This window comes from Dyella sp. 2HG41-7 (genome assembly GCF_021390675.1).
GTDB lineage: Bacteria > Pseudomonadota > Gammaproteobacteria > Xanthomonadales > Rhodanobacteraceae > Dyella_B.
Genome location: NZ_JAJEJV010000004.1, coordinates 2,579,567 through 2,637,237, shown reverse-complemented (window position 1 = coordinate 2,637,237; position 57,671 = coordinate 2,579,567). Strand labels below are relative to the sequence as shown.

Below are 57,671 nucleotides of genomic sequence, written 5' to 3'. Positions count from 1 at the left end.
GCGAGCATGGCGGATACATGGATGACTACGATGCCTTTGACGAGGGTTTGCGAACCCCGGGGAGGCATTATGTTTACGCATATTCTGATCCCGACCGACGGCTCCGATCACGCCATGCACGCCGCGGAAATGGGCATTGGGTTGGCTCGCCAATTACATGCTCGCGTTTATGCCTTTCATGTGCTGGCGCCGCTTGCCGCCATTGCGTACATCTCCGACGTGATTCAACACACCGACGATTCCCATGTGGAACGTGCGATCGCGCGCGCACAAGAGCGGCTCGCTGAAATCGCCGAGATGGCGAAAGCCGCTAATGTGGAATGCGAGGGCGGATATGCGTTCGATCGTCGCCCTTATGTCGCCATCGTTGGCGCTGCAAAACAACAAGGCTGCGATCTGATTGTGATGAGCACATACGGTTACGCGACGCTGGATCGATTACTGCTTGGCAGCGAAACAAATAAGGTATTGAGCTGTTGCGACGTGCCGGTACTGGTGTGCCATTGATCAGTTGTGCGACGCGGGCGGCGGCTCTGATTGAGACAAGTTTGACGAATTCGTTTTCAGCGCTTTGCGCAAAGCCAATACGTCCAGCGAATCCGGTAGCAGGTTGGCCGTTTTTACGAATACCTGGAAATCTTGCCGCCAACCGAGCCGGTCGGTGATCGCCGCAAGTTGTTTGGCTCGCTCGCCGTAGCGTTTGGTACGGCTTTTCTTCATGTCGGCTATGCGACGCGCTTTTCGAAGGTGCTCCAGTTCGTAACGAACCTTGCGTGCGCGTCGCCGCCAGCGGTGATCGGCGGCGGCCGCACGCAGCTCGGTCGCCTCTTTTTGTGTCTTCTTCATTTTTCGAGTCGTGCGCTTCAGCGTTTTCTTGGCGGAAGACGGACGTATATCTTCCCAACGCAGGGAGTTGCAGGCGGCAATGACGCGATGCGCTTCCGCGCGCCGATGTCGCCAATGCGGATCGTCTTGAAGCGCGTTGTCGAGCAAGCGCTCGCTATGAGCATCGAACGCTTTGATGACGTTGGGCGTGAGCTTAATCTTGTGCGACGTAGCGAGGAGCCGCGCCGTGCGGGCGGCAATATGTGCATCGCGCAGCGGTGAGAAGCTGCGAGCAAGCTCCTTCAGAACTCGATCCAGTGCGTCCACGGGCTCAGCAGCGGGAAGAAACCGAATCAGGCAACGCAGACGTCTGCACGACTTACGCGTCGCGTGGATACCTTCATGCCGCTTCTTGCGCATGGCGAGCGCTCGCTGCAGCGAGCGGCACTCTCCGGCCGCCAAGGACCCGAGGGCCGGCCCCAACTTCGGTGAGCTGTCGTGCTTGGCTTTGTTCATAGTCCCAGACAGCCTCCGGGAACGGCGATGCATGCATTGCCTAAGTTGACATCATAACTGCCCGTTGACTTTACCGGCAGACGTCGTAGGCGGCCGATCGCTGCAGCCGGGAGAAGTGGGATCCGGCCAAACGTCCCAATTGGACTTGGTGACGGCGACATCGCAGGTCACGCGGTGAACGGCCAGAAAATCTTCGCGAACGGATTGCTTGGTGCTCCAACGTTGAATGCCGTAGACATCCACATCGTAACCAGGCGTCGCAGCGTGCGAATACGCGGTCAGGTAATCGACAACCACGCGATCACCAAGGCTGGGCGCATTCTTGGTGTCCAAATGAATGTTGGGTGCAACGGGCGGCTCAACCTTCGATGCGGGCGTAGCCTGAGGCACCGCGAGATACACATAACCTTCGGGCACCTCTTCCCACCGTACGCCTCTGGGCTGATAGGAAACGAATTCCTGCATCATCACGCGGCGTGGCGCGACACCCGGCTGACGCGCCAGATCCAGCGCAATCTTCAGCGCCGACGATTCATCCAGATCGTGCACGCCCCACGCCAACAATGTGCAGCCGCCGTTATCGGCGTTGGCTGCACGTGCTGCAAGTAAATCGGGCAAACCATCTACGGGATGACGTGCCGCGAGCTCCGCCGGCAAATAAGCCTGAATCGGTGTGCCTTGCGGCATGTAATAGCCAAAGAAATTCTGCTCGGCCAGCGAACGAAAATAGGGTGAGGCGTGCCCAAAGCGATAAGGCAATATCGCCGGCACGCGTTGCCCCGCGCAGCCAGGCAATTGCGAAACGAATTGCGCCGACGCGCGCCAATTCTCGGTACGCGACAACATACGCCCCGGCAAACGAAGCAGATAGCTAGCCACCAGCAACATAGCGAGCGCGGCGACAACGGTGCTGCTACGCGTGTAGCCGCGCGGACCCGCCGCGTCATACAGGCGTCCGACGAGAAGCCAGGCAAACGGTATGCAGGTAAACAGATTGCGGTCGGAAAACGATGGGGCGACGAGCAATGATACGCCGATACCGCACACGATCACGCCGATGAGCACAAAGGCGGCCAAGGCGGTCGTCCAGCGCGTGTCGTATTCATCGTAAACAAAATACGGCTGGCCGGCGATTTTCTTCCAAATACCGTAGACGACGAGCAGCGCAGTCACGACGATAACTTGTCGCGCCATCAATCCGTAGAACGCGAAGCGGATCTGTTGTTTGAAGAACGCTGCGTTGTTGCTGAACCATAGATTTTGAAGATCCTGCTCCGACGAGTGGATCATCATCTTGTAGTAAAGAGCATTGATGGCGAGCACGACGAGGCCGGTGGCAACCAGCGCGCCGCGTATGCGCCAGGAGGGCACGGTCAGCAGAAGAAACAACAGCACCATGCCAAGCGCGAGCAAAAGATATGCATGCGTCAGGCTGGCGACAAGTCCCAATACGCTCAAACCGATCCAATGGGCGAGCGGAAATGTTGCAGCGGCTCTTGCTCGTGTTCGAAAAGCCAGCGCGGCGGACAACAGACTCGCAGTAAGCAAAAAGCATAAACCGTAACTGCGCGTATTCTGGGCTTGGTCGAACCAGAACGTGGATACCGACGCGACGGCGCACGCAAAGGCGATCGCCGTGCGGCTAAGCACGCGCCGCGTGCCGAACGCGAAAACGGCAATCGCCGACACGGCGAACACCGCGCTAGGTAGGCGCAACGCCCATTCCGACAGGCCCGTCAGGCGGGTCCATGCGTAGATCAGAAAATAATAGAACGGCGGATGCGTATCGGTCAGCGCGCGGCGAAATACTTCGCCAAAGCCGCCGTCATGATGGATCAAATAGACCGTAAATAACTCATCGATCCAAAGGCCGCTTGCGGATAACCCAACGAATGCGGCGGCGCAAGCGATAAGCGCAATCAATCCGTAGACGTTAGCCTGCCAGCGGGCCGGAGCCCGAAGCGAATCATTCACGCACTAACTCCTGCACGCTGGGTGAGGTGATAGCGCGATTCTGCCAGCAATACGCCGCCTAAGACAGCGACGGTCCACGGACAATGGACCCCGCAAAGGGCGAGCGCAAAGCATGCATTCAAAGGAATATCGCTCCATCGGCTCGCGTAAAACGCCAGCCATTGGCGGCAAGCGCCTTGGAACGTTCGTGGGCGCAGCGAGCGCGGCGTCATGATGTGGTCGATGGCGAAACGCCCGGCCAGGCCAAAACTGACCGACAGCAACATCGCGAGCCAAATCGGAATGGCAAGTTTCAGCAGCACGCCAAGCGACAACCATTGCATGCATAGCGTGCTGAAAACGGCCGCACCATTCATAACGGCGGCCGCCGTAAAGCGGCCGCGTGTGCGCTTTTCGATAAGTAGCGTCATCAGGTCGATGATGACGCGCGTGTCGAGCTTCGACGCGCCGCCCGCGCGAGCGCGTAAAAGCGTGGGAGCTTGCGCGGTATGCGGTCTCCTCGATCCGGACGCCACAACATCGATCAAAATTTTGAATCCCAGTCCGGAGAGTTCGCGACGCACCTGCGTATACCATTCGCGCGTCATCGCAAAACAGCCACTCAGCGGATCGACCAGCGGTACGCCGAGCATGATGTCTGTCAACCATGTGCCGGTGCGGCTAATGCGATGACGCAAACCGTTTAAGCCGGAGCGGGAATCGTCCAGATAGCGGCTGGCTACGGCTACGTCGATATTCGGATCAGACAACTTTTGCAGCAATGCCCTGATCATCGCCGGATCGTGCTGTCCGTCGCCATCCATGATGGCAAGAATTCGACCTCTGGCGATGTCCCAGCCTTTGATAGCAGCGGAAGACAAGCCGCTCGCCTTGTAGCGTCGCAACAGCCTTACTTGCGGATGCGCCAACGCATACGCATGAACGACGTTTGCAGTGCGTTCGTCGGTCGAATCGTCGACAACGATGATTTCGTGGTTGATGTCTTGCAGATGTTCGTCGAGCTCACTCAATACACCGCCAATCGCTTCGTGCTCGTCCAACGTACAGATGACGAGTGAAAGCAACGGCGCTTCCTGCGAAACAATCTCCTGTGAGTGGCCCTGGGACCGAGGCTTTTCTGCAGCCTCGGTCGCCGGAATACGCCATGTTTCCATGCACTATGCCGCCCTAGCAGAAGCTAACGAAGGGTAAACGTTCAGGCCGACGCCATGTTGACCGTGACGTCTAAACGCGTGTCCTGTCGGATCCCCGTTCGGCGGCGCAGGTTTTGGCTATCGCACGCCGATTGTGACCTTGGATTTTTTCGAAAGTACCTGGAGCGGACCTTTCTTCACAATTAATCCTTAATGCCGGTGCGATAAAACGCGATACCCGTCGCAAAGAACCTGTCTAGTTAGGTAAAGCCGTTGCCGATCAACGACCGTTGCCCACAAAAAACAGCTGGAACTCGCGAATGCGCGGTGTGCAAACGCTGGACAGAATGTTCAGGCGTACCTTGGTCGCTGTGACGGGCGCAAAGCGGTCGATCTTCATATGACCGATGGCTTCGGCTTTTGCGACAGGTGTCCATACATCGTGCACCCAGGCCTCAATCGCGTACTTCTGCACGCATTGCCCGTCGTTGAGCCATTCCATGTTGAGCGCATGGTCGAAGGTGACGGGCGTTGCAAAGTCTGCCTCTAGTGTGGCGTGGGCCGCACCCTCAGGCGCTGACCAGAACGACTCTTGATCGTTGTCCAATGCGGCTGCGGAATTTGCGTCCGTCGACAGATGATTTCTCATCAGGTTTTTGTCCGCACCGTAACGAACCTGTAATGCTTCGCCGAATGCCTTGAGGCGCGCGACATCGGCATCGGGCAACATGCCGTGACGATTCGGCGCAAGGCCGAGCATCAGCTGGCCACCACGACCGACGCTGTTTTCCCAAATGTCCATCAGTTCATCGACGCTTTTGAGCGTCTTGTCGCTATCCGGATGCCAGAACCACTGAAGCTTGTGGAGCGGCGTGTCCACTTCCACCGGACGCCAGCGCAAATCGCCGTGACGATCGATCGCGTTCCAGTTTTCGCCGCGGATATGGCCGTCTTCCTGACCGACCCAGCGCGCATCGCCATAACCAAACAGCGCCACATCGGCGAACACCACGGTGTTCGCTTGATAGGTGCGCAGTTCTTCCATGTACTTCTTGAAATCGTAGACATGGCCTGCGCTGCCTGCGCCATCCAGCCACCATTCCACCAACGGTCCGTAATTGAGGACGAGCTCGTCCATCTGCGCCATGTAGAACTTGTCGTACGCAGCAGGATCTTTGTAGCGCGGTTCGTGACGATCCCAAGGCGACAGATAGATGCCGAACTCCATGCCTTCTTTGCGCACGGCTTCTTCGGTCATGCGCACCAGGTCGCCTTTGCCGCCCAGCCATGGACTGTTTTTGACCGAATAGTCGCTTTGTTCGGTTGGCCAAAGCGCAAAACCATCGTGATGTTTGGCGACCAGTAGCAGATATTTCGCGCCAGCCGATTTCGCTGCGCGCGCCCACTGGTCGGGATCGACGTGATCGGGATTGAACACCTTCGGATCGGCCGTGCCATCGCCCCATTCGCGGTCCAAAAACGTATTGGTACCGAAATGCACAATCACGCCGAATTCGAGATCCTGCCAGTGCGTTTGTTGCGGTGCGGGTTTGACATCGGCGAAGTTCTGCGCCGCGGCGCTACCGGCAAACAATGTGGCGGCCAGGGTGGTAATTAGTGCGCAACGGCGAATCGACATCGTTTTAGAACTCGCGTGTCAGTGGATGGTGTGCAAAGTTGCAACGAAGTGAATCAAAAATCAGGTGCTGCGAGTAGCAGTACCGAACTGCAGCGCCTCGGAGATTTCCGCCGTTGCCTGAAGCAGGGCGGCAATCACATCGTCCATGTGTTGCGCACCGGTTTGCTGCTCGATATAGGGAATGGTGAGTGCGCACACGGCGCTGCCATGCTGCAGAATTGGCGCGGAGAGATCGGTGACGGCATCCACGACGTTGCTTTGCTCACGCGCATAGCCGCGTGTGCGCAACTGCGTGAGTAACTTCGTCAATTTCTTTCTGTCCAGCGCAGGTTCGTAACGCGTAATCAAATCCAGCCAGCGCTCGCGGACTGTTTCTTCCTGGAAGGCCAGCAAGATATGGCCGGACGTCGACTGCGACATGGGGCGGCGATGTCCAACGCGCACGACCAACGCGACTTCGCCCGGCGGGTCGACACGTGCGACGACCACAATTTGCTCGCCGGAAGGCACGACCAGATGACACGCTTGCCCGCACACATCCGCAAGATGGTGCATGACAGGCAGCGCCGTTTCGATCGCACTTTTCACCGGCGGTTGTTCCATGCCAAGCCGGAACAGGCGCGGCGTAACGGAATAACCGACATCGCCTTCGCCGCGCGCGATGTAATCGCGCTCTTCCAGCACCTGCAGCATGCGGAAGATTTCGCCGCGCGAGCGACCGACCCCTTCGGATATTTCGGCGATGCTCAATGGTCGATTGGCGCCGGCCAGCAATTCCAGAATATCCAGGCCTTTATCGAGCGCAGGGGCACGGTATTTGGGTGCGGGATTAGGCATGACATTTCCTTATCGCTAGGATCAATCGCGCGACTTTGCCCAAAATCCCCATCGGCATGCTGCGGCGCGACTTGTGTTATCAATGAATAACGGTTTCATATTTGCACAAATAGGCGGGCCCGTCATCTTGCGGCAAGCCTTTCGTGGCCAGTTTTCCGGGGTGGCCTGCCGTAAATCGTAGGAGAAGCGGGTGGAAGTGCGCACAGTGACAGAAGAATCCCCTATGACGGTAGCCGGCGCCGAGCATGCAGCCCGGTCCTGGTTGCCCTTGGTGCTGATCGTCAGCCTGTTTTTTCTCTGGGGTGGGGCCAACAATCTCAACGACGTCTTGATCGCGCAGTTCAAGAAAGCCTTCGTGCTCAGCGATTTCGGCGCGGGCCTGGTACAGAGCGCGTTCTATCTCGGCTATTTTCTCGTCGCCATGCCGGCCGGCATGTATATGCGCCGATTTGGCTACAAAAGCGCAGTAATTTGCGGACTCGCACTTTATGGTATCGGCGCGTTGCTGTTCTGGCCGGCTGCGTCGCTGAATACGTACGGGTTGTTTTTGGCGGCCTTGTTCGTGATCGCCAGCGGTCTCGCCTTTCTGGAGACTTCCGCCAATCCCTTTATCACCTTGCTTGGGCCGCCGGAAACGGCGACGCGACGACTCAACTTGGCGCAAGCATTCAATCCGCTAGGTTCGATCGCGGGCATTCTGATCGGTCAGCATTTCATTCTTTCGGGTATCGAGTTAACGCCGCAGCAGCTCGCCGCGATGAGCGCGGCGGAGCGCACGGCGTACTACGTCAATGAAACGCGCGCGGTGCAATGGCCCTATCTGGTGATCGGGCTGGTGGTATTGGCGTGGGCGTTGCTGATTTTCGTCACGCACTTTCCGAAAACGGCGGAGCCGCGGCATTCGACCGGTATGCCAGGCGTTGGCCACGGCGTATTGCGCAAATTGCTCCGCGATAAATTATTTGTCGGCGCATTGTTTGCGCAGTTCTTTTATGTGGGCGCGCAAGTTGGCGTGTGGAGTTTCACGATTCGCTATGTACAGGCCACCACGCCCGGCACCACGGCCAAGGACGCGGCGAACTTTCTTTTTGCCGAATTGGTGTGTTTCATGATTGGACGCTTTGTTGGCACGGCGTTGATGAAATACGTGGCGCCAGTGCGCTTGCTGTTCGCGTTTGCCACCATCAATGTCGCACTGACGTTGTATGCCGTGATGCATCCCGGCACCAGCGGCGCGTATGCGCTGGCGGCGTGCAGCTTTTTCATGTCGGTGATGTATCCGACCGTATTCGCCTTGGGTGTGGAAGGGCGCGACGACGACGAACGCAAAATCGGTTCGGCCATGCTGGTGATGACGATCATCGGCGGCGCCGTATTGACTGCGTTGATGGGCGCTGTGTCCGATCGCTCCAGCATGGTCGACGCCATGAGCGTGCCGGCATGCTGTTTCTTGGTCGTCGCGCTGTTTGCATGGCAATGCCGCCATGCCGCCAGAGGCGCAGGTTGATGCAACGTCTTTACTACGCACTGGATCTTAAAGACGACGCCGAAGCCATCGCCGAATACGAGCGCTGGCATCAGCCTGGTCACGTATGGCCGGAGATCATCGCGTCCATTCGTGCATCCGGTATCGAGGATATGGAAATCTTCCGCACGGGAAATCGGCTTTTCATGGTCGTGCAGGTGCCCGATCACGTCGATACTTCGCGTAATAAAGAGGTGGATGCCGCCGATCCGAAAACGCAGGCGTGGGAAGCATTGATGGATCGCTTCCAGCAACGCTTGCCGTGGGCCGAAGCAGGACAGAAATGGGTGCCGATGACGCGCATCTTTTCATTGAAGGAAGCGCTGACGGCGCTTTGAACGGGACTGCCTGCGCCTGCAGAAGAGCGTTTTGCCACCCCAGTTTGTGACGATGCATTCACCTTCATGAAGCGCGCACATAACGAACGCTGACTGCGCGAACCGCGCAAGCTCGAGTTTTGCGATTCCTTTCACAGCACTCGGTCGTATATTTCACGCGCTGCGGCGCTTCAGCGGGTCCGCTTCGAATATCCGATTTATTAGGGGACGCTCTTTATCAGGAGGCAGGACGGCTGCGCCATGGGATTTATCAATCTTACGAGTTTAATTGCTCAAGATAATGCAACGCCGACGAGCGTCCAGCCGTCTATCAATATTTTGGCCGGCAATTCCAGGCTGGATATCGATGCAGCCGGCGCGATAAGAATCGAGGCGCAGCTGCAAGCATTTCGCGCTGCGCTGATTTACGCGGACGACCTTCGTCGTCAAACGGGAAAGTTGCCACCGGTATCCATTGCGTTCGATCACAAGGGCGTCTTTCGGCGACAGTTTCTGCGCGATGGGCTTAGCAACAGTCAAAAACGCAATCCGCGACTCTGTCATTTACGCACTGAAATTGTCGATGTCTTTGGTCCCATCGCCGAAGCATTGAATATTCCTACCGAGCATATTCTCGTCATTCACGAAGATTCCGCGCGAACGCACGCGGACCACATGTTGAACACCGTCCCCTTATCGGCGGATGTGCGGCATCGAATGGTGGTCGCCGCGGCAGATCGCCCGACCTGCGGCGCGCCCAGCAACTCAAAGATCACGTGCGCCGCGATTACCAGTGAATATTTCTGCAAGGCTATTGAAGCTGACGACGAATCGCTTGAGACGCAACCCGTGCTCGAAGTGTTTTTCGAAGCATCGCCATGGTCCGAGGTGTTGGCCTATGTCCGCGGACTGCAGTTGACGCACGCGCTTGGCATGCGGTTCGGCATTCGCCTCAACTTGGTTACGCCGGAAGGTACGTTGCGAAAAGGGCAGGTTGTCTACGCCGACCCGGAGCCGCCGGTTTCCTCCGCGCTAATCGCTTAAGGAGTTCTCACGCATGGCAGCGTCCGCGCGCATGATTTATTTGGATCACAACGCCACCACACCGCTCGATCCACGCGTGCTCGACGTCATGTTGCCGTTTTTTACGAAAGACTACGGTAATGCCGCCAGCACCAGTCATCCGTTTGGGTGGCGCGCGCGCAGTGCCGTCGATGATGCCAGAGCGGTCATCGCACAAGCCATCCATGCAGCGCCAGATCACGATCTGGTGTTTACGTCCGGCGCGACCGAGTCGATTAACCTCGCCTTCAAAGGGCTGCGGCCCGAGCCTGGCAAGAATCACGTCGTCACCAGCCGGATCGAGCACAAAGCGGTGCTCGATAGTTGCCGGAACCTCGAGGACAATGGCGCTGAGGTGACTTACGTCGGCGTGGATGAAGCGGGGCGGGTCGACCTGAAGCAGCTAGCGGCTGCCATTGGCGATCGAACCTATCTCGTGTCAATTATGCTGGCCAATAACGAAACAGGCACCGTGCAAGACATGGTGGCGATTGCCGAGCTCTGCCGTGACAAGGGCGTCGTACTGCATACCGATGCGACTCAGGCGCTCGGGAAAATCGATGTCGACTTAGACAAGCTGGATATCGGTCTGGCGTCTTTTAGCGGACACAAGCTTTATGGTCCGAAAGGCGTCGGTGCGCTTTACGTTCGTGGCGATCTTCGCCACCGCATGCAGCCGCAAATTCATGGCGGCGGACACGAATACGGATTGCGTTCGGGAACGTTGAATGTTCCTGGCATCGTCGGCTTTGCCGAGGCGCTCGACATTTGCACGTCAGAACAACCCTCCGAAAGTCTGCACATCATGTCTCTGCGTATGCAATTGCATGACGTCATCACATCGCAATTGGATGGCGTGCGCTTGAATGGCGACCTCAGTGGCTGCCTTCCCGGCACGCTGAATCTGTCTTTTGCGTACACTGATGCCGATTCCATCTTGCTTGAAATGCCGGACATCGCACTGTCTTCCGGTTCGGCATGCACGTCTGCCAAGGCGGAGCCGTCGCATGTATTGCGGGCCATGGGCGTGGGCGACGAGTTGGCCAGGGCCAGCATCCGTTTCGGTATCGGCCGGTTCAATACGGAAGAAGAAATCGCTTACGCAGCGCGACGCTGCATCGATGCCGTGACGCGCCTGCGCGCGATGTCGCCGCTGGTGGCGTGATCGCGCGTTACTCGTGCATCTCGCAGTGAATCTGCAGGGCTTCCGTCGCGTTGCCATGAATGGTGAAGCCGGCTTTCTGCAGGGCATCTGCCACCATCGACAACTCACGTTGATGAGTACGCGCGATACTTTTGATCAGCCAGAGCGGCGTAAAGACGCCCAGCGGAAGTAGGCGCAACACGTCATCGTTATAAAGGACGCCGACATCGACGCAATCGCCCGACTGGTCATGCCCATTGGGCGAGAAAATCGAATGGGCTTCGCGGGCTCGGTGCGGATAGACGAGACAAAAAAGGGTCGAGCCGATGATGCGTGCGAGTTGATGCATCACTCGGATAAACGTGCCGCGCGATTCATAACCGCGTGTCAGTATCAGCGTCAAACCGCGGTCGGACAGCGCACTTTGCGCGTCAATCAGGCCATGCATCGCTTTGCTAGAGACGAGCACCTTGTCATAAGGCCAGCGTGGCCTGACGAGAAACGGCGTGGCGGTCGATGATCGATCCAGTGCTTCCACAGTCGATAGGCGCGTAAGATGGAAAGCATGATCATATCGGCTGTCTGTGCCTTCATCGAGCCTTCCATTTTTGGCTGGCGTTTGGCTAATGCTCCGCGTCCGCAGCGCGAACAATCGGAATTCCTTTAGGCGAATTGCGTATCGACGATATCGGCCGAACCATCGGCAGGGTTGCGCCAGATAATTTCCGACGTAATACGCCGCACATCCGTCTGCCCCGTCAATGCCATGCTTACGCTCAATTCTCGGCGTATCAGTTCAATCGTTTTCGTGACGCCCGCTTCGCCCATCGCGCCCAATCCATAGAGGAACGCCTTGCCGATCAAGCCTGCGTGCGCGCCGTAGGCGAGCGCCTTGAGCAAGTCCTGGCCACTTTGAATACCGCCGTCGAACAACACCTGCGTACGATCGCCTACCGCTTGCACGATGGAGGGCAGCACATCGATGGTGGCGGGCGCGCCGTCAAGCTGACGGCCGCCGTGATTGGAGACGACAATGGCGTCGACGCCGTGATCGGCGGCGATGCGCGCATCGCGGGCATCGAGAATGCCCTTGATGATCAGTTTGCCGGGCCACAGATCGCGAATCCATTCCAGATCCTTCCACTCCAGCGTGGGATCGAACTGGTTGGCGATCCATTGGGCGAGGGTGGTGAGGCTGTCGGTGTTGTCGATGCGCCCTTGCAGATTGCCGAACGAACGACTGGGCGCGCGCAACATGCCCAATGCCCAGCGCGGTTTGCTGGCCACATCGAGGATATTGCGCAACGTGATCTTGGGCGGCACCGAAAGCCCGTTCTTGATTTCGCGGTGGCGCTGGCCCTGCACGGTGAGGTCGGCCGTCAGCATCAGGGCCGAGCAGTTGGCGGCCTTGGCACGCTGAATCAAATCGCGCGTGAAGCCGCGATCGCGCATCACGTACACCTGAAACCAGAACGGTTTTTCCACCGCGGCGCGCACTTGTTCGATCGAGCAGATCGACATCGTGCTCAAGCAAAACGGTATCCCGGCTTTTTCGGCCGCACGTGCACCAAGAATCTCGCCGCCGCCGTGCTGCAAGCCAGTGAGTCCGGTCGGCGCGATCGCAAGCGGCATCGAAACCGGTAGACCGAGGATATCGGTAGCCAGCGAACGGTTGTCGACATTGGTCATCACCCGCTGTCGCAACGCGATACGTTCGAACGCGGCACGGTTGGCGCGCAGCGTCACTTCATCGTACGAACCGCGATCCGCGTATTCGAAGAACGCGCGCGGCACGCGGCGCTTGGCCAGGGCACGCAGATCGGCAACGCAGGTGATGGGAGCTGTCATCAGGTACTCGCGGCATCGACCGGTTCGCACCACACCGGTCCATCCGGATAACGGTACTCCGTCAGGGTGCTTGCGTGCATCTGGGCTGAGAATCCCGGTGCTTGAGGCGCGATGTAGCGCCCGTTGCGAATGGCCACCGGTTCGACGAAATGCTGATGCAGATGGTCGACGAATTCGATGGCGCGATCTTCTTTCTTGCCGGTGATAGCCACGAAATCCGCCATCGCCAGATGCTGCACCAGTTCGCACAAACCCACGCCGCCCGCATGCGGAAACACGCGTACGCCATATTTCGCGGCAAGCAAAAGAATGGCGAGATTTTCATTGACGCCGCCGACGCGTGCGGCGTCGATCTGCACCAGGTCTACCGAGCCGGCCTGGAACAGTTGCTTGAACATCACGCGATTTTGCGTGTGTTCGCCAGTAGAAATCGGCGTCGGCGCGACGGCGCGACGAATGGCGGCGTGGCCGAGAATATCGTCGGGGCTGGTGGGTTCTTCCACCCATGCAAGTTTCACGTCGGCCAGATGACGCAGCCAAGCGATCGCATCAGGCACGTCCCAGCGTTGGTTGGCGTCCACGGCAATGGCGATATCGGGGCCGACGGTTTCGCGCGCCAAGCGACAACGGCGCACGTCGTCTTCCACATTCATGCCGACCTTGAGCTTGATCGTGCGGAAGCCCGCCGCCACTGCTTCGCGTGCGAGCCGTTGCATTTTTTCGTCGGCGTAACCGAGCCAGCCGGGCGACGTGGTGTAGGCCGGATAACCTTCCGACAACAACTGCGCGATGCGCTTTGGTTTGTCGTGAGCCGATGCACGCAACATCGTCAACGCTTCGTCGGGGGTGAGTGCGTCGGTGAGATAGCGAAAATCGATCGTCGCAACCAGTTGCTCGGGCGTCATCTCGGCGATAAAACGCCATAGCGGTTTTTCGGCAAGACGCGCGGCAAGATCCCATGCGGCATTGATCACCGCGCCGATCGCCATATGCATCACGCCTTTTTCAGGGCCGAGCCAGCGCAGTTGCGAATCGCCGATCAAACGCCGCGAAAAGCCGCCGAGATCGCCGGCGACGTCCTGCAAATTCAGGCCGACTACGTGATCGGCCAACGCGTCGATCGCCGCCTTCTGCACGTCGTTGCCGCGGCCGATGGTAAAGGCGAGGCCGTAACCGGCAAGGCCCGGCTGATCCGTGCGCATCACGACGTAGGCCGCGGAATAGTCCGGGTCGGGATTCATGGCGTCAGAGCCATCCAGTTCGCGCGAAGTGGGGAAGCGAACGTCGTACGTATCCAGCGCCACGATCTTGGTCATGCAGTGGCCTTCCTTGTGGGCGGAAGTGGAGGGGAGAATGCAGTCATTAGTCATTGGGATGCGCGTGAACCTGCTGGCGTTGCGTACCGAGACCTTCGATACCCAGTTCGATCACATCGCCCGCACGCAAGTAAGTCGGCGGCTTCTGACCAAGACCCACGCCCGATGGCGTGCCGGTGCTGATGACATCGCCGGGCAGCAAGGTCATGTAACGACTGATGTAACTGACCAGCTTCGCCACGCCGAAAATCATCGTGCGCGTGTTGCCGTTCTGGTAGCGATGCCCGTTCACTTCCAGCCACAGGTCGAGCTTCTGCGGATCGGGTACGTCGTCCGCCGTGACCAGCCACGGACCGATCGGACCGAAGCTGTCGCAGCTTTTACCCTTCACCCATTGGCCGCCGTGTTCGAGTTGGAACTCGCGTTCGGACAGATCGTTGATCACGGCGTAGCCGGCGACATGCGACAGCGCTTGTTCGACGCTGACGCTACGCGCGGTTTCGCCAATCACCACACCCAGTTCGACTTCCCAATCGGTTTTTACCGAGCCCTGCGGAATGATCACGCCATCGTTCGGGCCGGTGATAGCCGAGGTGGCCTTCATAAAAAGAATGGGTTGCTCAGGGATCGGCGCGCCGGTTTCCGCGGCGTGCTCGCTGTAGTTCAAACCGACACAGATAAACTTGCCCACATGCGCGACAGGAGCGCCAAAACGCGGCTCTCCTGCAACGAGTGGCAACGTGTTCGTGTCGATCGATGCAAGACGCGCGCGACCTTCGCGACTGAGCGCTTGCGCATCGATATCGTTGATAACCGATGACAGGTCGCGCAATGCGCCGGATTTGTCGATCAAGCCGGGCTTTTCCTTGCAGGCAATACCGTAGCGAACGAGTTTCATCGCTTTCTCTCTTGTGCTTAGTTGGACCAGCCGCCGTCCACAATATGAACGGTGCCGGTCGTAAAGGCGGATTCGTCGGAGGCGAGATACAACGCCAACGCGGCGATTTCCTCGGGCTCGCCCAAACGACCCATGGGTTGGCGCTGGACGAAACTGCGCCAGTTGGCTTCTTCATCGCCGCCCAGCGCGCGCACGCGCTCACCCAGCGATGGCGTTTTGACGGTGCCGGGGCAGATGGCGTTGCAACGTACACCGCGCGAGACAAAATCCGTAGCAATGGAACGGGTCAGCCCGATCACCGCGGCTTTGGTGGTGCTGTAAGCAAAACGATTCGGCACGCCTTTGATGCTCGATGCGACCGACGACATATTGATGATGCTGCCCTTGCCACGATCGAGCATGCCTGGCAGCACGGCCTTGCACAGATGAAACATGCTGTCGACATTGATGGAGAACGAGCGATGCCAGCTTGCGTCGTCGGTATCCAGAATGGTGCCGGCGTGCACAAAGCCTGCGCAGTTGAAAAGCACATCGAACGGGCCGGTTTCGCGAACCAGCGTTTCGATCTGATCGGTCTTCGTCACATCCAATATGCGCGTCGTGATCGATGCGTGCTCAGCAGCAAGACTAGTCAACGCATCGGCATTGATATCGGTCGCCAGCACTTTCGCGCCTTGCTTGGCGAAGGCGAGGGCGGTCGCGCGGCCGATACCGGCGCCGGCAGCGGTAACGAGCGCGACTTTGCCCGATAAACGATCGCTCATACGCCATCTCCCGTGCTTCGGTTGTCAGATCGCGCGTTGCGTAAGGTCATGGCGTGTTTCCTGATTCTGAAGAGGTGTATCGATATCCAGCGCGTAGAAACGCACGGCGTTCGCGGCGAAGACGTCTTCGATCGAGCCCGGTGCGTAACGTTCGGTCAGCTGCAAGGCGATCTGCAGCCAATGCGCGTAGTGCGCGTGCGTGGTCAGCACGGGCCAATCGCTGCCCCACATCAAGCGCTCGGGGCCGAAATGCGAAAACAAGTCGGCGACGTAGGGTTCAATCGCATCTTCGTGCACCGGCTCGCCAAGCAGCGTCAACAAGCCGGAAAGTTTGCAATGGAGCTGTGAATGCTGCGCCAACTCATCGATCCAGCTGGTCCATTGATCGAAGCGACCGTCGGCGATAGCAGGTTTGCCTGCGTGATCCAGCACGACATTCAAATGCGGATGCCGATGCAGCCGACGCAACAGTGCAGGGAGCTGCGGCATGCCGACCAAGGCATCGAAGGTCAGGCCGCAATCCTGGATGCAATCGAAGGCGCGATCGAGCGAAGGATTAGCGAGCCAATCCGGATCGGCGAGATCCTGCGCCATCGGGCGCAATCCGCGCAAAAAGCCGCCGCCGTCGCGAATCAGTCGATCAATGCGCGTGCCGACATCGGTGGCTTCCATGTCCACCCAGCCGACCACGCCGACGACCGCCGCGTCTTCTTCGGCCAGTTCGAACAAATAGCGGGTTTCGTCTTCGGTCGGCGCGGCTTGCACCAGCACGCTGAATTGCACGCCTGCCGCGTCGCGCTGCGCGCGAAGATCGTCCGGTAGAAAAGCCCGCTGCAGCGACGCCGGCGCTTGTGCCAGCCAACCGTAATCGCCACGCAAAGGCTGCCAATAATGCTGATGTGCATCGACGATGATCATGGCGTGGGAACTCCATCCTCCAACAAACCGGCATCGCGCAATGCGCGCCATGCTTGGTCAGGAATAGGTGCCTGCATGCGCGCCGCCGCTTGATCGACTTCAGCGATGGAACGCAATCCGCACACGACGCTTGCGACGGCCGGGTGCGCCAGCGGAAATTGCAATGCGGCAGCGCCGACATCGGTGTGCGTGCGCGCGAGAACGTCGTAGAAGCGTTGTGCGCGTGCGACGGTTGCTTCGTCCGCCGGCGCATAGTTGTAGAAGTTGCCGGGGCCGTTTGCGCCGCCGAGCAGGCCGGAGTTGTAAGGACCCGCGGCTAGCATCGCAACGCCGCGCTGCTGCGCTTGCGCCATGACAGCCTGGCTGTGCTGTTGTTCGAACAGCGTGTAGCGCCCCGCAAGCATGATCACGTCGAGCGGAAAATGCGGCATCACTTCCAGACATACCGCCTCTTCGTTAACGCCCAACCCAATCGCTTTGCACGCGCCTTGTGCGCGCAGCTCCGCCATCGCTGGCAACGCTTCGTCCAAGGACTGACGCAAGATGGCGGCATGTTGGTCGCCGTGTGTTTCCGCGCCGATGTCGTGCAGAAGCAGTACATCGATATGATCCGTGTGCAATCGACGCAGACTCGCTTCGAACGAACGCAACACACCGTCGCGACTGTAATCGAAGCGCGCGCGACGGCCGTCGACGATAAAGCCATCGGAATGCTTCGTCTGTTGCGCATCGTCTTCGATAAGACGGCCGACCTTGGTCGATAGCGTGAAGCTCGCGCGCGGCATCTCGTTCAATGCGGCGCCGAGTCGCGATTCGCTAAGTCCGTAACCGTAATAGGGCGCCGTGTCGAAATGCCGGATGCCTTGCCGCCAAGCGTGCGCGATGGTGGCGCAGGCGGAGGCGTCGTCCACGGATTCGTAAAGATTGCCGATCGGCGCCCCGCCGAACGACAACTGCGACCCTAGCCATGCATGCGGCCGCACGGTGGCGTTGGCTGGATTCGGCTTGGTCGTCAACAGCGCCATTCGCCCTCACGATGACTCGCTAAGTGGCCGGCAGCCCGGGTATTTCCGCGCTTTTACCGCCCCCTGTCTGCGTATCATCGCGCATCTTTTCCGTTGTGTATATATAAACAAGTTATTTATAGGTGACCCAGTCGACGTCGTAGCCAAGCAAAAAAAGTAGTTGCAATTGGGTTTGGCTCGATCTAAAACATATATGAAATTGTATTTTGCTAATGAACAGTCCTGGCGCGCACCGTCGCCAGGGTGGGTTCGGATAACGGCAAAAGGGGCGGGCATATGCGGTTTTCGACAGGAACTACCGTAAAAACGACCGGTTTCACCGGTCCGGCGCACCCTGCAAAGAAACGCCCGGGATGACCATGGCCATGCCAGCGACCACGTTGTTAGCCCCTGAGCGGGTCCCCTTGGGCAATCTGGCGCCCGACCATCGTCGCCACGACAGCTTCCTCGCCGCTGACATCGGGGGCACCCATGCGCGAATCGCGCTGATGGCGCGCGACGCGACGGGCGGACCTCACAAGGAAATGGCGTATCGCGTCTACCGATGCGCCGACCATCCGCATCTAGAAGATATCGTTCGCTGCTTCTGCGACGAGTTCGATACGCAGCCGCGCGATCTCGTACTCGCATGCGCGGGTTACGTGCATGCGGGTTCGGTGATCAGCAAGAACCTTGTCTGGCCGGTTTTATTACAAGTGATGAAAGAACGTCTGGCACTGGACAACGTCTGGTTCCTCAACGACCTGCAAGCGCTTGCCTATGCAGTCGGACACGGTGCGGCCGTTGGCGCTGCCGTGTTGAAGGCGCCGATGGCGCGCGAAGCCAATGCAGGCCCTGTCGTCGTGATCGGCCCGGGAACGGGATTGGGCGCTGCGGTATGGCTGCCGGGGCAACCTTCGCGCGTGATGGCGACGGAAGCGGGCCACATGCAGTTGGCCGCGCGCGTCGGCAGAGAACATCAGGTACTGAAGCAATTCGCGCAGCCGGACACTCATGTGCCTTACGACATGGTGCTCTCAGGTCCTGGCTTGCATCGCGTCTATACGGCGCTATGCGCCATTCGCGATCGCTATCCCTCGCTGGAAAATCCGCTGGCGGTGACACGCGCCGCATTGGAAGGTCGCGACGAGATGGCGCACGAAGCGCTCACATTGTTCTGCGGCTGGCTGGGATCCTTCGCGGCCGACGTGGCGATGATCTATGGAGCGACCGGTGGCATCTATCTGGCCGGCGGCTTTTTATTTCAGATGGTCCAATTCATGCGCAGCAGTCCATTGATCGAGCGCTTTCTCGACAAGGGCGTGATGCGTCCGTTTTTGCAAAACGTGCCGATCCGCGTGATGGATCACGGGCATCACGGCGTGATGGGTGCGGCAAGTTGGCATGTCGATACGCATTGTGATGCCAACGCTCGCAGCCTCAGCACCCATACGCCGGACTACTGAGTGCAACACGGCACACGCAAGTTCGTTGGGCGTACGCGTCAAGTCATAAGTTTTTTTCGCAGCACCGATCGCGGATCAGTTTTCTTCCCCTACTTTCCGCGATCGGTCCTTTTTTTGCTGCGGGCAACACCGCCGATAAAGGATGGGCGATGAATCGATTTTTGTTCTGCCTCGGCGCGACAATGGCTTGCACGGTATCTATCGGCGCGGCTGCGCAAACCGCCACGGCGCCCACTGTTCATACGCTTTCTCCACAAGACGCCGATATCGCATGGCAGAAAGCGACAGCGAAATACGAGCCTGCGCGGCAGGCGATCTTGTCGCGCGTCACCGAGCACATGAACGACGGCCCCTTTCGCGACGACTGGGTCTCGCTTCAAAACTATCGCTCGCCCGCGTGGTACGACGATGCCAAGTTCGGCATCTTTATCCATTGGGGCGTGTATTCGGTACCGGCGTTTGGCAGCGAGTGGTATCCGCGCCTGATGTATCAGCAAGGCACGCCGGAGTTCGCGCATCACGTGGCCACGTATGGCCCGCAATCGAAGTTCGGTTACAAGGATTTCATTCCGAAGTTCAAAGCGGAACATTTCGACCCGCAAGCATGGGCCAAGCTGTTCAAGGATGCCGGCGCACGCTACGTGGTGCCGGTGGCTGAGCATCACGACGGTTTCGCGATGTACGACACAAAGTTGTCGGAATGGTCGGCCGTCAACATGGGGCCGCATCGGGATGTCATCGCTGAACTGGAAAAAGCGGTTCGCGCCGACGGCATGCATTTCGGGGTGTCGTCGCATCGCGCTGAGCACGACTGGTTTTTCGACGGCGGTCGAAATGTCGATTCCGACGTGAACGACCCACGCTACGCCGGTCTTTACGGTCCCGCCGAAGCGCATCTGTCCAAAGACGACCAAAACCTTACCGACGATTGGACGTATGTTTCGCAAGCGTGGCTGGATGATTGGTTGGCGCGTACGGCCGAGTTGATCGACAACTACCACCCGGACCTTATCTATTTCGACTGGTGGATCGGCCATCCGACCTTTCGCAATACGCTGCCCAAGTTGTTGGCGTACTACTACAACGAAGGCGCGCATCGCGGCGGCGTGGTCGTCAACTACAAGCTGGGCGAATTTGCAGAAGGCGCCGGCACGCTCGATGTCGAACGCGGCCAATTGACGGGTATTCACTCGACGCATTGGCAGACGGATACGTCGATCAGCAACGCGTCGTGGGGCTACATCGAGCACGATACGTACAAGTCACCCAAGGACATCATCCATCTACTGGTGGATGTGGTGAGTAAGAACGGCAACTTGATGCTGAATATCGGTCCGCGCGCGGACGGCACGATTCCAGATGGTGCGCGCGATGTGCTGCTGGCGATTGGTGGATGGCTGAAAGCGAACGGCGACGCCATCTACGGCAGCAAGCCGTGGCGCGTGTTTGGCGAAGGCCCCACCGAAGTGGTCGGCGGAACGTTTCAGGACACGAAAACCAAGCCGTATACGGCGGAGGACTTTCGTTTTACCACCAAGCCAGGCGTGCTTTACGCCACGGAATTGGGATGGCCGCAAAGCGGCAACGTCGTGATCCATTCGATCAAAGCTTCCGATCGTGTGCGCGCGGTGCGTTTGCTTGCGAACGGCCAGCGTATCGAATGGAAACAACAATCCGATGGTCTGCATCTGGCGCTACCTGCGAAACCCGTCGGCGACTACGCCTACGTTTATCGCATCGAACTGGCGCCCTAATGGGAATGTTTATGAAAAAGTTTGTTTGGTTTCTTTTCGCAGCTCTGGTGTGCGGTAGCGCATGCGCAAAACCGCCGGATGCGATGTTTTATTTGATGGGGACGCAAAAATCGGTCAATTCCTTCACAGCGCATATCGACAAGATCGGTTTGCTGGTTCCCACGTGGTATGGCGTCGATAACCAAGGATTGGTCAATGGCGGCCCCAATCGTTATGTGCTCGATCTGGCCAAGCAGCATCGTTTGCCCGTGATGCCGATCATTTCCATGACGGCCGGTCGCAGCGGATTCCACGATCTGATGCACGACGAAACCGCCAAGCATCACATGATCGAGTCGATGCTGCAGCAGGCGGCCGAATACGGCTACAACGGTTTTCAATTCGATTTCGAAAGTATTTCGTGGACGGATCGCGATGCCTTTACCTTGCTGGTCAAGCAAACCGCCGAAGCGCTGCACAAACAAGGTCTGAAGCTTTCGATTGCCGTGGTGCCGAATGCGCCCGGTCATGCGGGCGATGGAAAATTCTCCAAATGGATGTGGCAATACTGGCGCGGCGTTTACGATTTGTCCGCATTGGGCAAATACGCGGACCTGATCTGCCTGATGACCTACGATCAGCATACGCGTTGGACCGTTCCCGGTCCGGTCGACGGTATGCCCTGGATGCTTGAGCAACTGAAATACGCGTTGACGCAGGTGCCAAAGCAAAAGCTTTCGCTCGGCATCGCGCTGTACGGCTATCGCTGGTACACCGGCGATCCCGTGCGCGCGGACGGTACGGAGGCTTCCAATATTGAAGGCACCTATATCGACGCGGACGAATCGATACCGTTGGCCCAAGAACAAAAAGCCGACGTTCAATGGGATTCGATGGAACACGAATCCTGGTACTACTTCTATCGCGACGACATGCGCGAGTGGGTATTTATGCCGGACGCACACAGCTTCCGCGACCGCTATGCGCTGGTAAAGCAGTACGATTTGGAAGGGTTCTGCTCGTGGGTGCTGGGCGCGGAAGATCCCAAGGTGTGGGACGAGCTACCTGTCGTAGAGCGATGAGAGGGATTTGAACGATGCCGATAAAGCCCGCGTGCTTTGTGCTGATAAGCGTGCTTCTTGCCGGCGCGGGCTCGGTTGGCGCATCGGAAAATTCCGCGTCAACACCGGAAGCGCACGCTACGGCATTGATCGCGCAAATGACGTTGGCGGAAAAGGTCGCGCAGACGCAGAGCAGCGCACCGGCCATCCCGCGCCTTGGCGTTGCGGCATACGATTGGTGGAGCGAGGGGCTGCACGGCATCGCGCGCGATGGTTACGCGACAGTGTTTCCGCAAGCGATCGGGCTTGCAGCGAGTTGGGACACCTCGTTGCTTGCTCAAGTCGGCACAACGGTGTCCACCGAAGCGCGCGCGAAATTCAATGCGGCCGGCGCCGGTCGCGATCACGCGCGTTTCCAAGGCCTCACGATCTGGTCGCCCAATATCAATATCTTCCGCGATCCGCGCTGGGGACGAGGGCAGGAGACGTACGGCGAAGATCCGTATCTCACCGGTCGGCTGGCCGTGAATTTTATCCGCGGCATTCAGGGTGACGATCCCGATCATCCGCGCGCCATCGCGACGCCTAAGCATTTTGTCGTTCACAGCGGACCGGAATCCGGGCGGCATGGGTTCGATGTGGATGTGTCGCCGCACGATCTGCAGGCGACGTATTTGCCGGCGTTTCGCGCAGCGATTACCGAAGGCCGCGCCGGTTCCGTGATGTGCGCGTACAACGCGATTCATGGCACGCCGGCCTGCGCTCATGCCGATTTGTTGACGACCGTGGTGCGTCGCGACTGGGGCTTCAAAGGTTATGTGGTGTCCGACTGCGATGCCGTGGACGACATGACCAAGTTCCATTACTTCAAGCCAGACAACGCGCAGTCTTCGGCGGCAGCCATCGAGGCGGGCACCGATCTTGATTGCGGCGATGCTTATCATGATCTGCTCAAAGCCGTGCACGACGGTTACGTGAAGGAATCGACCCTCGACACCGCGCTCGCTCGGCTCTTCGCTGCGCGTTATCGATTGGGCGAGTGGGGTGGTGGTAGCGATCCTTATGCAAGCATCGGCATGGATCAGGTAGACAGCGCCGCACATCGCAAGCTTGCTTTGCAGGCTGCGCTGGAATCGATGGTGCTGCTGAAGAACGAGCGCGATACATTGCCGTTGCGCGCGAATACGCGCATTGCCGTGATCGGGCCCAATGCCGACACGCTGGAAACCCTGGAGGCGAACTATCACGGCACCGCCAAGGCGCCCGTGACGCCGCTGGAAGGATTGCGCGAACGTTTCGGCGCGGACCACATTCGTTATGCGCAAGGTTCGCCCATCGCCGACGGTGTTCCGATTCCCATTCCCGAAACGGCGCTGCGTACGTCGGAACACGGTGATGTCGGATTGACCGGCGAATACTTCGATGATCTGGATTTCAACGGCAAGCCCCGGCTTACGCGCACCGATCGCGTGATTGATTTCGATTGGGATCATGTCGCGCCGAGTGACGTTCTCAACACGGATCGTTATGCCGTGCGCTGGACCGGCGAATGGATTCCGCCGGTTGCCGGCGATTACACGCTCGCCGTGCATATCGATCGTTGCTTCGACTGCAAAGGTCACGATCCGGTACGTCTGTTTATCGATGGCAAGGAAATCATCCACGACAGCGGCGACGATGCGTCCGTGCAAGCGCAGTTGCACGTCATCGATACTCGCGCGCATGCAATTCGCCTTGAGCTAGTACATAGCGGCCAGGATCAGGGTGTGCGTTTACAGTGGTCCGCACCGGACGACGCGCAGTTGGCCAAGGCGGATGCCGCGATGCGTGATGCGAATGCTGTCGTCGCGTTTGTCGGCCTTTCGCCCGATGTGGAAGGCGAAGAGCTAAAAATCGATGTACCGGGATTCAACGGTGGCGATCGCACCGATATCGCTTTGCCGCAAGCTCAAAAGACGTTGCTGGAACGTGCGGCAGCCAGCGGCAAGCCGCTCATCGTCGTGTTGATGTCGGGCAGCGCCGTCGCGTTGAACTGGGCGAAGGAACATGCCGACGCGATCATCGTAGGTTGGTATCCGGGGCAAGACGGTGGCCGCGCCGTCGCGCAAGTGCTCGCGGGCGATTACAACCCTGCCGGCCGATTGCCGGTCACGTTCTATCGCTCCGTTCGCGATTTGCCGCCGTTCGTCAGTTACGCCATGCAAGGGCGTACGTATCGCTATTTCGCAGGCACGCCGCTTTATCCGTTTGGTTATGGATTGAGTTACTCCCGCTACGGATATAGCGACCTCAGCTTGTCGACGACGGATCTCAAAGCCGGCAAACCGTTGACGGTAAGCGCCGTCGTACGCAACGAGAGCAACCGTGACGGCGACGAAGTAGTCGAGGTTTATCTCGATGCACCCGACAACACGCTTGCGCCGCGTCACGCGTTGGTCGGCTTTCAGCGTGTGCACGTCACGGCGAAGGAAAGTCGGCGGGTAAGTTTTGAATTGGACTCGCGGCAATTGAGCAGCGTAGATGCCGAAGGCGATCGCGCGGTGCTGCCGGGGCGTTATCGTGTATTCGTCGGCGGCGGTCAACCCGGTGATGTCGATGGCGTGAAGTCCGATTTCACGATCAGCGGACGCGAGGCGTTGCCGCGATGAAGCCAGGCGTCCGAACGGCATGAGGCCCGTCACGATTTTCGGCCACGCGTTGGCGATCGCGTCGCTCGTTGCGCCCATGACCGTTATGGCGAATCCCATCGTGTTACGCGAGTTCATTACAACATCGCCGCCGACGCGGCAGAGTCATGCATCCACACTGGTGGAGACGCCAGCCGGACTTGTCGCCGCATGGTTCGGTGGCAAGCTGGAGCGCGATCCCAGCGTGGGCATTTGGCTGTCGCGCCATGTCGACGGACATTGGAGCGTACCGGTGGAAGTCGCCAACGGCGTGCAAGCGGATGGGCATCGGGAGCCCACGTGGAATCCGGTGCTCTTTCTTCCTCGAGGCGGACCGCTGTTCCTCTTTTATAAGGTCGGTCCCGATCCGCAGCACTGGCGCGGCATGATCAAGACGTCGAATGACAACGGGGCTCACTGGTCGGAGGCTCGCGCGCTTCCCACTGGGATACTGGGGCCCATCAAAGATAAGCCGGTGCAACTCGCTGACGGCACGTTGGTGAGTCCGTCGAGCACGGAGCTGGGACACTGGACTGTCCATTTTGAACGCTCATCCGATCACGGCGAAACATGGACCTTGAGCCAAGCGGTTCCCAATCCCGACGCCATCGAGGCGATCCAGCCGAGTCTTTTGCTCTGGCCTCACGGCAGATTGCAGGCGATAGGCCGAACCAAGCAGGACCGTCTGTTCTCCACGCTGTCAGCCGACGGCGGACGTACGTGGTCCCCGCTGAAATTGTTGGACGTGCCTAATCCCAATTCGGGTATCGACGCTGTTGTCCTGGCTGACGGGCGAGCGTGCCTGGTCTACAACCCGACCACGCATGGGAAGGACTGGTGGAATGGGCGAGGGACGCTTGCGGTGGCCGTGTCCAGGGACGGTCAGCACTGGAAGCCTGTCCTGACTCTGGAGAACACCCCGGGCGAGGAATTTTCCTACCCGGCGGTCATTCAGACTCCGGACGGCTTGGTGCACATCACCTACACATGGAAACGGCTTCAAATCGCACATGTAGCGATCGATCCGAGTCGACTTTAAGGGGACGCCCGTGCGCCAGCTTAGAAATTTGCGGCGAATGACAAGATTCTGTTGCGTTGCGACTTGCCTCGATCTAAATTCGCCCTATAAGATTTTTACAAATAAATATGAAATGGACGTTCGTATATGAATGAGCCGGTGGCTAGGCTCAGCACATTCAACGCCGGGAGGGGATATGAGGGTTTCCATCCATCTGCGTAAAAACACCACGAGGTCGCCTCGTGTGTGATGACGGCGGCTACGAGCGCTATGGCGATACAAGAAACGCTTCGTCGCTGTCAGACGCGCCCCTTGCCGATGCGTCGGTAGGCACGCCTATGTCTTCCGCATCGGCGTCGCCGTTTACTGGAACGCAGGAACTCTTCCTTGCCGCCGACGTGGGCGGCACGCATGCGCGTATCGGTTTGATCGCGTTCCAACCCGAACAAAGCATGCCGGTGATGCTGGCATACCGTGTGTATACGTGCGCCCATTTCGCCGGCCTCGATGCCATCGTGCGCGCGTTTTGCAATGAGTTCGCGGTGAAACCTCAGTGCCTCGCGCTGGCGTGCGCAGGCTTCCTGCATGATGGCGCGGTGGTCAACAACAATCTGCGCTGGCCCGTGGCGCCGGCGATGTTGGAAAAGTCGCTCGCGTTGCGCGAAGTGAAAGTGCTCAACGATTTCGAAGCGCTGGCTTACGGCACGGCGTATCTGGATCCGCGCAACGTCACCACGCTGTATACGCCGCCGCGAAACAACGGCGCGTACGAAGGTCCGGTGGTGGTGGTTGGACCTGGCACGGGGCTCGGCGTGGCCGTGCGCTTGCCGGGCACGCCGCCGCAAGTGTTGGCGACCGAGGCGGGGCATATTCAATTGGCTGCACGCGTCGGTCGCGAGCAAGCCGTGTTGTCCGAACTTGTCGCGGCCGATACGCATATTCCCTATGACTCGGTGTTGTCCGGTCCGGGCTTGTTGCGCGTGTACCAGGCGGTATGCCGACTTGGTGGCGTCGACGCTGCGTTGTCCGAGCCTTCGGCGATCACCGCCGCAGCGTGCGCGAATACGAATGCGCAAGCGGTCGAAACGCTGCATTTGTTCTGCGGATGGCTGGGTTCCTTCGCGGGCGATCTGGCCATGCTTTACGGCGCCACGGGCGGTATTTACGTGGCCGGCGGATTCCTGTCGCGCATGACGGATTTCATGGCGAACAGCAGCTTTGTCAGCCGTTTCCTGGATAAAGGCGTGATGCGTCCGTTCCAGCAGACGGTTCCGGTCCACGTAGTCGATCATGCGCAGCTCGGCGTCGTCGGCGCCGCGAGTTGGTTGATGCACGAGCATTTGCGCAGCGGCGGTCAAGCCGGATGACTATGCGCACGACCACGCAACCGTCTTCCCAATACCGCGCTCGTTACGGTTTGGGAATAGTTTGCGTGCTGTGCAGCACTGGCGTTGTCGCTGCCGATGCGCCGCAGTCGGTAACGCCGCCGAATGCAGCCACTATCGAGCAGCAGTGGGTGGCGGCGAATCGTCCGTTCGACGGCGTGCGCAAGACCATTCTTGCGCAGACGCTCAAAGACGCCTGGCAAGGCCCGATGTCGCCGGACTGGAAAAGCCTTACCGCGTACAACACGCCGGAATGGTATCGGGATGCGAAGTTCGGCATCTTCATCCATTGGGGCGTGTATTCGGTCGCGGCGTACAAAGGCGAGTGGTATCCACGCCATATGTACGAGCGCACCGGCGAATACGCCAACTACTATCAGCATCAGGTGACGACTTACGGCGCGATGCCGGAAGTCGGCTACAAAGATCTGATTCCGCTTTTCAAGGCGGAGCACTTCGATCCCAACGCATGGGCGAAACTGTTCCGCGAAGCGGGCGCGCGTTATGTCGTGCCGGTGGCCGAGCATCACGACGGCTTCGCCATGTACGACTCCAAACTGTCCGACTGGACCGCCGTGAAAATGGGTCCGCATCGCGATGTGATCGGCGAATTGGCGAAAGCGATTCGTGCGCAGGGCATGAAGCTTGGATTGTCGTCGCATCGCGCGGAACACGACTGGTTCTACGAGTACGGTCGCACCTTCAATTCCGATGTGAACGATCCGCGCTACGCCGCGCTGTACGGACCGGCGCATCCGACCGAATCGGCGAAAGGCGAAGACGGCAAAGACGTGGATTGGACCTTCGTGTCCGATGCTTACCTCGACGACTGGCTCGCACGTTCGTCCGAAATCGTGCAGGACTATCACCCGGATCTGATGTATTTCGATTGGTGGGTGGGTCAACCGCGTTTCCGTGGCGCGTTGGCCGAATTCGCGGCGTTTTACTACAACCAGGCCGCATCGCGAGAGCAGGGCGTTGTACTCAATTACAAACTCGACAACATGATGCCAGGCAGCGGCACCTTGAATATCGAGCGTGGACAAGCGGCGGACATTCGTACGCAACCGTGGCAGACCGAAACATCGGTGAGTCCGGATTCGTGGGGTTACGCCGAGGGCGACACGTATAAATCGCCCGATGAGATCGTGCAGTTGCTCGCCGATGTAGTGAGCAAGAACGGCAATCTGCTGTTGAATATCGGCCCGAAGGCCGACGGTACGATTCCCGATCAAGCCAAGAGCATTTTGTTGGCGGTCGGCGATTGGCTGAAGATAAACGGCGAAGCGATTTACGGATCGCGACCGTGGCATCGTTTCGGCGAAGGTCCCACGCACGTCGCCGCCGGCACCATGCAGGACACCAAGACCAAGCCGTACACATCGGAAGATTTCCGCTTCACCACGCATAACGGCCGGCTCTACGCCATCGAAATGGAATGGCCGACGTCGGGCCACGCCTGGATTCATTCCGTAACGCCGTCCACAAAAGTGAAGGCAGTGACCTTGCTGGCGAGCGGCAAGCCGTTGCCGTTTCACCAACAGGATGACGGCTTGCATATCGATGTACCTGCACGTCCGGACGGCGTGCATGCCTATGTTTTTCGCATCGACACGGAAGATGATGTCGCGCAATCAACGACGGAGGGCCGTAAGTATCTTCCATAAACCGATGCAGCTTACATAACAAGAAAGTACAGACCTACAAGGTCACGAGTTAAAGAAATCCACATGGGTGGTTCCGACTTATTAGGGGGTCGGGGCTGCCGCAGATATCGATTTTTCACCGGGAGGGGAGAAAGTATGAACTCCATTCGTATACGCCGTAGCGTGCTGGCGAGTTCCTTGGCGCTGGCGCTTTTCACACCGTTTGCATTTGCTCAGACGTCGGCGACGTCGACGAATAATCAGCAATCCACGCAGTCCAGCTCGTCGCAATCGGTTACGTCCAACGGACAGGCCGACCAAAGCTCGGCAAAACAACTGCAGGCAGTCACCGTCACCGGTTCTATGATCCCGCGCGTGGAGATCGAGGGACCGGCGCCCGTGGTCAGCGTTACCGGCCAGCAGATCAAGGATCAGGGCTTCACCACGCTGTGGGAATTCCTGGATTCTTTGCCGCAGGTAGGCCAGCAGCAGCAGGATCCGGCCTCATGGGGTTCCACGTCGGTCAACGCGCGCTCGGTTAACTTGCGCAACCTGGGCCCGGGTTTCAGTTTGCTAATGATCGACGGTCATCGCATCGTGGATTATCCGCAGCCGTTGAGCGCGCGGAGCAACTTCCAGAATTACAACAACATCCCCACCGGCATGATCGACCATGTCGAAATCCTGGCCTCCGGTGCTTCGTCGATCTACGGTTCGGATGCCGTGGCGGGTGTGGTCAACGTGATCCTGAAGAAGAACTACCAGGGTGACGAATTGCAGATCACCGGCGGCGGCGCCACGCGTGGTGGCCGCAACTATGGCGATATCAATTTCTTCGGCGGCAAGTCCGGTCAAAACTGGCACATTCTCTACAACGTGGAGAAGTCCAACCGCACGGCGTTGTGGGGGAGCAATCGCCCCTATCAGGATTCGGTAGCCGATGCAGGTTACGGCGCCTGGAACCCGGCCGACCGCATGTTTGGCTACCAGTACGACGCGTCCGGCGCTCTTGCACTCTCCGCGACGAACGGCGCGGGCCAGTACATCACGCCGCCGGCGGGAACCTGCTCGAAGTTCAGCAACTCGCAGTTGAGCCAATCGCATAGCGTCACCACCAGTGGCACGCAGATCACCGGTACGACCGACAATGGCTTCTACTGTTCGCAGCCCGCGTTGTTCCGCAATTGGGTGCTGACGCCCGGCAGTCGCAACAACGATGCCTACCTGGCCGGCGAGTACGATCTTAGCAACGGCATTCAGGTCTATGGTTCAGCGGCCCTGTATCAATCTGTGGGTATCTCCAATACCCAGTTGCCGTTCTTCGGCTACGGTTCGCCTTTCTTCGACAAGACCACCGGGCAAACTATCAATGCGCTCGATCGTCAGCTAACCGAGCAGGAAATGGGTACGAATGCGAATACCCATGATCGCGAGGTGAACTGGAACATCACGGCCGGCGTGCGCGGCACGGTGTTCGACGGCAAGTTCAATTGGGACGCCAGCCTCAACACCCAGAAGTACATCGTCCGCGAAGATTTCACGGGCATGAACCAAACGGCCATGAACAATTTCTTCCTTGGTCAGCAGCAGGGGACCACGGCTGGCGGTTTGCCCATCTACGCCATCAACTGGCAGCAGTTCTGGAACCCGATCACGCCTCAGCAATACAGCACGTTCGCGGTCAACGGCACGAACACCGCGTCGTCGTCCTTGGACCAGGCGCAGTTCCGCGTCAATGGCGACTTGTTCAAGTTCCCCTGGACGGAGGAATCGGTGGGTTGGGCGGCCGTGCTGGAAGCCGCGCATAACAGCTTCCTGCTCTCGCCGGATCCCCGCGCCGCGAACGGCGCGACGTTTGTGGATCCGTTCTATCAGTACAACACCGGTGGTGGCACTCGCCAGCGTTACTCGTTCGGCACTGAATTCCGCGTGCCGATCGTAGACAAGCTGACCTGGACCATTTCCGGTCGCATGGACAAGTACCACGACGCCAGCCGCGCTGACATTGCCCGCACCTGGGGCACGGGCCTTGAGTTCCGTCCGATCGACAGCCTGTTGCTGCGCGGTAGCTACGGTACCAACTTCAAGGCGCCTGACATGCAGGCGATCTACCAGAGCGTCTCCTCCGTGCCGCAAGGCATTTACGAGGATTACCTGAGCTGTATCAACGCCATCAAAGCTGGCAATACCCAGAGCACATGGTGCAACGGCAGTATTCAGCGTCCTCAGTCGCAGTATTACACCTTGTACACGGGCGGCAGCCGCGTGTTGAAGCCGCAGACCGGCCATTCCTGGACCTACGGTTTCGTGTGGCAGATTCCGGGCGTGCAGGGCCTGTCGTTCTCCGCCGACTACTGGCACATGGGTGTGGACAACTCGATCCAGTACCTCAGTGCCGACACGGTGCTCCAGGACGAGGCGGGCTGCCTTACCGGCGTGCTGCCACTCGGCTCAACCGGTTTGGCGCCGTACACCGCGCACGCGCAGGGGTCGCAGTATTGCCAGATGGTGTCGGAACTGGTGCAGCGTAATGCGGCGGGCAACATTACCTCCGTGCATTCCGGTGCGATCAACGAAGCCTCGCTGTATGTCGGCGGTATCGATGCTTCGCTGGACTACAAGTTCCATACCGATAATTACGGTGACTTCCGCGCCAACATCAACTACACCGACAACCTCTCGTACAAGCAGCGTGTGCTGGCGTCCGACATGTTGCAAAACACCCGCTACCAGAACGTGGCAAGCAGGATCACGTGGATTGCTGACTGGCACCGGGGCGACTGGTCCGCGTCGGTCTCTGGTGTGCGTGACGGCGGTTTGCGCGCGCCAGGCTACGGCGCTTGCAATACATTGCCCAACGGTATTCAGCCGAGCGCGGTCACGGTGAGAGTTGGCACCGAGAACATCAATACCGGTGCTTGTCAGATCGGTGGCGTGAATGTTGACGACACTGTGTACTACGGCCATACGCCAGTGTGGATCACCTGGAACGGATCGGTCGGCTGGCAGCTCAATCCGGATGTCAATCTGAAGCTCACCGTGTCGAATATCTTCAACAAGGTCTCGACGATTCCGTACTACGCAGGTGGTTTCGAGTTCGTTACGACGGGTCAGACCGGCAGCGAATACAACGGCCGCGAGTGGTTCCTAACGTTCGACTACAAGCTCGACTGATCTCTCTCAGGTTGGGTGTTCCACCGCCCCGGCTTCGGCCGGGGCTACATGAGATGGTCCTCCACACCCTACCCGGGCTCCGAGGTAGGGTGTGGTTTTTCAGGGCCTCGCACATGCAATACATTCCAGCGAACGGACGTTCCCCGATGCTCAGATTCGCCTTCTCGTTGTGTCTTGGTTTATTCCTGTCTGTGACCAGTGCGCATGTCGTCGCCGAGGTCACGATCCTTCCCAAGCCGCAGCATCTGGAAGCGGGAGAGGGCAGTTATCGCATCGATGCGCATACCGGCATCGATGCGCCGGACGGTTCGCGCGCGCAGGAAATCGTCGCGTTTCTTCGCGATGCGGTGAGAGAACAAACCGGCATCGAATTATCGCGAAGCCCTCATGCGCACGGCATCGTGTTGGCGATCGATCCCACGGTAAGCGGCGACGAAGCCTATCGCATGGCCGTGACGCCGAGCGGCATCGTCATCCAGGCGTCGAGCGACAAAGGCTTGTTCTGGGGTGTGCAGACGCTGCGTCAATTGTTGCCGTTGAAGCATGCCGCAACGATCTCCGTTCCGGCTGTGCAAATCGAAGATGCGCCGACATTTTCCTATCGCGGCTTCATGCTCGACGTAGGTCGGCATTTTTATCCGATTTCGTTTATCAAAAAGCAGCTCGATCTGTTGAGCTACTACAAGATCAATACCTTCCATTGGCATCTTACGGAAGACCAAGGTTGGCGCGTCCAGATTCACCGCTATCCCAAACTCACATCCGTCGGCGCCTGGCGCACGGAAGAAGACGGTAGTCGTTACGGCGGTTTTTATACCCAGAATGAAATTCGCGAGATCGTGGAATATGCACGACTGCGCAACATCCTGGTCATTCCGGAAATCGAGATGCCGGGGCACAGCGTTGCAGCATTGGCCTCGTATCCCGAATATTCCTGCACGCAACAACCGCTGACCGTGCCCGCCACGTGGGGCGTGTTCAAAGATATCGATTGCGTCGGAGATCCCGAGACCTTCACCTTCCTTCAGCACGTACTGGATGAAGTCATCACGCTGTTCCCGAGCGCGTATGTCCACATCGGCGGCGACGAAACGCCGAAAGATCGCTGGAAGGACTGCGCCTCCTGCCAGGCGCTGATGCACGAGCAAGGACTGAAAGACGAGGAAGGCCTGCAGAGCTATTTCATCAAGCATATGCAGAGCTATCTCGCCAGCAAAGGCAAAACGCTGATCGGCTGGGACGAGATTCTCGAAGGCGGTGCGGACAAGAACGCCATCATCGAAATCTGGCGCGGCGACAACGAGGCGCGCAAGGCGCTTGCCAACGGCAACCGCATTATCGTGGCGGGGCCGTTCTATTTCGATGCGCCTCTGGACAAGCTGACCGTGGAGCAGGTGTATCGCACCGACATCACGGGCCAAACCGTGTCGGGCTCGGGCGACGACGCCGTATTCAAAGAGCATCACGCACAAATCCTCGGTGCCGAAGCGCCGTTGTGGAGCGAGCACGCCAACCCTTTCAACGCAGAATCCAAAATCTATCCGCGCTTGCTGGCGCTTGCGGAAAATCTCTGGACGGGCGCGCATGACGATGCGGCCTACGCCGACTTCGAGCAGCGGTTGCAGGCGCAGTATCATTGGTTGGATACGCAGCACGTCGCCTATGGCCCTGAAAATCAGCCGGTCGTGAAGTATTCGATCGCCTACGATGCGCAACACGGCGGTTGGCAATTGCAAGCCAAACGAGGATTCGACGATCTGCAAAATCGCTACACCGAAAACGGCGAAGACCCAACAGCGCAATCGCCTGTATTCGGCGATAACGCAAATATCGGCAAGCCGGGTACGGTGAAAGTCACGCCCTTCCGTAAAGGCCTGCGTTACGACAACGCGACAAGTTTTAGCTTGGTGCGCAACTTGGCGTCTGGACGCGATATCGCCTTCGCGCAAGCGCCCGATTCCGCTTATGCATCGGGCGCTTCGCTGGTCGATGGCGTAGAAGGCAGCTCCGATTTTCACGACGGTCGCTGGGCTGCCTGGCACGACAACGACCTCGACGCCACGATCGATTTGCAAAAAGACGTGTCGATCCACGCCATCAATGTCGGATTTATGCAGGCAATCGAGTCTCGAATTTTCCTACCGGAAAAGATGACGTTCCTCGCGTCGTTGGATGGACAGCATTGGACGACCGTGTATACCAATGCGCCCGCATTCGACGCAGCGCTTCGCGTAGGGACGCGGCGGTTCCGATTCCAATCGCAACAACCGGTGATGGCTCGTTATATTCGCATCGAAGCGAATCTGCCTAAGTCATTGCCCGCGGACATCTCGGACAGCGCCAAGGATATTTGGTTGTTCTCCGATGAGATCGTCGTTCAATAAGAACGCATAGCGCGCCCTGCGTCCGTTTAGGGGAGCAGGGCTTCGACGTTTCCATTGACCGAAAGCAGCGTGTTGATGCCGCTGCTTGATTTGCGTCCGCGTTACGTACGTTCCACGAAGTCTCACTTACGTCGTCGCGGTTGATCGAACGCGCACGGGTAGGGCGCTTGCGTCCGGAAAAAATCGCTTCTTCGATGACGCGTCCGGGCGTGTAGCCCTAGATGCGGATTAAGCGTGCCAGTGCCTTCGCTGCGGTGCCCTCAGTTTCGCCAATTGTGGCATTTTTCTCTTGCTTTTATCGTAACGTTACAATAAATTCGAACCGCCAAAACCAAGCTGAAAAGGAGCGCCGCCATGGTTGACCCTCGCGATCCAGGAACGATTGCCATGCAGCTCACGCAGCGACCTCGTCGAGGTCGTCCACCCACCGGCAATGCAAAAACCGCAGCCGAACGCATGCGCGCATACCGCTCACGCCATGTGACGGTGAAATGCGATGTGCTTCGCTCGGTGATTTCGCAGTGCCAGGAAATTCAACAATTGCTGGAAAGCAACCAGGCGCTGCGCAATGAATTGGATGCGGCGTACGCGGAAATTGCGCGACTGCGTTCGGGCCAATAAAAAAGCCCAATAAAAAAAGCCCAATAAAAAAAGCCCAATAAAAAAGGGGCGCCGTATCAACGACGCCCGCAACCCGTTACTGCAGGAAACTAAATCGCTAGATCAAAGACCGCTGGTATTGCCGCTGGCGATCGCTGCCGTGCCGACCAGATTGGTCAGCGGAACCAGCTGGCCTAGGAAGCGGCTCCATTGCGTGATCGCTGCTGCGCCGACCCATACCACGTCGCCCGCTTGCACATGGAAGTTATCCGCCACCGCAAAGGCGGCTGGAGAACGTGCATTGAGGTGATAAACCGTCGCGGGGTTATGCGCAAGATCTTTGATGCCGCGAATGATGTACACCGACTTGCTGCTCGACGTGATCGGATTCAGTCCGCCGACGCGACCCAGTGCCTGCGTAAGCGTCAAATCGTCCGTTCTGAAATTGAGAGCCTGTGGGCGCAACACTTCGCCCATTACATAGATCTCTTTGTTGTCGTTGTAGGCCAGGAACAAGCGATCGCCAGGCTTCAGATAGATGCGTTGCTCGGCCGCCTTGCTCATCGTGTTCAGATCGAGGTGATAGTCCTGACCGTCGCGTGTCAGCACCAGGTCCGAGAGATCCGCGTGCGGAAGATCGATGCCGGCTGAGCCGATCGCTTGCGCGAGCGTCAACGGAATCGTGGTGGCCTGTTGCGGATCGCTCTTGCTAAACGCACCCTGAAGGGTGATGAGCTGACTGCCGTAACTGGTAACCGCCACGTCGACCTGCGGATGCGGAACGAACGAAGTAAGCCTGCTGGTCAGCTCCTGGCGCAGCTGATCCACGGTCATGCCCGCGGCTTTCACCGTGCCAACGTAGGGATAGAACAGCGTGCCGTCAGAGCGCACCAAACGACTGTTGGCGCTGGCTTGCTGTTGCGAGCCAGCAGGAGCCGTTAACTCTGGGTGATCCCAGACGGTGATGTACAGCATGTCGCCGGGACCGATCCGATACGACTCGGGCTGATAGCTCAGCAATTCCTGCGGAATGGGCTTGGGCTGGTCCATGGGCTGGCTTGCCAACCAATCCGGCGTGATATCGACCATTTGAACATGGCCTTTCTCTGCGCTGTTCATGGACATGTGCTGCCCGGGGACGGCGGCGCATCCGTTCAGAACAAGAGTTATCGAAACTGCCGCCACAACAAACAATGTTTTCATGTGAACTCCACATGGCGTTGGGATGTATTGCCATTGGCATCTAACAGTGACACCTAACAAAGGGCGATGAATGCTGAATATAAAAAAGCAGAAAAAATTTCGAATCGGCTACGTTTGTTTAATTAATTAAAGCGCCCTCCACCGTTAGTGCGTCGTAAATGAACCATAGTCAGCCGTGAGATTTTTTCGTCACGTGTGTGTAGAAAATGTCTTGTCGATTGGAACATTTTGAAAAATCCATGCGGTTTTGACGGATGACGTTCTATAACTTCAACCTGCGTCGATAAGCGGCGAAGCATTTGTTCACGAATCATGCAGGTACGGAAAGAGGTACTAGAAAAGAAATTCGCGGAAAAACTGCGCAAAGCGACGTCGCTTTGCGTGAAAGCAAACCTATGGAGTAATCGCCTACGTGTTCAAACATGTCTTGATCGTCTGCATCGGAAACATCTGCCGGAGTCCTACGGCGGAGTTCCTGTTGCGACATCGACTGAAGGATCGCGACATACGCGTCAGCAGCGCCGGGTTGAGTGCAGCCGTGGGTCATCCCATGGAAGACAACGCGATGCGCATCTTGAAAGAGCGCGGCATCGATGCGGCGGATCATCGTGCGCGTCAGTTGTCGCCGTCGATGCTGCGCGAAGCCGATCTTGTGCTGGTGATGGAACGCGAACACTTGGCGGCCGCATCGAGGATGGCACCCGAATCCAGCGGCAAGTTGTTTCTTCTGGACAAGTGGCGCGAAGCCGAAGATGTTCCTGACCCCTATCGGAGAACGCGCCAAGTGTTCGATCACGTGTACGACATGATCGAGCGAGGCGTTGATAGTTGGATTCGTTATTTATGAATGCATTTGACCGTTTGAGGAGCGGTGTATGACAACCAAGCAGACCTTCGCAACACGCGACGACGATATAGACCTGCGGGCATTGCTAGGCACGCTTCTCGATAACAAGTGGCGTATTTTCGGGATAACCATCGTGTTCTTCCTGGTCGGCATTTTGTACGCCGTGCTTGCGCCGCCGATTTATCAAGCCAGCGCCTCGGTGCAAGTCGAGCAGAAAGCGCCGACCTTGCCGGGCATGGACGATCTGTCGCAGACACTGGGCATTTCGACTTCGCAGGCCGTTACCGAAATTCAGCTCCTGACTTCCCGTGCAGTGGTCGGTCAGGCGGTCGAGAATTTGCGGTTGGATATCGAAGCGACGCCGAAACGCCTCCCGCTTTTCGGCTCCTTCCTGGCGCGCGAGTTCGCCGCCGATCATCCGGGACAGTTGGCATCGCCGCTGTTCGGCCTGAGTCGTTACGACTGGGGCGGCACGCAGGTGAACGTCAATCAGCTTGACGTGCCGGCCGATCTGCTGGACGAAAAGCTGCTGCTTATCGCGGGCGACAACGGCGCTTACACGTTACAGGATCCGGACGGAAACATACTCGTAAACGGACACGTCGGTCAGTTGGTTACGCAGAACGGCGTCAACGTCGACGTGAAGAGCATGCAGGCCAATCCGGGTGCGCGCTTCCGCGTGGTACGCCATTCACACATGGATACCATTGCGAAGCTGCAGAAGGATATCGATGCCGAAGAGCAGGGCAAAGATTCGGGCATCATCGCGCTGACGTACAACAACCTCGATCCGATGCTTGCGACCAATCTCCTGGATCAGGTCACGTCGTTGTACGTTCGTCAGAACGTCGACCGTAGCGCTGCGGAAGCTGCGAACAGCTTGAAGTTCGTGCGCGAGCAGTTGCCGAAAGTGAAGCAACAATTGGAAGGCGCGACGCAAGCGTTGAATCAGTTCCAATTGCGCGAGCACTCCGTCGACATCAGCATGCAGACGCAGTCTTTGCTCGATCAGAATGTCACGATCGATACCAACCTCGAGCAGCTGCATTTGCAGATGGCCGACGTGCAAAAGCGCTTTACGCCGGAGCATCCGGAATACAAGGCGCTGCAGAAACAGATCAGTCAGTTGGAAGGTGAAAAGGGCGCGCTGGACCACAAGATCGGTCAGCTGCCGAATACGCAACAAGAGCTGCTCAAGTTGAGCCGCGACGTCACGGTGACGAGCCAGACGTACACGAATCTGCTCAATCAAGCGCAGCAACTTGATATCGCGCGTGCCGGTACGGTGGGCAACGTTCGCGTGATCGACCAATCGGCCGTGAATCTCGCCAAGCCCTGGTGGCCGCGCCCGATTTGGGTGATTCCGGGCGGCGCCGTGTTGGGTTTCCTGATCGCGCTGGCGTTTATCTATCTGCGTCAGCTGTTGAGCCGCGGCATCGAAGATCCAGTTGTCATCGAGCGCCTTGGACTGCCGGTGTATGTGTCCATTCCGCTGAGCGACATGCAGCGCAAGAGTGGTCTTCGCATCGGTCATCGCCATTCCGCCAGTGGGCGTCAGCATTTGCTGGCGGTGAATTCGCCGGCGGATATGGCGACGGAAGCGTTGCGTAGCCTGCGCACGAGTCTGCACTTTGCGCGCATGGAGACGAAGAACAACGTCCTGATGATTTCCAGTGCGAGCCCGGGCGCAGGTAAGAGCTTTGTCGCGGCGAACCTTGCCGTGGTGATGGCGCAGGCAGGTCAGCGCGTGTTGCTGATCGATGCCGACATGCGCAAAGGTCTGCTCCATCGCGCGACCGGCGGTCGTCCTGAGAACGGTCTGTCGGAACTGATCTCCGGTCAGATCGACGCCAGCCAGGCCATTCGCACCATAAACGGTGTAAGTCAGCTGATGTTTATCTCGCGCGGCAAGATTCCGCCGAATCCGTCCGAACTGTTGATGCACAAAAACTTCAACACGCTGCTCGAATCGCTGCGGCCGCGCTACGACCTCATCATCATCGATACACCGCCGGTGCTTGCGGTGACCGATGCGGCCGTTATCGGCAATCACGTGGGTACGAGCTTGTTGGTGGTGCGTTTCGGCATCAATCAGGTGCGCGAGATCGCGTTGGCCAAACAGCGTCTTGAGCAAAACGGCGTGCCCATCAAAGGAGCGATCTTCAACCTTGTTGAGAAACGCGCCGCGGGCTACTACGCCTATGCTTATTACGCCTATGCGCCGACCTCCAAGGTCTAACCATCGCACCATGGGAATCTGCCGCTTGCCGGAAGCGAAACATTCGCTTCCGGCAAGCGCAGGCGCATACCAACCTGTTTGGATATCGGCTGGGTGAACTCTTCGACATCTGCGATTCCCTTGTTAGGGCGACTGCCACAAGGATGGCGTAACGCGTTAGGCGCCATCTCTATATTGTGGATCTGCACCGCATTGGGTGCGGGATTGGCGTTTCTCACGCAGGCCTTGCTTGCGCGAGAACTTGGGCCCTCTGAGTACGGACTGTTTGCATCCTCGCTCGCCACCATCACGATGGTGGCGCCGCTGTCGGGATTCGGCTTGCCGCAGTACTGGCTGCAGGTTTACGGCGTCGAAGGATGGCAGGGCAATCGCTGGCTGCAGCCTTCGTTGCGCTTTATCGCCGGCAGCACAGCGCTCACTCTGGTGCTTGTTATCTCGTGGACATTCGTCGGCGCGACACCTGATGCAAAACCTATTTTGCTGTTGTTGACGCCGGTGGTTCTCGGCTTGCTGGCCGTGAATCTGATCAGCAGTCAGTTGCGTCTGGAAGAACGCCATGTCGGCATGGCGCTTTGGCAATTGATGACGCCAGGCACTCGGTTTGTGATTACCGCAGCGTTGATGCTTCTGCCGACGTTGGACGGGCGCATGGTCGCAGTCGGATATAGCGCGATCGCGGTGGGCGCCATTTTTATAGCGTTGCCGCGGTTGCTCGCGATGATGCGCGGCGGCATTCATTTGTACGGGCACGGACCTCGACCCGCTGATCTGGTGCTGGAGCGATCGCCGAGCGTGGCGCGCTTGTGGTCGCAGGCATGGGCGTATGGCCTGGAGGCAACGCTTTATCCGATTTTCTTCCAGGTCAGCACGGTAATGTTGAAGTATTTGGGCGGTAATGCTCAGGCGGGTATTTTTGGCATTGCCTTGGGCATCATGACTGCTATTTATCTGATTCCCGCGACGGTCTATCAGAAATTTCTCTTATCGAAACTGCATCGCTGGGCGGCGCACGACACCGAGAAATTTTGGAAGGTTTATAAGCACGCCAATATCGCCATGCTTGCCGCAGGCGTGATGATCGGGCTTGCCCTTGTCGTGGTTTCGCCGTGGATCGTGCCGATTATTTTCGGTGCGAAGTTCCAGGCGGTGGTGCCAGTGTTGACCGTCTTGGCGATTTGCGTTCCCGTGCGCTTTCTCTCGACGGGTGTCGCTTCTGCGCTACTCAACGAAACGCATATGCGTTATCGCGTCGTGGTGATGGGGCTGAGTGCGGTGGTCGTGGTCGCGTTCAACGCGCTGCTCATTCCCAGGTACCACGAATTTGGCGCTGCGATCGCTACGGTGATCGGCGAAGGCTCGCTGCTTTTGGGGCTGGTTATCGGCTTGCGCAAGTATCACGCAAAAGCGCGGACTTAAAAGCGTAAATCGGCGCTAAGCGATTGCCTCAAAAAAAATGCCGTGCGGGAGATCGAGGCGGCAACCCGCACGGCAGTTTCATCACTTCATCGGAGAAATCGTGTTACCGGACTGCGTGACATTCGTCGCCGTGGTGGCGATCGTGATGTCGCGCGGCACCCAGCCTTCAGTGAAGATCGACACGTTGTGCGCGTAGAACCAAGCATCGCCGTTGTAGGTGATGGTGTTGTTCTCGAGAATCGTGCTGTCGCTGACGCCCGCAATATCCACACCGAACAGGTAGTTCTGGATCAGGTTGTTGTTGGTGATCGTCAGGTTGGTCGAGCCGCTGGTGAAGGCGCCGTAGCCCTTATTGTTCTGCGCGGTCGAGCCGGTCAGCGTCACGTCGTTCACGTTGGCGTGAATTTCAAGACCGTTGCCGACGTTGTTCGACAGCGTGTCGTTTTCCAGGCGGACATGATTCACGTTGCCCTGGATATCCGGCTCGATATCGATACCGGCCTGGGGCGAAATGCCGTTGGAGCTGGTGAAGCTGCTGTTGACCACATACAGCTGGGTCGACGGCGCAATCGTCAAACCTTGACGACGATTGTTGGTGGCATTGACGTTGTTGAGCGTGACATTCGTCGAAGGCACAACCGTCGCGCCCGAACCGGTGCCGCCGACCAGAATGCCGTCGCCCCAGCTGTTGGACAGGTTGATGTCGTGCACGTAGACCGTGCTCGAACCTTCGATGTTGACGCAGTAGCCCCATTGACCCGTGGTGCCCGTGTGGCCAACGCGCTCACCGACAATGTTTCCGCCGGCGATCTCGACGTTGTTCACATTCCAGGCCTTGATCACCCAGGAGCGATCGGCGCTGTTCGGAATGGCTTTCAGCGTCGCCGTGCTCTGCATGCTCAGTCGCATATTGGAGCGCAGCTTGATGCCGACCAGTGCATTGATCATGTACGTGCCTGCCGGCACGGAGATCACGCCGCCGGTAGAGGGCAGGGCGTTGATCGCGGCCTGGAAGGCGGCGGTGTCGTCGGTCACGCCATTGCCCGTCGCGCCCATGCTCTGCACGTTGATGACCGTGCTGCCCACCGTAATGACCGGCGTCGGATTCCACCAGTTGGTCGCGGAGGCGGGCAGAGCCGCCATCGACAGCGCCAACGATGCCACGATGCCGGTCAGAAGCTTTTTACGGCGCGCTTTCGTTAAGTTAATGTTGTTCGACGTCGCAGCGTCGAAGCCTTGAAGTAGGTTCCCCTGTGCGCCTTTCAGCGCAGACCTGTTTTTCACGTTTGGTACCGCCTCGTTTGTGTGAACTGCGAGGCTAAGGTGCGTCATCAATGTGTGAAATAGCAAATGTGAAAACGTGTTTTTGCTCGCAATTTCACGAGGTTTTCGCGTCTCGCTAATTGCTGAAACGAGACGTGAAAATCTTCACAATCATGAACGACTTGGTCGTTTGGACGTCTATTTCAGATCGACGTCGTCGCGCGCGGGTGCGCTAGAGCGTGGTGCGAAAGCCCGCGTAAATGGCGTCGGTCGGGTCTAGCAATTCGGCGTAGACGTCGAGCGTTTTCTGGATGACGATCCGTTCGTCGAAATCGGTCGTCGCGCGCAAACGCGCTTGATGCGCGAGCTTCCGCAGCAACTCGCGATCGTCGTCCAGCTGCACGATGCAATGCGCGAGCGCGCGTGCATTGCGTGGTTCGACATGCAAGCCGTCGACGCCATGTTGCGTGACGACTTCGCGGCAACCGGGGAGATTGGTCGTAACGATCGCGAGTCCGGAAGCGGCGCCTTCGATCAAGGATTTCGGAACGCCTTCGCGGTAATAGCTCGGCAAAGCCATCACATGTGCGGTGCTCAACAAGGCAGGCATGTCGTCGACATGACCAAGCCATTGAATAAGGCCTTCATCCGACCACTGTTGCACTTGCGTTTTTTGGATCGAATGCGGATTGCCTTCGTCCGGTGTGCCTGCGAGCAGAAATTCGACGTCGCGTCCCCATTGTCGAAGCAGGTTGGCTGCTTCGGCGAATTCCTCGATGCCTTTCTCGCGAAGAAGTCGCGCGGCAAGAATAACGCGGAGTCGTTCCGTATGACCTGGTGTTCGAGGCTTGGGTTGAAAGCGTGTCGTGTTGACGCCCGAACTGCGAATAAGGCGAATGCGATCTGGGGATGTCAGTCCGGCCGATTCGAACGCTTCCGCATCGTCGGGGTTCTGCAAAATCAGCAACGAATTCGGGTTATTGAGCGCAAGGCGGAGCAACGACTTGACGATCGGTCGCAGTACACGGGCCTTGGTAGTATGACTGGTAAATACGTAGCCCATGCCGGCCACCGCATTGACGGTGGCCGGTACGCGAACGATGCGCGAAGCGATCGCTCCGTACACCGCGCACTTCAACGTGAAATTGTGCAGAAGATCGGGCTTTTCGTCGCGCAGCACGCGAATCAATTGGTGCAAGGTGACGGCTTCGCGCGCAGGATTCAGGCTCGCCCGATCCATCGTAGACAATGGAACCCAGCGGCAACCGTGTTGCGCAAAGCGGCTGCCAAAGTTTCCAGGCGGCGAGATCATGACGACTTCGTGCCCTTCGGACAGCAGGCGGCGCGCCGTCGAAAGACGGAAGTTATAGAGATACCAATCAGTGTTGGCGAAGAAAGCAAATTTCATCTAGTCGATTCCGAGGCAGAGGGGGAATGCCAACGCTAGAACTTGTTGTTCGATAGATTGACGTCGCTGGTGCCGGGATCCACGCGCAGATCGGTCTTGTGTTGCGCAGGATTTCCGCTGGACGAAGACGTAAGCGCCTTGGCGGCGTTATGAACGTAACGCGTGCTATTGCCGGTCAGGGTATTGCCGGTCGCTTGTACGTGGCTGGTCTGGCCCGCAATGGTCAAGCCGACCAGTCCGTTTCCGGTAAAGGTGTTGTTAGTGATCGTAAGTTGCGACGGGTTGTCCGCCGTCATCAGGCCGTAACCGGCGTTGCCTTGGAACGTGCAGTTCTTGATCGTGACGCCGCTGACGTTGTAATGGATTTCCATGCCGGTGCCGTGATTGTTGGAAATCGTGCATGTGTCGATCGTGATATTGCGCGCAAAGCCCTGCGCCTGCGGTTCGATATCGATACCCGACTCGGGCTTGGTGCCGTTGCTGCCGCTGAATGTGGAATTTTTGATCACCACGCCATCGACTGGTCCGATGGAAAGGCCCTGCCGACGATTGTTGATGGAGATGACGTTGTCGATCGTCACATCGGTCGACGGCGTGGCGTTATGGTCAGGACCGATCGCGCCGATCCAGATGCCGTCGCCCCAGCAATCGGAGATATGCATGTTCGACACATACACATGATTGGAAGCTTGGATATTGAGCCCATAGCCCCATTCGCCGCCGACGCCGCTGTGTGCATTGCGCTCGCCGACAATGCGTCCGCCGGTGATGCGCACATTGGTGCAGTTCCAAACCTTGATCACGTGCGAACGCGGCGAGTTGTTGGGAATCGCCGTAAGCGTCGCCGTGGGCGCCAACTGGAAAAGCATGTTCGAACGCAGGTTGATCGCGCGCATGGCGTCGATAATGTAATTGCCCGGTGGCACCGAGACGGTGCCGCCGCTGCTTGGCAGCGCTTCGATGGCCGCCTTGAAGGCGGACGTATCGTCGGTCGTGCCGTCGCCCTTGGCGCCTTTGTCGCGAACATTGATCACTGGCCCGCTCGTGCTCTGCCATCCCCATGTGGTTCGTGGCAGCGCCCAGGCCGACAGGGCGATAGGCGGCAACGCCCACAGCGAGCAACGGAGAAAGTTGCGGCGTTCGGAAGAAACAAGATCGAAAGAAGAATTGCTTTTCATGTAATGCGCTCCACGTGGGTCAGCACGCTCGACTTTGCCGAGCCGTGCATGCGGTTCAACAGCCAGGGGAGCGTGATGGCGAGCAGGTAAAACTTCGATGCGAAATACTTGTTGTAAAGATGATTGCGATGGGATTCGAGCCACGGCAGCGCGCCGGGCAACAACGATTGCGCCTGCCTGGCGAAGTCGTGGACTTGTTCGTAGCGTTGTTGCGCAAGACCGCGCAGATCGAACCGGAAAGAGCCCTTTGCCTTGACGTATGGCAAATCGTCGAAGTATTTGGCGATGTGCTGCCGCATCAACACCTTGTTGACGCCGCCCGAACCGATCAACAGCTCGTTGGGAACATGATTGAAAATCCAGTCGCGAAGCTGTTCGTTGCAATAGGGGAAAACCAGTCGCAAAGACATGGCTTTGGTGGCGTACATGCCCTTCGCCATATTGGCGGCTTCGTTGATGATAAAGGCGATGCGACGAACCGCTTCCGACGAATCGGCTGTGGCGATTTCGTTGCGGAAAGTTTCGATGCGCTGACGCGAGCAGGTCGAAACTTGCCACCCGAACAATTCGTCGACTTCGCTGTCGCTGAAACGGGAGCCGGGGAAGTAGCGTTCGAACTCGCTCATTTGCAACGTGGCCAGTGCATAACAAAGCTTGAAGCTGCGGCTGACGACGCGCGATTTGAAGATGCTTTGCGGAAGACGAAGGCCGCGTGCGAACAGCGCCAGAATCCGTTCCCGGCTGTGTAGCGGCGTTCCGAAATACTGATCGGCTCCCAGGGCGTCGATCACGCCATCGCCGTGATGCAGTCGAATCTCAGTGGCCAAGTCTGCGTAAGACAGCAAAGCAAAGTCCGCGGTCAGCAACGGCATCCGCGGAACCATCGCCAAATACCGGTCGTAGGCTCGGCCTGGATGGCATACCAGTGCTTCATGACGAAGCCCCAGTTGGCGCGCGACGTGTCGTGCCGAGGCGACTTCGTTTTCTTCGCGGCCGCCAAGATACGTCAAGCAATTGGTATCGGGCCTGACATCGGCGACGGCGATCGCCATCGACGTGGAATCCTTGCCGCCGCTTTGCAGCAACCAAGGCGATTTTATTTTGGCGGTGGTATTTCTTACCGCATCGCACAGCAGTCGGTGATAAGTCTCCAACAACGCGTCGCCATCGACGGACGCGACGGTCGGGCGCGATGCTGCGAGCGCCGACTGAAACGGATATTGAAATTGAGGATTCTCATACATGTCTTGCGTGGGGTTGAAACCCGACGCGGCCACTTTCACATTCCGATACACGGAGTGCGGTGGGTAGACGAAGGAGTTTCTCAGCAGGTCGGCGATCGATACGAGATCGAGCGGCGCTTCGACATCCGCCATCTCCTCGAGTGGAGAGAAGTCCAGCTCCTGATAAGGAGACGTATTGACCTGAATACGCGATCGAGCAAACGTATGTCGAATTTTATTGGGCAGTATGGCGGAAGTCATGAAATCACCAAGTGCGTTGTTCGGCAGAAGGTGTTAGCGCAAGCGGCCATAAAGCTTTTGTGCTTCAACCACGAATTGCGCAACAGCTTGTAATGATGTGATTCGTCGGCGATTTCGTGGCTGCATTCGCGTGGAAGCAACAGTGCACGGTCTGCATGACACGTTTTCGCCCGGATCTTGGTCTTTCGGTCATAAGGCGGCGTGCTCGTCGATGACATCTTTTCGAGCCGTTGCGGTAGCGTGCAGGCGGTCGAGCAGCCACGGAAGGATCATGGCCAGCAGATAGAATTTCGAAGCGAAATACTTGTTGTCGAGACTGTTGCGGTGCGTTTCCAGCCACCGCGGCGCCCCAGGCAGCAACGACTGCGCCTGAAGCGAGAATGCATGAACCTGATCGAATCGCTGTCTGGCGAGGCCGCGCAGATCGAAGCGGAAACAACCTTTGGCCTGAACGTAAGGAAGCTGCTGAAAGCGCTTGGCGATATATTGGCGCATCACAACTTTGTTGAGGCCACCTGGCCCGATCAGCTGATCGTCCGGAATGCTGTGGAAGATCCAGTCGCGGAATTGCTTGTCGCAATACGGATAGGCAAGCCGCAGGTGCATCGCTTGCGTCGCATACATGCCCTTGGCCAAATGGGCGGATTCACCGACCACCAACGAAATGCGTCGCACGGCTTCCGCCGATGCGGCAGAAACGATGTCGTTGTGGAACGTCTCCATCCGCTGGCGCGAATAGTTGGAAACGCGCCACCCGAACAGCGCGTCGACCTCCGAGTCCGTAAAACGCGAGCCTGGGAAATAGCGCTCGAATTCGCCCATCTGCAGCGTCGATAGCGCAAAACAGAGTTTGAAGCTGCGATTGATCAAGCGAGACTTGAACAAACTCTGCGGCACGCGAAGATTGCGCGCCAATAGCGCGAGGATGCGGTCTTGCCGATGCAGCGGAACGCCAAAATACTGATCCGACCCGAGCGCGTCGATGATGCCGTCGCCACGTTGCAGGCTTACTTCGGTCGCCAGGTCCACATACGACAAAGCAGCGAAATCGGCCGACAACAACGGCATGCGCGGCAATATCGCCAGGTAGCGATCGTATGCGCGGCCTGGATCGCATACCAACGCTTCATGACGAAGGCCGAGCTGGTGCGCGACGAATCGCGCCGATGCCACTTCGTTTTCTTCATTGCCGCCGAGATACGTCAGGCAGGTGGTATCCGGGCGAACGTCGGCGAGCGCAATCGCCATCGATGTCGAATCTTTGCCGCCGCTCTGCAATAGCCACGGCGACTTGATGCCAGCCGTCGTGCGCGCTACCGCGTCGCACAGCAATTGATGGTAGGTGCTGACCAGCGTGTCGGTGTCGATGGCGTCGGCTGGCGGGCGCGATTCCGCCAGGGCGGACTGAAACTGGAAGTGAAAAATCGGGTTTTCGTGCATGTCCTGCGCAGGATCGAAACCCGTCGCCGCGATTTTCACGTCACGATAGATGGTGTGCGGAGGATAGACGAACGCGTTCCGCAAAATATCTGCAAGGGATACGAGATCGAACGTCGATGCGTCGGGATGGCAGTCGCTGACCGACGAGAAATCCACCTCGCCGTCGTTCGGCGAGGTATTAATTTGAATACGCTTTACAGCTTCAATAGGCGCATCCCGGCACTCACTGAGCGACGCACTCATACAATCACCTGGTTAGCTACGTAATAGAAGAAGACGACGCTGGAAATAATGAAGCCGCCACGCAGTAATATGGGGTTGCGCAGTATCGATATGCGGCTGTGGAAGAAGATGGCGGCGACCATCATCGACGCGGCCAAGTAAGACGACAAAAGGTAGCGGTTGGAGAAGTTGCCCCAGCCCAGTACGAAGAAGGGCAGGAGCATCACAAGGTACACGGCCGTGCTGTCTTTGATGCGCGTGCTATAGGGCTTGCGCACGATGCTGTTCAGCATGAACGGAAGTGCGTACCAGAAGATTGAAAACACGGCGAAGTCGATACGGACGCCGGATTTGTATTTGGCGCCGAGGCTGTAATCCATCACCGCGTTGTAGATGAAGGGAGCCACCGCGCGCACCACGATCTGGGTCACGCCGGTGCAGTAGGCGATAAAAGCTACGATTGCCGCGATGCGCAGCAGCTTCAGATTGACCAACAACAACGGCGCGAACGCGAGATAGAGGAGCGAGGAATAGTGGAAGCTCGTCGCGATAACGCCGTAGATAAAGAACGAGCGCCATTGCCGTTGATGAAACGCCAGCAGCGCCGTAAATACGGGAAGCGCCGCGAGTCCTTGTCGAACCGCGTTGATCGACGCATTCACGAACATCGGCGATATAAGCAGGAACATCAAGCATGCGACGAGGAACGTCAGATAGCCGCGGGTGCTGCCTAGATAGTCGAAGTACTTGCGCGATGCGATCGCCGCCATCAAAAGCAGGATGCCGAACAGGATCGACTGATACGCCTCGACGCTGAAGCCGCTGAGGCTCAGCACGCGAGTAATCAACAGGAAGCCCGGCTCAAAACGCGTGCTGATCGGGCCGCCGCGAATTTCGTGGAAGAAACCGGCATAGACATAGGTGTCGGTACCCACATCGATGCTGCGGCTGCCGACCACGATGTCCACAAAGAGGCACACCGCTACAATCAGCATCAGGCTCAGCATCGACCGAGCATTGGTGGTGATGCTCGATGGGCGGGAATATTCGACGTACGGTGTCACGGTGTTCATAGCTCTATCGCGTCAGGCATTGTGTCTGGCGAAAAATAAGCCGGCATGACGTCTTTTGAACGTCAACGCACGGCGACGCGCATAGCGAATCAGGCTGAAAACATCCATGATTTTCCATTGCCACCAACTAAGTAGGCCTTGTTCATGGAGCGTTTTGCGAACGTCGTTCGCCGCCTCGAACATCGCGGCCAGGTCGCCACTGAGTCCGCCGGCGCCGAAAGGCGGTTTATGCCATGAAGCGAGGATTTGATTGATCTTGGCGCAGCGATAGCCGTTGAGCAGGATCTGCGCCCAGAGCATGAAGTCCTCCGCGCGTCTGCGCCGTTCGTCAAAACGGAACGGGAGATCGCGGCGAAGGATGATGGACGCTGTTGGAAACGGGCTGCGCAGCATCATCAGATGATTGGGAAACACGCGGACGTTCAGCGGGTAGTGCAGCGTCGGCGCTGGCGCAGTTCGCGATTGGACGTTCATGTCGTGCGCGATCAAAGCGATTTGAGAATCTTCTTCGATCGCGTCCATCTGCAACGCCAACTTTTCCGGATGCCAGCTGTCGTCGGCATCGAGAAACGCAATCCACGGTTGACTGGCTTTTTCCCAGCCCTTGTTGCGCGCCGCAGATGGGCCCGCATTGCGCGCTAGCGCAATGACCTTGACCCAACCGGGTGCATAGCGGGATGCGACTTCATGCAAACGCTTCAAGGTATCGTCGGGACTTCCGTCATCGACGAGCAATACTTCTGCAGGCAACACTTGTTGTGCGGCGACCGAGGCGACTGCGCCTTCGATGGTGTCGACACACCGATAGCAAGGAACGACGACGCTCACCGGCGCTGTGTGGCCTTGCCGCGATTCATCGAGACGATGCGGCGCCGACGATGCGACGGTGTAGATGGGAGGCACCGTCGTTTGTGGTTGTTTCTGGCGATCTATGGAAACCATGCGTTTGCTTCCCGGGTATTTGCCGCGCCGCCTTGTGAAACGCATCATTGTTTGGACGACCCCGCAGCCTTGCGCTGAGTCTTCTCGTCATCTTCTTTGTAGCTGCCGCCGACGACGGAAGCATTCAATTGAGCGACCATTTGCGGCGGTTGCATCATCGGCTTAAGCGCTGGCGCCGTAGCAGCTGCAGAGGCTTTGCGTGCCCGTTGAGCGCGATAGATGCGACCCACTAGGGCGATATAGATGATCGAGAGCGCCACGAACGTAAGCAGGTTGCTTCCCGGCGCCAGATGACGCGTAAGCGTGCCCATAAAGACCAAGGAAACCGCGAGGCCGACTAACAGCACCAACGTGGTATGCGGTCCGAAGCCAGCATCCATCATGATGTGATGAATATGGCCGCGATCGGGCTTGAACGGCGACTTGCCTTCGCGCATGCGCCGCACCATCACCGACAATGTATCGAGCACAGGCAGTGCAACGCACCAGAGCACATCCACGGTCGATAGATTCGGTTGCGCCTGTTGGCTGATATGAATGAGCGTCCACGCCAAGAAGTAGCCGACCATGACGCTTCCCGCATCGCCCAAGAACACCTTGCGACCGATCAGATCGAGGTTGGCCGCAAGATCCGGCAGCAACGCGGCGGCGAGCAACAAGAGAAGAATGATGCTGTGCCATTGCGAGATGCCTTGGAACACGCTGATCGCGCCGATACTTACCAGAGTCAGCATGCCGGCCAAGCCGTCGATGCCGTCCATCATGTTGAAGGCGTTGAGCAGGCCGATCACCGCGATCAGCGTGACCGGAATGCCAAACATGCCGAGTTCGAGGTTGTAACCGAAGAGATGACCGAGCGTATGCACGTATACGCCGGTGAGATAAATCATGGTGAGTACGGCGGCTGTCTGCACAAGCAGTCGCGCACGCACGCTCAAGTCGAAGCGATCGTCGAGCGCGCCGGTCAGCGCGAGCACGGCGCCCGTGCCGAGCAATGCATTCGTAAACAGGAGCGACTGTCCTTCGAAACACATGCTGACGATGACGCCGAAGAACGCGGAAAGACCTCCGATCAACGGAATGTTTCCGACATGGCGTTTGCGCTCATCGGGTTTGTCGACGAGACCGATCGATTCTGCGTGGTGGTAAAGCAGAATCATGGCTGCTGCAGAGGACAACACAGCGATGGCACATAAAAAAAGCATGGGGTATTGCATGGATTCTCCCGACTACACGGTTTTCACATGTAGCGCGATGGCCCCTGCCGCCTTCGCGGGCTCTGCGCGACGGCGCAGTGCTTAGTAATCGATGCTAGGGGCTGCGCAGTGTATGTGGCGTTAAGAAACGTGCGTAATTACGCAAATTTTCATTCAATATTGTGATAGCGAAATTTATGTAGTACGTGATTGTCCAGTGAATATTTTTGACGCTGCGAGGACGCTTCCATGCTTGCAAATGTTTCCGCGGCGGCATTGTTGTAAAAACGAATGCATGGTTCAGATGAAATTTCTCGACGCGCTGAATCGTCCATTCATGAATGTGTGCAATCGTCACGACGAGCGAAAAACACATCTGGATTTCGAGCGCGTTTTCGAAGGCGCAACGCGTGAAAAAACACGTCGCACACACCTAAATGCACGAATGCCGTCGTGAAGCTTTCGCGTAAATTGAATCGGCGAAACGAACGTGCCGTAGCGGAAAATGACTTTCAGTCGTGCATGCGCGAACGGGTGGCGTCCTGCTCAAGAAAGGCTTAAGCATGCTGGCCACCGGCCGATAAGGCTCTTCACGCGTTCTAGTTGAGCTTGCGAGTAAATTCCCGCAAGCTCCGGATGCAGACAACTTGGTTTGCGTAAGCCGCTCAATCGGCGGTCGAGCCGAGGCTCGGTCAGGGGAAGGAAACAACTTTGCGTACGAAAGACCGCCGTATGGCACTTCGTTCTTCAAGACTCGCACTATCGCTATGCGTGCTCGGCCTCGTGGGCGGCTGCGCAAAGGTCACCATCGACAAGAAAGAGGGAAGAGAGCCTGCACGGGTTGCTCCTACGGAGCAGAGCGTTTCCAGTAGGGTATCCACAACGCAGACCTCGCTTTCTTCGATCGTCAATCATGATCTGCAGAACGGGCGATATCAGGAGGGGGAGCAGGCGCTGAAGCGCTATCTGCAAGATCACCCAGGTGATCGCACGGCGGAGCTCTATCTTCGCCAGCTTCAAGAAGATCCCAAGCAAGCGCTCGGTGCGGCTTCGACGCCGCATGTCGTGCAACCTGGCGAGTCGTATAGCACCTTGGCTGCGAAGTATCTTGGCGATCCCAACCTGTTCCTGGTGTTGGCGCGATACAACGGCTCCACGAATCCATCGAGGATACGAACCGGTTCGTCGCTGCAGTTGCCAGCGCGAGCGAGCGGCAATGCGGTTGCATCAACGCCCGTACAGCCAGCACCGTCGCAGACGGTCGCGCCACCTGCTGTTGCCGCCGTCGTCAGCACGCCGCCCATTGGTTCGCCTAGACTTCGCGCCGAACAGTTGAAGAATCAGAGTCTGGCGCTTTATCGCTCGGGTCATCGCGATCAGGCGATCAATGTTTTCGATCAGGCGTTGTCGCTCAATCCGCACCTAACATCGTCGGATTCCGCATTTCCAACATTGAGCCACGATTGGATCGCCAAATTGCACCAGCAGGCGATGGTGTTCTATCTGGATCAGCATTTGGATCAGGCTATCTCGCTGTGGGATCGGATTTTGGAAGTCGATCCCACGAACGAGCCGGCCACCATCTATCGCGCCAGGGCCGTGGAACTCAAATCGCGTTTGCAGCAGTACTGACGCGCGTTCGAGCAATGCGTCAGGCTGTTTCGTTCGTATCGGGCAGACGCAAAATCTGGGTCGGCTGAGAGGAAGTGTCGTGACTCGGTGTCGTCGAGCGAGCTGCCGGTACATGGTGCGGCGGATTCGTTTGCTCGGCGCTCAATGTTTCGCCCATCAGATTGAACGACGCGAACAAACGACCCAGTTCGTCGCGACGGATAAGCCGGATGCGATGCTGATAGTCGCCACGCGCCATGCGCAGCAATGCCGTGGAAAGAATATCCAGCGCGCCGCGCAGGCGCCTGAAAAGCCAATAAGCGGTCAACAGCACGGCGGCAAGCGTGGTCAGCATCACGACGCCAAGCACCCACAGCGCCGTATTTTGCGCCGCTTGCAGCGGCGTTTCGCTGACGCCTAGGCGCAGCTTGCCCACGGTCTTCGTTTGGTAGCGGATGGGCACATCGAAGACGAGCGAGCTTTGCGTGCCATGAACGCCGCTTACATGCGATTGGTAACTCGCAATGTCGTGAGGCAGCTGGTCCGTTGCCTTGTCGGGTGCGGCGGCCAACGGCTGACCGTCTTCGTCGGATTGCGTGCTGGCGATGACTTTTCCATCGCGATCGGCAATCGCCAGATAATCGATCTGCTCATTGCGTGCCACGTCTTCGACCAGCGCATGGGTGGCGGCGCGATCTTGCATCACGATATTTTCGGCGGCATCGCGCGCAATGATTTGCCCCAGCGAGCTTCCGAAATCTTGTGTCAGACCGGTCACCGCGACATGCTGCTTGGCGTAAATCGCCAGCATGCCGAGCAACAGCGCAACGACAACCGTGATGCCCAGCGCACCGGCCCAGCGTATGCCCAGCGATTGCAAGCGCGGATGCGGTGAATCTTCCAACGAGCGCTCGTAGCTGCGCCGCGCCAGGCGCAAATCTTCGACGACTTCTTCGCCGGATTGATAGCGATCATCGGGCGAGGGTGCCATCAGCGTGCGGATGATATCGATCAATACCGGTGGCGTCGCCGGATCGCGCGGTTTGATGGGCGGTTCGGGTAGCCGTCGCCGTTGTCGGACGAGACGCTCCACGTCGCCGGTATACGACCAGGGCAGGCGACCGGTGACCAGCCAAAAAAGCAGTACGCCAAGCGAATACAAGTCGCTGCGCGGATCGGCGCGCTTTCCTTGCAGGCGTTCGGGCGACATGTAGTTGGGCGTGCCGCCGATTTCCTTCGCCTCCGCAACGATCGGCCGAGGGCGCGTCGTTCGGCGTTCGGCAATGCCGAAATCCGCGATCTTGGCGTAGCGCCCACCGTCGATCAGCATCACGTTGTCCGGCTTGATGTCGTGATGGATCACGCCTTGGGTGTGCGCATAGTGCAATGCGGACGCAAGTTGGCTGGCGAGTTCGAGAATCATGGTCGCCGAAGGCGCGCCTTTTGCCTCCACATAGGAGGTCAGCGTTTCGCCAGGCAATTGCTCCATCGCGATATACGGGCGACCGTCCTCCGTTTCGCCGGTATCGAATATGGTGACGATATGCGGATGCGTAAGATGCCCGGCTGCGCGGGCTTCCACTAAAAAGCGCTTTCGATAGCCGGGGTCGTCGACGAAATTGTCATGCAGGCATTTGATCGCGACCCGACGTTGAATCTCCAGATCGAAGCCGGCGTACACCATCGACATCGCGCCCTCGCCGAGGATGCCGTCAATGCGATAGCGACCAATGGTGTTGGGCGTGGTTTGGCTCATGCGCGTACGGTTAGAACCACCACCATATCAACCCGGCGATCGCGGCCACGCCTAACAGCGTAACGATGCCGTACAAGTAGCGCCGGATGTACTGCGAGCGGTATTCGCGCGTGAGAAACGCAAATTCGGTCTGACCGAATCGCACGCGATCGCCGTGGGCAAGCACCGTCTCGTGAATGCGTTTGTCGTTGACGAAGGTGCCGTTGGTGGAAAGCGTATTCATCAGCACATAGTGGCCGTGCTGATTGATGATCCACGCATGCGTCGCTGAAACGCTGGGGTCGTCGATGACGATGTCGTTGTCGTCGCGGCGGCCGATGGTGCGGCGCCCTTGGCGCAACAAATAACGGCGGCCTTTGAACTCGCCGCGCACGCCTTCGAGTACGGGCTCATGGGTGGACGCGCGACCGTTCGAAACGGGCGTGTCGTCCAGCGCGAGTTGTTGGATCTGTGCAACGGACAGCAATTGCGTGCCTTGCGGGCCCGCACGGCGTTTGCCGCGACCTTCCGGCTGCGGCTGGCCAGTGTTCATAGACATCTTCAAACCCCCTGTTACGAGCGAAACTATAGCGAAATTGCGAACAATTGGAATATCGCGTCGAGGGTTGGTCATCGCGCTCGCCTCGTATTTACAGCGATCGATACGCAGTCCGGTGTGAATATCCACCGTTAATGCGCATATCGAGGGGCTAATGGCGGATTTAGTTTAGTAATTGCCGGGTTGGCGTTAAGGAGTCGTGTAAAGCGATGCAGTGGCGTGTGGGCGGGAAAAGCGATAACGTCAAGGTCTCCATCCGCCAGCGATGGCCGTTTTTCGGGCAGTGAGAAACGTCTATGCATACTCGCATCAAACCCACGGCGACGGTTTATCCATGCCGATACCGCGCGCAGTCTGTCGACGTAAAGGGCGACGCCTCATGCGTGTGGGTCACCTGGGAAGTTATCGAGCGCGAACACTTTCGTCCCGATGGTTCGCTAGTCGCCGACTTCTCGCAGCCGCGCGAAGTCGATCCGGCGCAAGTGAAAAATCATCGCTATATCCCCGAACCGTAAGCTTGTCGCCTTCGTTCTCATTTGAGAACGGAATGGCACATCACCCGACTATCGGCGCGTGCGAAGGATGCATGCATACAGATCGATGCGGGCCGTCAGTTTGTCTCGCTCGCGTCCGTGGCGCCTCTAAAATGAAAGTGGCGCGCATGGGACATCGTTTGCCCGACGCCTGTTGCCGGGAGCCTCGATCCATCGAACAGTGATAGGCCCATTGGTTGCATTGGCGCTCCCATAAAACCTAAAACCGGAAATGCGGCACTAAGGCACTGAGGGTTTCTGTTTCGAAATCAAACGCGACCCTGTAAGCGAACGTTCGGCTCGTCCCCCCGGGCCGCATGACACATCCTATTAAAGAGAGGAAAGCAGGAATGAATAAGCAATTGATCGGGCTGGTTTCCGCAGGCGTCGTAACGGCGGCGCTGTCCTTCGCCACGCCGACCCTGGCTGCGGCGTTGGGCCCCGGCACGGCGGCGCCGGATTTCACCGCCCAAGCTAGCCTAGCCGGCAAGGCCTTCACCTTTTCCTTGAAGGATGCGCTCAAGAAGGGACCGGTCGTGGTCTATTTCTATCCGTCCGCTTATACCGGCGGGTGCGATATCGAGGCGCATACATTCGCCTCCAACAAGGAGAAATTCGATACCGCGGGCGCAACCATCATTGGCGTATCGGAAGACAGCATTCAACGGTTGAATACTTTCTCAGCCGATCCGAAATATTGCGCTGGAAAATTCCCAGTGGCCTCCGACGCGACTGGTAAAATTGCTACGTCGTATTCACTTAAAACGGAAGCGGCGCAGGCCGGCGTAACCGACGTGCGCGGCGTCGCGATCGATCATGGGTTTATCGAGCGCACCACCTTTGTGATCGACCGCGACGGGAAAATCGTGGCGACGCTTTCTTCGGAGGCCGATCATATTCATCCCGAAGATCACGTGAAAAAATCGCTGGCTATTGTGCAGAACCTCAAGGCCGGCAAAGCGCCTTAATTGCATCGCCAAAATCGGGACGGGCGGCGTGCATAGCGCCGCCCGTTTTGCTTTCCGGAATCATTAGCACAACGGGATCGTCGACAAGGCTATACAGTCGTGCGCAGGAGAGGGCAGGCGTTCGAAGTGAATGCGCTTCTTTCTTAAAGAAGCTTGATGCCGAACGGCCGCACGGCTATCGCGAATAACCCGAATGACGTCACAGTAATCAATGCGCTCAAGCCAAGCGCCGGCCAGAAGCCGAATCGCTCAAGCAGTCGTGGAAATGCCAGAAACATGGGCAGCGTCGGAACCACGTACCAAAACGTATACCAGGCATGATTGGAGATTTTCGACGTCGGTTGTTTTTCGATATGCAGCCAGGTCAACGCAAGCAATGTCACTAATGGCAGCGATGCCAAAAGTGCGCCCAATCGATCGCTGCGTTTGGCCAGCTCCGATACCGCCACCACAATCGCGGCGGTAATGAGGTACTTGGTAATAATCCAAGGCATGGCGCATCCCCGGTTCGATTTGCCGCACTTTACCGCACGCTGACGCGCATAGATATTTACAGTGCAATTTATTGACGGTCTGGCAACGCCAAGCGCGTAAAGCTGTCTTCGATCCTTGGCAAAAGGCAGCGCGAGCCAAGGGCGCATGTGGACGCTCGTTGGCGGCAAAGAAAGCCGCTAAAACAAGCATGAGAAGACGTTAATCAAGATCAGACGATAGTTCGAACACGATGCGTTAACCGTGCGAGTGTCAAGTATTGGGTCGTATCAACGATCAATGCGGGAGAAAATCATGCTGTATTGGGCTTTAGTATTTCTTGTCATCGCCGTCATCGCGGCCGTGCTCGGTTTTGGCGGTATCGCCGCGGGCGCGGCAAGTATTGCGAAGATCATCTTTATCGTCTTCATCATTCTTTTCGTGCTTTCGTTGATCTTCGGCAATATTCGCCGGGGACCGAGGCCCTGATGCGCGACAGCGCGGTGCGAAAAAAGTCTCTAACGTTCGGTGCGCGGCGCGGAGATTTCCGATTTCTCGTCTTCGGATTCGACCGCCGGATAGGTCAAGGTTTCGCCGTCAGTGCGATGGGCGGCTACCGTAAGTTTGGCCGGCTCGATGCTTCCTGGGCTCATCAGGTGAAACACCTGTTGGCCCTCGGCCAACAGGTAGTCGGCGATGATGCGCCGATGGCAACGCCACCAAAGCGTTTCGGCGCACATCACCGCGCAACGCCGCCGCCGACCGAGTTCGCGCAAGTGCGCCAAGCCAGCGTGAAAGTCGTCGCTCATCGCGTAATCGGCGTAATTGTGGAAGCTTTGATTTTCCCAAAAGGCGTTGACGTCTTGGGGTACGCTGCGACTTTTGGGTCGCAGGCCGCCGAGTGCCGCGACGTGTTCGTAGCCGATGTGAAAGGTCGTCAGCGAATGGGGCAGGGAATCGGCGTTGTACTGCGGATTGGTGCGTGAGCGCGGCACGGTTCGCACGTCGACCACCATGCTTATGTCTTCGG

The 57,671-nt window shown here is 58.1% G+C and carries 47 protein-coding genes (1 of these 47 cut by a window edge); 22 read left to right on the top strand and 25 right to left on the bottom strand.

Translation table 11 applies throughout. The features are described from left to right. Positions 1–69 precede the first annotated feature (69 nt). The gene (locus tag L0U79_RS13090) at positions 70–507 is read left to right on the top strand and encodes a universal stress protein (protein ID WP_233842714.1); all 438 of its coding nucleotides are present in this window, start codon (positions 70–72) and stop codon (positions 505–507) included. Here L0U79_RS13090 and L0U79_RS13085 read toward each other — a convergent pair whose 3' ends face one another. The 5 genes from L0U79_RS13085 to L0U79_RS13065 form a co-directional block, all read right to left on the bottom strand. After that, positions 508–1,341: a CHAD domain-containing protein gene (locus L0U79_RS13085; protein WP_233842713.1), complete on the bottom strand. Its 834-nt coding sequence runs from the start codon at positions 1,339–1,341 to the stop codon at positions 508–510. Between the two features lie 51 nt (positions 1,342–1,392). Further along, entirely contained in the window at positions 1,393–3,315 is a 1,923-nt protein-coding gene (locus tag L0U79_RS13080; protein WP_233842712.1) for a glycosyltransferase family 39 protein, read from the bottom strand. Then, positions 3,312–4,379 (bottom strand): glycosyltransferase, encoded by a 1,068-nt coding sequence (locus L0U79_RS13075; RefSeq protein ID WP_233842711.1) that lies wholly within the window; start codon positions 4,377–4,379, stop codon positions 3,312–3,314. Before L0U79_RS13075 ends, L0U79_RS13080 begins: the two co-directional genes overlap by 4 nt. Before the next feature lie 349 nt (positions 4,380–4,728). Further along, entirely contained in the window at positions 4,729–6,087 is a 1,359-nt protein-coding gene (locus tag L0U79_RS13070) for an alpha-L-fucosidase (protein ID WP_233842710.1), read from the bottom strand. Between the two features lie 60 nt (positions 6,088–6,147). Beyond that, positions 6,148–6,924 carry an IclR family transcriptional regulator gene (locus tag L0U79_RS13065; RefSeq protein WP_233842709.1) on the bottom strand — a complete coding sequence of 259 codons (777 nt, stop codon included), beginning with the start codon at positions 6,922–6,924 and terminating at the stop codon, positions 6,148–6,150. A 223-nt stretch (positions 6,925–7,147) separates the two neighbouring features. Here L0U79_RS13065 and fucP point away from each other — a divergent pair, with 223 nt between their 5' ends. The 4 genes from fucP (at position 7,148) to L0U79_RS13045 (ending at position 10,993) form a co-directional block, all read left to right on the top strand. Further along, on the top strand, positions 7,148–8,431 hold the full coding sequence (fucP, locus tag L0U79_RS13060; protein WP_233842708.1) for an L-fucose:H+ symporter permease: 1,284 nt from the start codon (positions 7,148–7,150) through the stop codon (positions 8,429–8,431). Beyond that, complete coding sequence (locus L0U79_RS13055) at positions 8,431–8,787, top strand: L-rhamnose mutarotase (RefSeq protein WP_233842707.1); 357 nt, start codon at positions 8,431–8,433, stop codon at positions 8,785–8,787. The genes fucP and L0U79_RS13055 overlap by 1 nt, the downstream gene beginning before the upstream one ends. A gap of 240 nt (positions 8,788–9,027) precedes the next feature. Beyond that, a complete protein-coding gene (locus L0U79_RS13050; RefSeq protein WP_233842706.1) occupies positions 9,028–9,810 on the top strand; it encodes a hypothetical protein in 783 nt (260 codons plus the stop codon). A gap of 13 nt (positions 9,811–9,823) precedes the next feature. After that, positions 9,824–10,993: a cysteine desulfurase family protein gene (locus tag L0U79_RS13045; protein ID WP_233842705.1), complete on the top strand. Its 1,170-nt coding sequence runs from the start codon at positions 9,824–9,826 to the stop codon at positions 10,991–10,993. Between the two features lie 7 nt (positions 10,994–11,000). On the opposite strand, the gene L0U79_RS13040 is transcribed toward L0U79_RS13045, so the two are convergent. From L0U79_RS13040 to L0U79_RS13010, 7 genes are read right to left on the bottom strand one after another with little or no spacing between them, the layout of a single operon-like run. Continuing rightward, the gene (locus tag L0U79_RS13040; protein ID WP_233842704.1) at positions 11,001–11,624 is read right to left on the bottom strand and encodes a hypothetical protein; all 624 of its coding nucleotides are present in this window, start codon (positions 11,622–11,624) and stop codon (positions 11,001–11,003) included. 11 nt (positions 11,625–11,635) lie between these two features. Continuing rightward, complete coding sequence (locus tag L0U79_RS13035; protein WP_233842703.1) at positions 11,636–12,820, bottom strand: alpha-hydroxy acid oxidase; 1,185 nt, start codon at positions 12,818–12,820, stop codon at positions 11,636–11,638. Next, the gene (locus tag L0U79_RS13030; RefSeq protein WP_233842702.1) at positions 12,820–14,136 is read right to left on the bottom strand and encodes an L-fuconate dehydratase; all 1,317 of its coding nucleotides are present in this window, start codon (positions 14,134–14,136) and stop codon (positions 12,820–12,822) included. Before L0U79_RS13030 ends, L0U79_RS13035 begins: the two co-directional genes overlap by 1 nt. A gap of 46 nt (positions 14,137–14,182) precedes the next feature. Next, complete coding sequence (locus tag L0U79_RS13025; protein WP_233842701.1) at positions 14,183–15,034, bottom strand: fumarylacetoacetate hydrolase family protein; 852 nt, start codon at positions 15,032–15,034, stop codon at positions 14,183–14,185. Between the two features lie 17 nt (positions 15,035–15,051). Next, entirely contained in the window at positions 15,052–15,798 is a 747-nt protein-coding gene (locus tag L0U79_RS13020; protein ID WP_233842700.1) for an SDR family oxidoreductase, read from the bottom strand. A 24-nt stretch (positions 15,799–15,822) separates the two neighbouring features. Continuing rightward, a complete protein-coding gene (locus tag L0U79_RS13015; protein ID WP_233842699.1) occupies positions 15,823–16,716 on the bottom strand; it encodes an amidohydrolase family protein in 894 nt (297 codons plus the stop codon). Then, positions 16,713–17,741 (bottom strand): aldo/keto reductase, encoded by a 1,029-nt coding sequence (locus L0U79_RS13010; RefSeq protein WP_233842698.1) that lies wholly within the window; start codon positions 17,739–17,741, stop codon positions 16,713–16,715. Before L0U79_RS13010 ends, L0U79_RS13015 begins: the two co-directional genes overlap by 4 nt. Positions 17,742–18,106: 365 nt before the next feature. On the opposite strand from L0U79_RS13010, the gene L0U79_RS13005 reads away from it, so the two are divergent. The 10 genes from L0U79_RS13005 (at position 18,107) to L0U79_RS12960 (ending at position 34,874) form a co-directional block, all read left to right on the top strand. Further along, complete coding sequence (locus tag L0U79_RS13005; RefSeq protein ID WP_233842697.1) at positions 18,107–19,186, top strand: glucokinase; 1,080 nt, start codon at positions 18,107–18,109, stop codon at positions 19,184–19,186. A 149-nt stretch (positions 19,187–19,335) separates the two neighbouring features. Then, positions 19,336–20,940: an alpha-L-fucosidase gene (locus L0U79_RS13000; RefSeq protein WP_233842696.1), complete on the top strand. Its 1,605-nt coding sequence runs from the start codon at positions 19,336–19,338 to the stop codon at positions 20,938–20,940. Between the two features lie 11 nt (positions 20,941–20,951). Continuing rightward, the gene (locus L0U79_RS12995) at positions 20,952–22,001 is read left to right on the top strand and encodes a glycosyl hydrolase family 18 protein (RefSeq protein ID WP_233842695.1); all 1,050 of its coding nucleotides are present in this window, start codon (positions 20,952–20,954) and stop codon (positions 21,999–22,001) included. A 14-nt stretch (positions 22,002–22,015) separates the two neighbouring features. After that, complete coding sequence (locus L0U79_RS12990; protein ID WP_345778435.1) at positions 22,016–24,628, top strand: glycoside hydrolase family 3 C-terminal domain-containing protein; 2,613 nt, start codon at positions 22,016–22,018, stop codon at positions 24,626–24,628. Between the two features lie 19 nt (positions 24,629–24,647). Continuing rightward, positions 24,648–25,685, top strand: coding sequence for a sialidase family protein (locus L0U79_RS12985; protein WP_233842694.1), 1,038 nt, complete (start codon positions 24,648–24,650; stop codon positions 25,683–25,685). A 317-nt stretch (positions 25,686–26,002) separates the two neighbouring features. After that, the gene (locus L0U79_RS12980) at positions 26,003–27,031 is read left to right on the top strand and encodes a glucokinase (protein ID WP_233842693.1); all 1,029 of its coding nucleotides are present in this window, start codon (positions 26,003–26,005) and stop codon (positions 27,029–27,031) included. A gap of 2 nt (positions 27,032–27,033) precedes the next feature. Beyond that, positions 27,034–28,716 carry an alpha-L-fucosidase gene (locus tag L0U79_RS12975; RefSeq protein WP_233842692.1) on the top strand — a complete coding sequence of 561 codons (1,683 nt, stop codon included), beginning with the start codon at positions 27,034–27,036 and terminating at the stop codon, positions 28,714–28,716. A gap of 135 nt (positions 28,717–28,851) precedes the next feature. Further along, the gene (locus tag L0U79_RS12970; protein ID WP_233842691.1) at positions 28,852–31,869 is read left to right on the top strand and encodes a TonB-dependent receptor; all 3,018 of its coding nucleotides are present in this window, start codon (positions 28,852–28,854) and stop codon (positions 31,867–31,869) included. A 146-nt stretch (positions 31,870–32,015) separates the two neighbouring features. Continuing rightward, on the top strand, positions 32,016–34,253 hold the full coding sequence (locus tag L0U79_RS12965) for a family 20 glycosylhydrolase (RefSeq protein WP_233842690.1): 2,238 nt from the start codon (positions 32,016–32,018) through the stop codon (positions 34,251–34,253). A gap of 354 nt (positions 34,254–34,607) precedes the next feature. After that, positions 34,608–34,874 (top strand): hypothetical protein, encoded by a 267-nt coding sequence (locus tag L0U79_RS12960; protein WP_233842689.1) that lies wholly within the window; start codon positions 34,608–34,610, stop codon positions 34,872–34,874. A 102-nt stretch (positions 34,875–34,976) separates the two neighbouring features. Here L0U79_RS12960 and L0U79_RS12955 read toward each other — a convergent pair whose 3' ends face one another. Next, entirely contained in the window at positions 34,977–35,972 is a 996-nt protein-coding gene (locus L0U79_RS12955) for a polysaccharide biosynthesis/export family protein (protein WP_233842688.1), read from the bottom strand. A gap of 496 nt (positions 35,973–36,468) precedes the next feature. Between L0U79_RS12955 and L0U79_RS12950 the strand changes: the two genes are divergently transcribed. From L0U79_RS12950 to L0U79_RS12940, 3 genes are all read left to right on the top strand, one after another. After that, a complete protein-coding gene (locus L0U79_RS12950) occupies positions 36,469–36,903 on the top strand; it encodes a low molecular weight protein-tyrosine-phosphatase (protein ID WP_233842687.1) in 435 nt (144 codons plus the stop codon). 28 nt (positions 36,904–36,931) lie between these two features. Further along, positions 36,932–39,142, top strand: a complete 2,211-nt coding sequence (locus L0U79_RS12945) for a polysaccharide biosynthesis tyrosine autokinase (protein WP_233842686.1) — start codon at positions 36,932–36,934, stop codon at positions 39,140–39,142. A 93-nt stretch (positions 39,143–39,235) separates the two neighbouring features. Further along, positions 39,236–40,558 (top strand): oligosaccharide flippase family protein, encoded by a 1,323-nt coding sequence (locus tag L0U79_RS12940; RefSeq protein ID WP_233842685.1) that lies wholly within the window; start codon positions 39,236–39,238, stop codon positions 40,556–40,558. A gap of 81 nt (positions 40,559–40,639) precedes the next feature. Here L0U79_RS12940 and L0U79_RS12935 read toward each other — a convergent pair whose 3' ends face one another. The 8 genes from L0U79_RS12935 to L0U79_RS12900 all read right to left on the bottom strand — a co-directional run bounded on the left by L0U79_RS12935 (position 40,640) and on the right by L0U79_RS12900 (position 50,773). After that, entirely contained in the window at positions 40,640–41,842 is a 1,203-nt protein-coding gene (locus tag L0U79_RS12935; RefSeq protein ID WP_233842684.1) for a right-handed parallel beta-helix repeat-containing protein, read from the bottom strand. Between the two features lie 211 nt (positions 41,843–42,053). Continuing rightward, complete coding sequence (locus L0U79_RS12930) at positions 42,054–43,229, bottom strand: glycosyltransferase family 4 protein (RefSeq protein WP_233842683.1); 1,176 nt, start codon at positions 43,227–43,229, stop codon at positions 42,054–42,056. A 35-nt stretch (positions 43,230–43,264) separates the two neighbouring features. Then, positions 43,265–44,407, bottom strand: a complete 1,143-nt coding sequence (locus L0U79_RS12925; protein WP_233842682.1) for a right-handed parallel beta-helix repeat-containing protein — start codon at positions 44,405–44,407, stop codon at positions 43,265–43,267. Then, positions 44,404–45,891, bottom strand: coding sequence for an asparagine synthase-related protein (locus tag L0U79_RS12920; RefSeq protein WP_233842681.1), 1,488 nt, complete (start codon positions 45,889–45,891; stop codon positions 44,404–44,406). Before L0U79_RS12920 ends, L0U79_RS12925 begins: the two co-directional genes overlap by 4 nt. Before the next feature lie 189 nt (positions 45,892–46,080). Further along, the gene (locus tag L0U79_RS12915) at positions 46,081–47,574 is read right to left on the bottom strand and encodes an asparagine synthase-related protein (protein WP_233842680.1); all 1,494 of its coding nucleotides are present in this window, start codon (positions 47,572–47,574) and stop codon (positions 46,081–46,083) included. Continuing rightward, entirely contained in the window at positions 47,571–48,560 is a 990-nt protein-coding gene (locus L0U79_RS12910; RefSeq protein WP_233842679.1) for an EpsG family protein, read from the bottom strand. The genes L0U79_RS12915 and L0U79_RS12910 overlap by 4 nt, the downstream gene beginning before the upstream one ends. A 78-nt stretch (positions 48,561–48,638) precedes the next feature. Beyond that, the gene (locus tag L0U79_RS12905) at positions 48,639–49,568 is read right to left on the bottom strand and encodes a glycosyltransferase family 2 protein (protein ID WP_233842678.1); all 930 of its coding nucleotides are present in this window, start codon (positions 49,566–49,568) and stop codon (positions 48,639–48,641) included. A gap of 44 nt (positions 49,569–49,612) precedes the next feature. Beyond that, entirely contained in the window at positions 49,613–50,773 is a 1,161-nt protein-coding gene (locus tag L0U79_RS12900; protein ID WP_233842677.1) for an undecaprenyl/decaprenyl-phosphate alpha-N-acetylglucosaminyl 1-phosphate transferase, read from the bottom strand. A gap of 723 nt (positions 50,774–51,496) precedes the next feature. On the opposite strand from L0U79_RS12900, the gene L0U79_RS12895 reads away from it, so the two are divergent. Beyond that, positions 51,497–52,396 (top strand): tetratricopeptide repeat protein, encoded by a 900-nt coding sequence (locus L0U79_RS12895; RefSeq protein WP_233842676.1) that lies wholly within the window; start codon positions 51,497–51,499, stop codon positions 52,394–52,396. A gap of 19 nt (positions 52,397–52,415) precedes the next feature. On the opposite strand, the gene L0U79_RS12890 is transcribed toward L0U79_RS12895, so the two are convergent. Together L0U79_RS12890 and L0U79_RS12885 are read right to left on the bottom strand one after the other, a co-directional pair. Continuing rightward, the gene (locus L0U79_RS12890; RefSeq protein WP_233842675.1) at positions 52,416–54,131 is read right to left on the bottom strand and encodes a protein kinase; all 1,716 of its coding nucleotides are present in this window, start codon (positions 54,129–54,131) and stop codon (positions 52,416–52,418) included. A 10-nt stretch (positions 54,132–54,141) separates the two neighbouring features. Then, on the bottom strand, positions 54,142–54,669 hold the full coding sequence (locus L0U79_RS12885) for an FHA domain-containing protein (RefSeq protein WP_233842674.1): 528 nt from the start codon (positions 54,667–54,669) through the stop codon (positions 54,142–54,144). Between the two features lie 296 nt (positions 54,670–54,965). Here L0U79_RS12885 and L0U79_RS12880 point away from each other — a divergent pair, with 296 nt between their 5' ends. Beyond that, entirely contained in the window at positions 54,966–55,184 is a 219-nt protein-coding gene (locus L0U79_RS12880) for a hypothetical protein (protein ID WP_233842673.1), read from the top strand. 368 nt (positions 55,185–55,552) lie between these two features. Further along, the gene (locus tag L0U79_RS12875) at positions 55,553–56,170 is read left to right on the top strand and encodes a peroxiredoxin (protein ID WP_233842672.1); all 618 of its coding nucleotides are present in this window, start codon (positions 55,553–55,555) and stop codon (positions 56,168–56,170) included. Positions 56,171–56,313: 143 nt separating this feature from the next. On the opposite strand, the gene L0U79_RS12870 is transcribed toward L0U79_RS12875, so the two are convergent. Beyond that, positions 56,314–56,664 carry a DUF3147 family protein gene (locus tag L0U79_RS12870; protein WP_233842671.1) on the bottom strand — a complete coding sequence of 117 codons (351 nt, stop codon included), beginning with the start codon at positions 56,662–56,664 and terminating at the stop codon, positions 56,314–56,316. A 292-nt stretch (positions 56,665–56,956) separates the two neighbouring features. On the opposite strand from L0U79_RS12870, the gene L0U79_RS12865 reads away from it, so the two are divergent. Then, positions 56,957–57,130: a DUF1328 family protein gene (locus L0U79_RS12865; protein ID WP_233842670.1), complete on the top strand. Its 174-nt coding sequence runs from the start codon at positions 56,957–56,959 to the stop codon at positions 57,128–57,130. A gap of 29 nt (positions 57,131–57,159) precedes the next feature. Here L0U79_RS12865 and L0U79_RS12860 read toward each other — a convergent pair whose 3' ends face one another. Next, positions 57,160–57,671, bottom strand: the 3' portion of a protein-coding gene (locus L0U79_RS12860; RefSeq protein ID WP_233842669.1) for a DUF488 domain-containing protein. The gene runs 73 nt beyond the window's last position; 512 of the gene's 585 nt are visible here — the last part of the coding sequence; the start codon falls outside the window, past its right edge — the gene reads right to left on this strand; the stop codon is at positions 57,160–57,162.

Coding starts and splice junctions, on each gene's coding strand:
- L0U79_RS12870 (WP_233842671.1), bottom strand. CDS start 56,664: ATGCCTTGGATTATTACCAAGTACCTCATTACCGCCGCGATTGTGGTG.
- L0U79_RS13025 (WP_233842701.1), bottom strand. CDS start 15,034: ATGAAACTCGTTCGCTACGGTATTGCCTGCAAGGAAAAGCCCGGCTTG.
- L0U79_RS13045 (WP_233842705.1), top strand. CDS start 9,824: ATGGCAGCGTCCGCGCGCATGATTTATTTGGATCACAACGCCACCACA.
- L0U79_RS12910 (WP_233842679.1), bottom strand. CDS start 48,560: ATGCTGAGCCTGATGCTGATTGTAGCGGTGTGCCTCTTTGTGGACATC.
- L0U79_RS12980 (WP_233842693.1), top strand. CDS start 26,003: ATGTCTTCCGCATCGGCGTCGCCGTTTACTGGAACGCAGGAACTCTTC.
- L0U79_RS13015 (WP_233842699.1), bottom strand. CDS start 16,716: ATGATCATCGTCGATGCACATCAGCATTATTGGCAGCCTTTGCGTGGC.
- L0U79_RS12985 (WP_233842694.1), top strand. CDS start 24,648: ATGAGGCCCGTCACGATTTTCGGCCACGCGTTGGCGATCGCGTCGCTC.
- L0U79_RS13010 (WP_233842698.1), bottom strand. CDS start 17,741: ATGGCGCTGTTGACGACCAAGCCGAATCCAGCCAACGCCACCGTGCGG.
- L0U79_RS12890 (WP_233842675.1), bottom strand. CDS start 54,131: ATGAGCCAAACCACGCCCAACACCATTGGTCGCTATCGCATTGACGGC.
- L0U79_RS12900 (WP_233842677.1), bottom strand. CDS start 50,773: ATGCTTTTTTTATGTGCCATCGCTGTGTTGTCCTCTGCAGCAGCCATG.
- L0U79_RS12995 (WP_233842695.1), top strand. CDS start 20,952: ATGAAAAAGTTTGTTTGGTTTCTTTTCGCAGCTCTGGTGTGCGGTAGC.
- L0U79_RS12970 (WP_233842691.1), top strand. CDS start 28,852: ATGAACTCCATTCGTATACGCCGTAGCGTGCTGGCGAGTTCCTTGGCG.
- fucP (WP_233842708.1), top strand. CDS start 7,148: ATGACGGTAGCCGGCGCCGAGCATGCAGCCCGGTCCTGGTTGCCCTTG.
- L0U79_RS13020 (WP_233842700.1), bottom strand. CDS start 15,798: ATGAGCGATCGTTTATCGGGCAAAGTCGCGCTCGTTACCGCTGCCGGC.
- L0U79_RS13085 (WP_233842713.1), bottom strand. CDS start 1,341: ATGAACAAAGCCAAGCACGACAGCTCACCGAAGTTGGGGCCGGCCCTC.
- L0U79_RS12930 (WP_233842683.1), bottom strand. CDS start 43,229: ATGAAATTTGCTTTCTTCGCCAACACTGATTGGTATCTCTATAACTTC.
- L0U79_RS12990 (WP_345778435.1), top strand. CDS start 22,016: ATGCCGATAAAGCCCGCGTGCTTTGTGCTGATAAGCGTGCTTCTTGCC.
- L0U79_RS13055 (WP_233842707.1), top strand. CDS start 8,431: ATGCAACGTCTTTACTACGCACTGGATCTTAAAGACGACGCCGAAGCC.
- L0U79_RS12875 (WP_233842672.1), top strand. CDS start 55,553: ATGAATAAGCAATTGATCGGGCTGGTTTCCGCAGGCGTCGTAACGGCG.
- L0U79_RS12905 (WP_233842678.1), bottom strand. CDS start 49,568: ATGGTTTCCATAGATCGCCAGAAACAACCACAAACGACGGTGCCTCCC.
- L0U79_RS13000 (WP_233842696.1), top strand. CDS start 19,336: ATGAATCGATTTTTGTTCTGCCTCGGCGCGACAATGGCTTGCACGGTA.
- L0U79_RS12955 (WP_233842688.1), bottom strand. CDS start 35,972: ATGAACAGCGCAGAGAAAGGCCATGTTCAAATGGTCGATATCACGCCG.
- L0U79_RS12965 (WP_233842690.1), top strand. CDS start 32,016: ATGCTCAGATTCGCCTTCTCGTTGTGTCTTGGTTTATTCCTGTCTGTG.
- L0U79_RS12865 (WP_233842670.1), top strand. CDS start 56,957: ATGCTGTATTGGGCTTTAGTATTTCTTGTCATCGCCGTCATCGCGGCC.
- L0U79_RS13050 (WP_233842706.1), top strand. CDS start 9,028: ATGGGATTTATCAATCTTACGAGTTTAATTGCTCAAGATAATGCAACG.
- L0U79_RS13070 (WP_233842710.1), bottom strand. CDS start 6,087: ATGTCGATTCGCCGTTGCGCACTAATTACCACCCTGGCCGCCACATTG.
- L0U79_RS13035 (WP_233842703.1), bottom strand. CDS start 12,820: ATGACAGCTCCCATCACCTGCGTTGCCGATCTGCGTGCCCTGGCCAAG.
- L0U79_RS12880 (WP_233842673.1), top strand. CDS start 54,966: ATGCATACTCGCATCAAACCCACGGCGACGGTTTATCCATGCCGATAC.
- L0U79_RS12960 (WP_233842689.1), top strand. CDS start 34,608: ATGGTTGACCCTCGCGATCCAGGAACGATTGCCATGCAGCTCACGCAG.
- L0U79_RS12975 (WP_233842692.1), top strand. CDS start 27,034: ATGCGCACGACCACGCAACCGTCTTCCCAATACCGCGCTCGTTACGGT.
- L0U79_RS12920 (WP_233842681.1), bottom strand. CDS start 45,891: ATGACTTCCGCCATACTGCCCAATAAAATTCGACATACGTTTGCTCGA.
- L0U79_RS13030 (WP_233842702.1), bottom strand. CDS start 14,136: ATGACCAAGATCGTGGCGCTGGATACGTACGACGTTCGCTTCCCCACT.
- L0U79_RS12945 (WP_233842686.1), top strand. CDS start 36,932: ATGACAACCAAGCAGACCTTCGCAACACGCGACGACGATATAGACCTG.
- L0U79_RS13090 (WP_233842714.1), top strand. CDS start 70: ATGTTTACGCATATTCTGATCCCGACCGACGGCTCCGATCACGCCATG.
- L0U79_RS12925 (WP_233842682.1), bottom strand. CDS start 44,407: ATGAAAAGCAATTCTTCTTTCGATCTTGTTTCTTCCGAACGCCGCAAC.
- L0U79_RS12915 (WP_233842680.1), bottom strand. CDS start 47,574: ATGAGTGCGTCGCTCAGTGAGTGCCGGGATGCGCCTATTGAAGCTGTA.
- L0U79_RS12885 (WP_233842674.1), bottom strand. CDS start 54,669: ATGTCTATGAACACTGGCCAGCCGCAGCCGGAAGGTCGCGGCAAACGC.
- L0U79_RS13005 (WP_233842697.1), top strand. CDS start 18,107: ATGCCAGCGACCACGTTGTTAGCCCCTGAGCGGGTCCCCTTGGGCAAT.
- L0U79_RS13065 (WP_233842709.1), bottom strand. CDS start 6,924: ATGCCTAATCCCGCACCCAAATACCGTGCCCCTGCGCTCGATAAAGGC.
- L0U79_RS12895 (WP_233842676.1), top strand. CDS start 51,497: ATGGCACTTCGTTCTTCAAGACTCGCACTATCGCTATGCGTGCTCGGC.